General features: G+C 44.8%; 50 protein-coding genes. 24 read left to right on the top strand and 26 right to left on the bottom strand.

What is annotated here, in order from left to right; genetic code table 11:
- Positions 1-317: 317 nt before the first annotated feature.
- Together epd and tkt are read right to left on the bottom strand one after the other, a co-directional pair.
- Positions 318-1,337: an erythrose-4-phosphate dehydrogenase gene (gene epd, locus K5Q73_RS13000; protein ID WP_220759158.1), complete on the bottom strand. Its 1,020-nt coding sequence runs from the start codon at positions 1,335-1,337 to the stop codon at positions 318-320.
- A 215-nt stretch (positions 1,338-1,552) separates the two neighbouring features.
- Positions 1,553-3,544 carry a transketolase gene (gene tkt, locus K5Q73_RS12995; protein WP_220759157.1) on the bottom strand — a complete coding sequence of 664 codons (1,992 nt, stop codon included), beginning with the start codon at positions 3,542-3,544 and terminating at the stop codon, positions 1,553-1,555.
- A 505-nt stretch (positions 3,545-4,049) separates the two neighbouring features.
- Between tkt and metK the strand changes: the two genes are divergently transcribed.
- On the top strand, positions 4,050-5,204 hold the full coding sequence (metK, locus tag K5Q73_RS12990; RefSeq protein WP_220759156.1) for a methionine adenosyltransferase: 1,155 nt from the start codon (positions 4,050-4,052) through the stop codon (positions 5,202-5,204).
- 500 nt (positions 5,205-5,704) lie between these two features.
- On the top strand, positions 5,705-6,208 hold the full coding sequence (locus K5Q73_RS12985) for a GNAT family N-acetyltransferase (RefSeq protein WP_259650687.1): 504 nt from the start codon (positions 5,705-5,707) through the stop codon (positions 6,206-6,208).
- A gap of 119 nt (positions 6,209-6,327) precedes the next feature.
- On the opposite strand, the gene K5Q73_RS12980 is transcribed toward K5Q73_RS12985, so the two are convergent.
- Positions 6,328-7,155, bottom strand: coding sequence for a hypothetical protein (locus tag K5Q73_RS12980; protein WP_220759155.1), 828 nt, complete (start codon positions 7,153-7,155; stop codon positions 6,328-6,330).
- A gap of 305 nt (positions 7,156-7,460) precedes the next feature.
- Here K5Q73_RS12980 and K5Q73_RS12975 point away from each other — a divergent pair, with 305 nt between their 5' ends.
- Complete coding sequence (locus K5Q73_RS12975) at positions 7,461-7,598, top strand: hypothetical protein (RefSeq protein WP_220766150.1); 138 nt, start codon at positions 7,461-7,463, stop codon at positions 7,596-7,598.
- A 103-nt stretch (positions 7,599-7,701) separates the two neighbouring features.
- Here K5Q73_RS12975 and K5Q73_RS12970 read toward each other — a convergent pair whose 3' ends face one another.
- Positions 7,702-8,397 carry a VC0807 family protein gene (locus K5Q73_RS12970; protein WP_220759154.1) on the bottom strand — a complete coding sequence of 232 codons (696 nt, stop codon included), beginning with the start codon at positions 8,395-8,397 and terminating at the stop codon, positions 7,702-7,704.
- 421 nt (positions 8,398-8,818) lie between these two features.
- Here K5Q73_RS12970 and K5Q73_RS12965 point away from each other — a divergent pair, with 421 nt between their 5' ends.
- The 4 genes from K5Q73_RS12965 to K5Q73_RS12950 all read left to right on the top strand — a co-directional run bounded on the left by K5Q73_RS12965 (position 8,819) and on the right by K5Q73_RS12950 (position 11,455).
- On the top strand, positions 8,819-9,292 hold the full coding sequence (locus K5Q73_RS12965; protein WP_220759153.1) for a hypothetical protein: 474 nt from the start codon (positions 8,819-8,821) through the stop codon (positions 9,290-9,292).
- Positions 9,293-9,519: 227 nt separating this feature from the next.
- Complete coding sequence (locus K5Q73_RS12960; protein WP_220759152.1) at positions 9,520-9,834, top strand: hypothetical protein; 315 nt, start codon at positions 9,520-9,522, stop codon at positions 9,832-9,834.
- 74 nt (positions 9,835-9,908) lie between these two features.
- Entirely contained in the window at positions 9,909-10,616 is a 708-nt protein-coding gene (locus tag K5Q73_RS12955) for a hypothetical protein (RefSeq protein WP_220759151.1), read from the top strand.
- A gap of 302 nt (positions 10,617-10,918) precedes the next feature.
- Positions 10,919-11,455: a DUF3016 domain-containing protein gene (locus K5Q73_RS12950; protein ID WP_220759150.1), complete on the top strand. Its 537-nt coding sequence runs from the start codon at positions 10,919-10,921 to the stop codon at positions 11,453-11,455.
- Positions 11,456-11,698: 243 nt separating this feature from the next.
- Here the strand turns inward: K5Q73_RS12950 and K5Q73_RS12945 are convergent, their stop codons facing one another.
- Complete coding sequence (locus tag K5Q73_RS12945) at positions 11,699-12,049, bottom strand: hypothetical protein (protein ID WP_220759149.1); 351 nt, start codon at positions 12,047-12,049, stop codon at positions 11,699-11,701.
- Between the two features lie 8 nt (positions 12,050-12,057).
- Positions 12,058-12,615 carry a GNAT family N-acetyltransferase gene (locus K5Q73_RS12940; RefSeq protein WP_220759148.1) on the bottom strand — a complete coding sequence of 186 codons (558 nt, stop codon included), beginning with the start codon at positions 12,613-12,615 and terminating at the stop codon, positions 12,058-12,060.
- Positions 12,616-12,889: 274 nt separating this feature from the next.
- On the opposite strand from K5Q73_RS12940, the gene K5Q73_RS12935 reads away from it, so the two are divergent.
- The gene (locus tag K5Q73_RS12935; RefSeq protein ID WP_220759147.1) at positions 12,890-13,837 is read left to right on the top strand and encodes a GGDEF domain-containing protein; all 948 of its coding nucleotides are present in this window, start codon (positions 12,890-12,892) and stop codon (positions 13,835-13,837) included.
- 166 nt (positions 13,838-14,003) lie between these two features.
- On the opposite strand, the gene K5Q73_RS12930 is transcribed toward K5Q73_RS12935, so the two are convergent.
- Complete coding sequence (locus K5Q73_RS12930) at positions 14,004-14,213, bottom strand: hypothetical protein (RefSeq protein WP_220759146.1); 210 nt, start codon at positions 14,211-14,213, stop codon at positions 14,004-14,006.
- A gap of 78 nt (positions 14,214-14,291) precedes the next feature.
- Between K5Q73_RS12930 and K5Q73_RS12925 the strand changes: the two genes are divergently transcribed.
- On the top strand, positions 14,292-14,705 hold the full coding sequence (locus tag K5Q73_RS12925) for an META domain-containing protein (RefSeq protein ID WP_220759145.1): 414 nt from the start codon (positions 14,292-14,294) through the stop codon (positions 14,703-14,705).
- 185 nt (positions 14,706-14,890) lie between these two features.
- Here K5Q73_RS12925 and K5Q73_RS12920 read toward each other — a convergent pair whose 3' ends face one another.
- Both K5Q73_RS12920 and K5Q73_RS12915 read right to left on the bottom strand, forming a co-directional pair.
- Complete coding sequence (locus tag K5Q73_RS12920) at positions 14,891-16,189, bottom strand: dicarboxylate/amino acid:cation symporter (RefSeq protein ID WP_220759144.1); 1,299 nt, start codon at positions 16,187-16,189, stop codon at positions 14,891-14,893.
- Positions 16,190-16,358: 169 nt separating this feature from the next.
- Positions 16,359-16,646 (bottom strand): hypothetical protein, encoded by a 288-nt coding sequence (locus K5Q73_RS12915; RefSeq protein WP_220759143.1) that lies wholly within the window; start codon positions 16,644-16,646, stop codon positions 16,359-16,361.
- A gap of 143 nt (positions 16,647-16,789) precedes the next feature.
- Between K5Q73_RS12915 and K5Q73_RS12910 the strand changes: the two genes are divergently transcribed.
- Entirely contained in the window at positions 16,790-17,233 is a 444-nt protein-coding gene (locus K5Q73_RS12910) for a GNAT family N-acetyltransferase (RefSeq protein ID WP_220759142.1), read from the top strand.
- A 99-nt stretch (positions 17,234-17,332) separates the two neighbouring features.
- Here K5Q73_RS12910 and K5Q73_RS12905 read toward each other — a convergent pair whose 3' ends face one another.
- Together K5Q73_RS12905 and K5Q73_RS12900 are read right to left on the bottom strand one after the other, a co-directional pair.
- Positions 17,333-18,700 carry an L-serine ammonia-lyase gene (locus K5Q73_RS12905; RefSeq protein ID WP_220759141.1) on the bottom strand — a complete coding sequence of 456 codons (1,368 nt, stop codon included), beginning with the start codon at positions 18,698-18,700 and terminating at the stop codon, positions 17,333-17,335.
- A gap of 128 nt (positions 18,701-18,828) precedes the next feature.
- The gene (locus K5Q73_RS12900; RefSeq protein ID WP_220759140.1) at positions 18,829-20,196 is read right to left on the bottom strand and encodes an aromatic amino acid transport family protein; all 1,368 of its coding nucleotides are present in this window, start codon (positions 20,194-20,196) and stop codon (positions 18,829-18,831) included.
- Between the two features lie 556 nt (positions 20,197-20,752).
- Here K5Q73_RS12900 and yjjX point away from each other — a divergent pair.
- From yjjX to K5Q73_RS12875, 5 genes are all read left to right on the top strand, one after another.
- Positions 20,753-21,292, top strand: coding sequence for an inosine/xanthosine triphosphatase (yjjX, locus tag K5Q73_RS12895; RefSeq protein ID WP_220759139.1), 540 nt, complete (start codon positions 20,753-20,755; stop codon positions 21,290-21,292).
- 93 nt (positions 21,293-21,385) lie between these two features.
- Positions 21,386-22,363 carry a bifunctional helix-turn-helix transcriptional regulator/GNAT family N-acetyltransferase gene (locus K5Q73_RS12890; RefSeq protein ID WP_220759138.1) on the top strand — a complete coding sequence of 326 codons (978 nt, stop codon included), beginning with the start codon at positions 21,386-21,388 and terminating at the stop codon, positions 22,361-22,363.
- Positions 22,364-22,431: 68 nt separating this feature from the next.
- Positions 22,432-23,475, top strand: coding sequence for an NADP(H)-dependent aldo-keto reductase (locus K5Q73_RS12885; RefSeq protein ID WP_220759137.1), 1,044 nt, complete (start codon positions 22,432-22,434; stop codon positions 23,473-23,475).
- A gap of 96 nt (positions 23,476-23,571) precedes the next feature.
- A complete protein-coding gene (locus tag K5Q73_RS12880; protein WP_220759136.1) occupies positions 23,572-24,783 on the top strand; it encodes a cysteine desulfurase in 1,212 nt (403 codons plus the stop codon).
- Between the two features lie 242 nt (positions 24,784-25,025).
- Positions 25,026-25,472 (top strand): SufE family protein, encoded by a 447-nt coding sequence (locus K5Q73_RS12875; RefSeq protein ID WP_220759135.1) that lies wholly within the window; start codon positions 25,026-25,028, stop codon positions 25,470-25,472.
- Positions 25,473-25,711: 239 nt separating this feature from the next.
- Here K5Q73_RS12875 and K5Q73_RS12870 read toward each other — a convergent pair whose 3' ends face one another.
- The 4 genes from K5Q73_RS12870 to norR all read right to left on the bottom strand — a co-directional run bounded on the left by K5Q73_RS12870 (position 25,712) and on the right by norR (position 30,137).
- Positions 25,712-26,086, bottom strand: a complete 375-nt coding sequence (locus tag K5Q73_RS12870) for a PH domain-containing protein (RefSeq protein WP_220759134.1) — start codon at positions 26,084-26,086, stop codon at positions 25,712-25,714.
- Positions 26,087-26,139: 53 nt separating this feature from the next.
- Positions 26,140-28,089 carry a U32 family peptidase gene (locus K5Q73_RS12865; protein ID WP_220759133.1) on the bottom strand — a complete coding sequence of 650 codons (1,950 nt, stop codon included), beginning with the start codon at positions 28,087-28,089 and terminating at the stop codon, positions 26,140-26,142.
- Between the two features lie 118 nt (positions 28,090-28,207).
- Positions 28,208-28,525, bottom strand: coding sequence for a cupin domain-containing protein (locus K5Q73_RS12860; RefSeq protein WP_220759132.1), 318 nt, complete (start codon positions 28,523-28,525; stop codon positions 28,208-28,210).
- 13 nt (positions 28,526-28,538) lie between these two features.
- Positions 28,539-30,137: a nitric oxide reductase transcriptional regulator NorR gene (gene norR, locus K5Q73_RS12855; protein ID WP_220759131.1), complete on the bottom strand. Its 1,599-nt coding sequence runs from the start codon at positions 30,135-30,137 to the stop codon at positions 28,539-28,541.
- Positions 30,138-30,510: 373 nt separating this feature from the next.
- Between norR and hmpA the strand changes: the two genes are divergently transcribed.
- The gene (gene hmpA / locus K5Q73_RS12850) at positions 30,511-31,713 is read left to right on the top strand and encodes an NO-inducible flavohemoprotein (RefSeq protein ID WP_220759130.1); all 1,203 of its coding nucleotides are present in this window, start codon (positions 30,511-30,513) and stop codon (positions 31,711-31,713) included.
- 87 nt (positions 31,714-31,800) lie between these two features.
- Here hmpA and K5Q73_RS12845 read toward each other — a convergent pair whose 3' ends face one another.
- The 3 genes from K5Q73_RS12845 to nagB all read right to left on the bottom strand — a co-directional run bounded on the left by K5Q73_RS12845 (position 31,801) and on the right by nagB (position 34,157).
- The gene (locus tag K5Q73_RS12845; protein ID WP_220759129.1) at positions 31,801-32,472 is read right to left on the bottom strand and encodes a nitroreductase family protein; all 672 of its coding nucleotides are present in this window, start codon (positions 32,470-32,472) and stop codon (positions 31,801-31,803) included.
- Positions 32,473-32,610: 138 nt separating this feature from the next.
- Positions 32,611-33,147, bottom strand: coding sequence for an SRPBCC family protein (locus K5Q73_RS12840; protein WP_308443275.1), 537 nt, complete (start codon positions 33,145-33,147; stop codon positions 32,611-32,613).
- A 218-nt stretch (positions 33,148-33,365) separates the two neighbouring features.
- Positions 33,366-34,157, bottom strand: a complete 792-nt coding sequence (nagB, locus tag K5Q73_RS12835) for a glucosamine-6-phosphate deaminase (protein ID WP_220759127.1) — start codon at positions 34,155-34,157, stop codon at positions 33,366-33,368.
- 200 nt (positions 34,158-34,357) lie between these two features.
- On the opposite strand from nagB, the gene K5Q73_RS12830 reads away from it, so the two are divergent.
- Positions 34,358-34,978, top strand: coding sequence for a pseudouridine synthase (locus tag K5Q73_RS12830; protein WP_220759196.1), 621 nt, complete (start codon positions 34,358-34,360; stop codon positions 34,976-34,978).
- A 17-nt stretch (positions 34,979-34,995) separates the two neighbouring features.
- On the opposite strand, the gene K5Q73_RS12825 is transcribed toward K5Q73_RS12830, so the two are convergent.
- The 3 genes from K5Q73_RS12825 to prfB all read right to left on the bottom strand — a co-directional run bounded on the left by K5Q73_RS12825 (position 34,996) and on the right by prfB (position 40,672).
- A complete protein-coding gene (locus K5Q73_RS12825) occupies positions 34,996-37,572 on the bottom strand; it encodes a bifunctional diguanylate cyclase/phosphodiesterase (RefSeq protein WP_308443274.1) in 2,577 nt (858 codons plus the stop codon).
- Between the two features lie 480 nt (positions 37,573-38,052).
- A complete protein-coding gene (lysS, locus tag K5Q73_RS12820; RefSeq protein WP_220759126.1) occupies positions 38,053-39,561 on the bottom strand; it encodes a lysine--tRNA ligase in 1,509 nt (502 codons plus the stop codon).
- A 12-nt stretch (positions 39,562-39,573) separates the two neighbouring features.
- A protein-coding gene (gene prfB / locus K5Q73_RS12815; RefSeq protein ID WP_220759125.1) for a peptide chain release factor 2 occupies positions 39,574-40,672 on the bottom strand; the annotation gives its coding sequence in 2 pieces (ribosomal slippage) (positions 39,574-40,596 and positions 40,598-40,672; 1,098 coding nt in all).
- Between the two features lie 314 nt (positions 40,673-40,986).
- Here prfB and K5Q73_RS12810 point away from each other — a divergent pair.
- Together K5Q73_RS12810 and fdhF are read left to right on the top strand one after the other, a co-directional pair.
- Positions 40,987-41,979: an ion channel gene (locus tag K5Q73_RS12810; protein WP_220759124.1), complete on the top strand. Its 993-nt coding sequence runs from the start codon at positions 40,987-40,989 to the stop codon at positions 41,977-41,979.
- 297 nt (positions 41,980-42,276) lie between these two features.
- A complete protein-coding gene (gene fdhF, locus K5Q73_RS12805) occupies positions 42,277-46,575 on the top strand; it encodes a formate dehydrogenase subunit alpha (RefSeq protein WP_220759123.1) in 4,299 nt (1,432 codons plus the stop codon).
- Positions 46,576-46,668: 93 nt separating this feature from the next.
- Here fdhF and chrA read toward each other — a convergent pair whose 3' ends face one another.
- Positions 46,669-47,871 carry a chromate efflux transporter gene (gene chrA, locus K5Q73_RS12800; RefSeq protein WP_220759122.1) on the bottom strand — a complete coding sequence of 401 codons (1,203 nt, stop codon included), beginning with the start codon at positions 47,869-47,871 and terminating at the stop codon, positions 46,669-46,671.
- A gap of 169 nt (positions 47,872-48,040) precedes the next feature.
- Positions 48,041-49,216, bottom strand: a complete 1,176-nt coding sequence (locus K5Q73_RS12795; RefSeq protein WP_220759121.1) for a glycerol-3-phosphate dehydrogenase/oxidase — start codon at positions 49,214-49,216, stop codon at positions 48,041-48,043.
- Between the two features lie 400 nt (positions 49,217-49,616).
- Between K5Q73_RS12795 and K5Q73_RS12790 the strand changes: the two genes are divergently transcribed.
- The 5 genes from K5Q73_RS12790 (at position 49,617) to K5Q73_RS12770 (ending at position 53,624) form a co-directional block, all read left to right on the top strand.
- Positions 49,617-50,033 carry a hypothetical protein gene (locus K5Q73_RS12790; protein ID WP_220759120.1) on the top strand — a complete coding sequence of 139 codons (417 nt, stop codon included), beginning with the start codon at positions 49,617-49,619 and terminating at the stop codon, positions 50,031-50,033.
- Between the two features lie 384 nt (positions 50,034-50,417).
- Positions 50,418-51,860 (top strand): thioredoxin family protein, encoded by a 1,443-nt coding sequence (locus K5Q73_RS12785; RefSeq protein ID WP_220759119.1) that lies wholly within the window; start codon positions 50,418-50,420, stop codon positions 51,858-51,860.
- A gap of 491 nt (positions 51,861-52,351) precedes the next feature.
- On the top strand, positions 52,352-52,702 hold the full coding sequence (locus K5Q73_RS12780; protein WP_220759118.1) for a RidA family protein: 351 nt from the start codon (positions 52,352-52,354) through the stop codon (positions 52,700-52,702).
- 32 nt (positions 52,703-52,734) lie between these two features.
- Positions 52,735-53,016: a hypothetical protein gene (locus tag K5Q73_RS12775; RefSeq protein WP_220759117.1), complete on the top strand. Its 282-nt coding sequence runs from the start codon at positions 52,735-52,737 to the stop codon at positions 53,014-53,016.
- A 410-nt stretch (positions 53,017-53,426) separates the two neighbouring features.
- A complete protein-coding gene (locus K5Q73_RS12770; RefSeq protein ID WP_220759116.1) occupies positions 53,427-53,624 on the top strand; it encodes a cytoplasmic protein in 198 nt (65 codons plus the stop codon).
- Between the two features lie 58 nt (positions 53,625-53,682).
- On the opposite strand, the gene K5Q73_RS12765 is transcribed toward K5Q73_RS12770, so the two are convergent.
- The 3 genes from K5Q73_RS12765 to ahpC form a co-directional block, all read right to left on the bottom strand.
- Positions 53,683-54,804 (bottom strand): membrane-associated sensor domain-containing protein, encoded by a 1,122-nt coding sequence (locus K5Q73_RS12765; protein ID WP_259650686.1) that lies wholly within the window; start codon positions 54,802-54,804, stop codon positions 53,683-53,685.
- A 189-nt stretch (positions 54,805-54,993) separates the two neighbouring features.
- Positions 54,994-56,580, bottom strand: a complete 1,587-nt coding sequence (gene ahpF, locus K5Q73_RS12760) for an alkyl hydroperoxide reductase subunit F (RefSeq protein ID WP_220759114.1) — start codon at positions 56,578-56,580, stop codon at positions 54,994-54,996.
- 295 nt (positions 56,581-56,875) lie between these two features.
- Entirely contained in the window at positions 56,876-57,445 is a 570-nt protein-coding gene (ahpC, locus tag K5Q73_RS12755) for an alkyl hydroperoxide reductase subunit C (RefSeq protein WP_220759113.1), read from the bottom strand.
- Positions 57,446-57,671 lie beyond the last annotated feature (226 nt).

The raw sequence follows: 57,671 nt of genomic DNA, 5'->3' as shown, positions 1-57,671 counted from the left end.
GACCTACAAATGCTGTTTATCTATCCGCTTTTGCCTTTCCGGCTCTTACCGTCTTAGCTTGTCCCGGCCTTTCCCGGCTTTTATCGTATCTAGAATCTAGAGCACTCGTAAACTCGCTGCGAGGACGCTTCGCGGCTAGATCGGACTACGTCCTGCTATACAATCAAAATCCGGTACAGTGCTTTTATGTAAATTGAGCTTTAGCCTTTCCGGCTCTTACCGTCTCAGCTTGTCCCGGCCTTTCCCGGCTCTTACCGTCTTAGCTTTTCCTAGATCCTGCTTTTCCTAGCACCTAGGACCTTCTCAGCTCTTAAAACCTAGGACCTTCTTTTAGCCTTTATCATCTCTAAACTGGTATCTAGCATGCGGTTAGCAAAGCCCCACTCGTTATCACACCAGAGTAATAATTTAACTAAGTGGCCATCACTGACTCGAGTTTGCGTACCATCAACGATGCTTGAGCGTGGGTCGTGGTTAAAATCACACGACACTAATGGCTCGTTAGTAAATCCGACTACCCCAGAAAACGAACCTTGGGTTGCTTGTTCTAGTACTCGGTTAACGGTTTCGATATCGACGCGCTTATTGAGCGTAACGGAAAGGTCGATAGCGGTAACATTGATGGTAGGCACACGTACTGAGATAGCTTCAAACTTGTCTTTCATATGCGGCAAGATGCGCTCAATACCACGAGCAAGTTTAGTATCTACAGGAATAATTGACTGACCAGCAGCGCGGGTTCTGCGCAAATCGTCATGATAGGCATCAATAACTTGCTGATCGTTCATCGCCGAGTGGATTGTGGTGATGGCACCACTTTTGACTTCGAAGTGCCTGTCGAGCACATCGATAACCGGTACGATACAGTTTGTTGTGCAAGAGGCATTAGACACAACCGTATGTTCGGCTTTTAATAATTCGTGATTCACACCATACACTATGGTGGCATCGACATCGCTTGACGACGGATGGCTGATTAATACTTGTTTAGCACCCGCTTTAATATGCGCCTCACATTGCTGCCTGTCGTTAAGTACACCCGTGGCCTCGAAAACGATGTCGATATCCATCTCTTTCCAGGGCAATTTAGCAGGATCGGGTTCATGCAGCAGCTTAATGGCATCATCGCCAATAATCATATGCTGATTGTCGAGCTTAACTTGGGTGTGAAAACGTCCGTGAGTGGTGTCGTATTGGGTGAGATGAAGCATGGCTTCTGGTTTGGCTAACTCGTTAATTGCCACAATCTGAATACGATCGCGTTTGGCAGACTCATACAGTGCCCGAAGAATTGAACGACCAATACGGCCGTAGCCATTAATAGCGACTCTGATCATGAAAGCTTTCTATTCCCTTTAACAGCCCATTTATTGATACAACAACGGCCTACCCCAATAGGTAAGCCGTTGTATCATAATTGCTTAACGTGCAAAACACGTAAAGCATTATTCAGCATCATAGAGCAATATGCTGATGCAATGTACCGATTAATCTTAAGGTTTCCCGGTAGATTAGCCTGCCATTGCATCAAATGCCCTAACACGTTAGTTGCTTATAGACCGTTAACGGTTGCAACAACGTTTTCAACAGTAAAGCCAAAGTGCTTCATCAAGTCGCCGCCTGGAGCAGATTCGCCGAAGGTAGTCATACCCACAACTGCGCCGCCAAAGCCAACATACTTGTGCCAGAAATCAACGTGAGCCGCTTCAATCGCAACACGCTTAGTCACAGAGGCTGGTAGTACAGACTCTTTATAAGCCGCATCTTGCTTATCGAACTCATTTGTCGATGGCATAGAAACAACACGAACCTTCTGACCTTGCTCAGTTAGTGCTGCAGCAGAATCAAGTGCTAGCTGAACTTCAGAGCCAGTAGCAATAAGGATTAAGTCTGGCGTGCCAGCGCAATCACTTAGTACATAACCACCTTTAACTACGTTAGCTAACTGCTCGGCAGTACGTGCTTGCGCAGGTAGGTTTTGACGGCTGAAGATTAGCGATGTAGGCGCGTTACGGCGCTCGATTGCATTCTTCCAAGATACAGCTGTTTCAGCCGCATCACATGGACGCCATACAGTCATGTTTGGTGTCATACGTAGGTTTGCAAGCTGCTCAACCGGCTGGTGAGTTGGACCATCTTCACCTTGACCGATAGAGTCATGGGTGTAAACGAAGATGTTCTGAATACCCATCAGTGCTGACATACGTACAGCGTTACGTGCGTATTCCATGAACATCATGAAAGTTGCGCCGTAGTTGATGAAACCACCGTGTAGAGAAGCACCGTTCATGATACCGCTCATGCCGAATTCACGTACACCGTAGTAGATGTAGTTACCAGCAGCATCGTCTTGAATGCCTTTAGAACCAGACCAAAGCGTTAGGTTAGAACCTGCTAGATCTGCAGAGCCACCTAGCATTTCTGGTAGGATTGCACCAAATGCACCAATCGCATTTTGTGAAGCCTTACGGCTAGCAATACCTTCAGCTTTATCTTGGCTCTCTTGAATGAAAGCTTGTGCTTTTTCTTCAAAATCTGCTGGTAAGTCACCGGTGATTACACGGCGCTTGTATTCAGCAGCTAGTTCTGGGAATGCAGCTTCATAAGCAGCGAACTTGTCGTTCCAGCTTGCTTCATTCGCAGCACCAGACTCTTTAGCATCCCAACCCGCGTAAACGTTTTCAGGAATTTCAAATGCGCCATGGTTCCAACCAAGGAATTCACGTGCAGCTGCGATTTCAGCATCACCTAGTGGTGCGCCGTGACAATCGTGGCTGCCAGACTTGTTTGGCGAACCAAAACCGATTGTGGTTTTGCAGCAAATCATTGTTGGCTTGTTAGTCACTGACTTCGCTTCTTCGATAGCTGCGCGGATTGCGTCGCTGTCGTGTCCGTCTACGTTAGCAATTACGTGCCAGCCGTAAGACTCAAAACGCTTAGGCGTATCGTCAGTGAACCAACCTTCTACGTGACCGTCGATAGAAATACCGTTGTCATCCCAGAATGCGATTAGCTTGCCTAGACCTAAAGTGCCCGCTAATGAGCATGCTTCGTGAGAGATACCTTCCATCAAACAGCCATCACCAAGGAAGCAGTATGTGAAGTGATCAACGATGTCGTGACCTGGCTGGTTAAACTGTGCAGCCAATGTCTTTTCAGCAATCGCCATACCAACAGCGTTACTGATACCAGCGCCTAGTGGGCCTGTTGTAGTTTCAACACCTGGTGTGTAACCGTATTCTGGGTGACCTGGTGTTTTAGAGTGAAGCTGGCGGAAGTTTTTCAACTCTTCGATAGGAAGTGCATAACCTGTAAGGTGTAGCAAAGAGTAGATAAGCATAGAGCCGTGGCCGTTAGAAAGGATAAAGCGGTCACGATCAACCCACTCAGGGTTGTTTGGGTTGTGCTTTAGGAAATCGTTCCATAGCACTTCAGCAATATCAGCCATCCCCATTGGTGCACCAGGGTGACCTGAATTGGCTTTTTGAACAGCATCCATGGTCAATGCGCGGATTGCGTTTGCGAGTTCTTTACGAGATGACATGCTCTCTCCTGCTTCTTTTGAGGTATTGAGGCTTAGATAAAGAAAAGGGCCGCAAATTTGTATTTGCTTTTCCCTTCCCTACAGCAAATTTTGGAGCCATATTTTCGCCTACTAGGCAGTAGGACGCAAATTTAATTCACCCAGAATGAAAAAAATTGGCACTTTTAAGTTAGATAAATAACGCTTGAGCCACCTAAGACTAACAAACTAGTCGTTTTTATCGACAAAGAAGTTTATTAAAGCCAGTACTGTCAGTTCTAAGTGCTATTTTTTGATCATCTTTTATGATGAACACTCTCTCATGCGACCCACAAATAACCTTAATTAACAGCACCATAAATCAAATATAAAATACATCTTTGCCAAGGTGGATAAAATAAATACCGCGAGTAACTGCACAAAATTTAGTGAAGGGGGTGTCATCGACTCGGTTTTCCACTAGAATAGCCGTCTAGATGTAGATACTTCTACACATTCAAATTGTTTAAAGACGAGATTTTCCATCATGGCAAAGCACTTGTTCACCTCTGAGTCGGTCTCAGAAGGTCATCCAGATAAAATCGCCGATCAGATTTCTGATGCGGTACTAGACGCAATTTTGGAGCAAGATCCAAAAGCTCGTGTAGCATGCGAAACTTATGTCAAAACTGGCATGGTTATGGTTGGCGGCGAAGTTACTACTTCTGCTTGGGTTGATATCGAAGAGATCACCCGTAAGACTGTACGTGACATTGGCTACACTCACTCAGATATGGGTTTTGATGCCGATTCTTGCGCCATCCTAAACGTGATTGGTAAGCAGTCTCCAGATATCAACCAAGGTGTTGATCGTGCAGACCCTAAAGAACAGGGTGCTGGTGACCAAGGTCTAATGTTTGGTTACGCTAACAACGAAACTGACGTACTAATGCCTGCGCCTATCACTTACTCGCACAAGCTAGTTAAGCGTCAATCTGAAGTTCGTAAAGACAAGACCCTTCCATGGTTACGTCCTGATGCGAAGAGCCAGGTAACTTTTGCTTATAACTCAGATGGCAGCGTTGCTGGTATCGATGCAGTTGTTCTATCTACGCAGCACAGCGAAGATGTGACTCAAGCAGACCTAATTGAAGGTGTAATGGAAACCATCATCAAGCCAGTATTACCGGCTAAGTGGTTATCTAAAGACACTAAATACTTCATCAACCCAACTGGCCGTTTCGTTATCGGTGGTCCAGTAGGTGATTGTGGTCTAACGGGTCGTAAGATCATCGTTGACACATACGGTGGTATGGCTCGTCACGGTGGTGGTGCTTTCTCTGGTAAAGACCCATCAAAAGTTGACCGTAGTGCAGCATACGCAGCACGTTACGTTGCTAAAAACATCGTTGCAGCTGGTCTAGCTGACCGTTGTGAGATCCAAGTGTCTTACGCAATTGGTGTTGCAGAGCCAACTTCAATCAGCATCGAAACATTTGGCACAGCTAAAGTTGGCGAAGAGCTATTGATCGACCTAGTACGTCGTCACTTCGACCTACGTCCATACGGTCTAACAGAGATGTTGAATCTAGCTCGCCCAATCTACCAAGCGACTGCTGCATACGGTCACTTTGGTCGTAACGAGTTCCCATGGGAAGCAACAGACAAAGTTGACGCACTACGCGCTGACGCAGGTCTATAATCGTTATCGATTAATTCGGCGTTGCTGGTTCAACGCCAATAAAAAACCGCCACTTGGCGGTTTTTTTATGTCTGGAACATTTATGACGATTTACCATGAATGATTTTTCAAAATAGTAAATCGGCGTTGTGTCTGCAATTAGCAATTTTAAGTTGTGCATCAGAGTGACAAAATTACGCAAGATGCCATAAATAGCGTATTACAGTTAACTTCCAACTGTAGTGGTTCCAATGACCTGCGGTCGGCGTATGCGCAGATACTACCGTGACACGCTATAAATACATCCCTGTAAGCTCGGCCATGACGTCCATGTCATGGACGATCACGGCCGCATCTACACTAAGTTACAAAAACACTATCCCTGCTACCAAAGTAATTAAAGTAATTAATGAACTAGAGCAGGCTATACCAATACGCCATTGATAGTAGAAAACCGACTTTAATGCGACAATTTAACTTTCAGAAATAGACTCACAACCATTTTGTTTATGACAACTGCAATGAATACAAAACTGCAATTAACTTGGTTAGCGCCTGATGAGCGTATCGAGGTGAAGAAGTTCTACCGCCAATATATGCCTTATGCACGCTTGTTACAGAAAGAGTCTGTCTGCGTGTTAACGCAAACAGCCCCTAACCTTGATAGTTTTGGCGAAATCGATAGTGTTGGCGAAATAACTTGCTCCAAAACTATTTGCTCCAAGATAGTAGCCAGTGCACGTATTCGGCCTATTGGTCAGTTAGCCATTTTAACCGGCATGTTGGTGCATCCTGATTTTCGTGGCCAAGGTGTGGGGCATCAGTTGATGGATGCACTTGCATCCGTTATTAGTGACGGCAAGACCTATATTTTTGCCTTAGCGCAATTAGAAGGGTTTTATTCTCAACATCGGTTTAGCGCTGTGTCATCAGCGCCGAATGATATTCAGCAGTTGTTTCTCAAGTATCAGGGGGATGGTGAAAGGTTGGTGTTAATGGGGTTAACTGGTGTCATTGAGCGATAGCTTTCATTTTATTTATTATAAATTCAGAACCTTAGCTAAATTAGGTGGGCGAGCTACAACGAACAATACCCATGAACACACAGTTCATGAGTATTATTGAGCAAGGCAAAGAGTATCTGTTACCGGTATTCATACCAACAGGACGTAACCGTACGAATCACTCGAGTCGGGATACCGTCAGAGTCCACGACCGTTGAAGTGACAGTTGTTTCTCTGCAGCGTTTCATTCTTATCAGTCCTGATAGAAAATGTTCTCTCCATGGGCGGTTCGCATAAAATGCTTCATATTCACTCTGATTAAACTGAATTGTAAGTTGATTAAGCTCATTTCGTAGCCCTTCTTCAACGGTATCAACTATTTTCCAGTAATCATTACTTAGCTCTAGCTTTAAATGCAGTACTAATCCGTTCTCACCTTTCAACTGGATGTAAACGATTGGAGATCCAGCTTGAGTAATCAAATTATCGACAAAGTTTTTCGCCAGAGCGCTCAAAAGCTCTTTTCTACTTGTGCTGAGTGAATTAGTCGTCGTAAATAACGCTGTTTTTCCAGCTTGATAAACAAAGTGTTTCGCCGCGACTAAGTCGAGGAAAGGCTTATCTCTTAGATAATCGTTATAAAATATAAGTCTCTCACCTGCATGGCGGTTTAAACCATCCATAGAGTCGCAGTCAATATCATCCTCGCAGACAATCGTAATGGTGGTATCTATTGGTTTCGCCAAGGTCGGTTGATTAACAATTTCTCCCCGATACTGGCTCACCTTAAAACTCACTTCGATTTCACTTGAGATTTTAACGGGTGTACCATCGGCAAGCGTATCTTCAATTTGATAACTAACAGTTCCTTTGTCATAGCTGATACAAGGCTCATCAAAGCAGGGAGGGTATGCATTGGCGGCCCCGCTATAAAATAGGAAAAGAAGAGCAAATATTAGTTTAGGCATAATTCCATTTATCCTTAAATTTAAATTAATAAACACTAAACCTAGCACACTATATTTTTAATTTACTTGAATAATCTTCAAGCCGACTACTCCTATCTAAGCAAACTTTTTGCTATTGGAACAAGTGGGTCAGAGTAAACTTTCCACAAGACTCACAGAAAACACCAATTCCCCATCGGAGTTGCCGAAGTGCGGAGATGAAAATGCCGTAGAACCATCATGGATGATGGTTCAGGCTCGGCGGGACATGGATGTCCCATCTGAGCCGTTAGGCAATTTTTATTGGAGCATGAGGCCCGTATCTAATGCATGTAACTTCGTCTGGGGCGGCTCGGGAGATGCAAGAGGGGGAAGCTGTTGTCCCCCTTTTGCCCGTGTGTGAGCTGGAAGCTCACGACTTTTATCAAGCCGAGCTTGATTGTTTAAGTTCAGGCGCAGCCTGATAAGTGACAAGGTCACGACGTTAGTTGTTAGACGAAGTCTAACTCAGAGGTCAAGCGCAGCTTAATTGCCAGAAAGCGTAACGTCAGACGCAACCTGACAAACCTATTGATTGGCTAAAACCTCTTCCAGCTTAAGTCCAGTCAGATCTCGAATAGTGCGCCATAAATAATAAAACGTACCCATCATCATCAACATAGATGGCACAGCAATCATTGGATAACTGTATAAACTCAACTCCCCTAACTGCTCATTAAACTCAGGCGTGCCAGTTGGACTAGTCACAATCCATTTCGCCAATATGTAATTCATGGTGGCGGAGAACGCAAACGAGCCTGCAACCATATAGGTAGCAGTCATGAGTCGCTTTTCAAACACAGCCATACAATTGTTCTGTTGTAAACGCTGCATGATCTTATCTACGTCCATCACCGCAGGATTAAAGACTAAGGCTTTAATTAATGGCTTAGAAGTAAAGGTCGAAATAAGCACTGCAATACCAATAACCGCAGGGATTGCGGCTTCTTTAATTGCCAACCACTTAAGGTCAAGCTCCAGCAGACCAATGCCGCCGGTTAGCAGCACATTGGCTAAACCAAGCAAGGCGATAAAATTAAACTTTTTATACTTTATTCGCTCAAATATGCCCCAGCCCAGCGGAAAGCTTAACGCCAACATTAAACCACCACTCGCACCTAGCTGATCATCACCACTTAACTTCATTAGAATAAAAGCGGGAATGACGACACTCACTAACAGGTCAACCATAGGCCGAGGTTTATGCGTCGATGTACTACTCATATGTTGTTTTCCAGGCGAAGCATGCAAGCTTCGAAAAATTTAAAGATAAAAAACCAATACTGTTACTTCCGTGAGGCCAGTTCTCTGATGCCAGTATTGATACTAGATAGTGTACAGGGGCGTAAAAATACCTTGTTCTAACTCCAGTGTCACTCTTGATCAAACATTGTTGAGACAGCAAGTAGCTAAAGCGTGAAGTTCACTCCTTGCTTTAAACGAAAGTGATTCTTTAGCGAAATAGGACTGTAAAACCATTATAGATGATGGCTCTGGTTCAGATTTAGATTCAGGTTCTGGCTCTGCCAGGCATGGCGGCCCATATTAGCCCTCAGGAGCTCTATCACATTAAAGTGTAAAGCTTTAGACGCTACCAAGCACAAACTGTTATTTTTAAAGCCATTAATAACAATAGTTGCCCTCTATGATTATCTTTAACTGTAGCGCCCAAGCCGCTAAATTCTTCGATAAAAATCCCGACAGTGAATCAGTCAAAATCATCGCCCCTACTTATGATGGTGTCCGTCTCGATTCAGAACACTTAACTGCTGATAATGTGAATGACGACAAGGATCCACAATGCGACTCAGATTCTGATTGGGGCTCAGATTGGAATGCGGAGCCGATGCAATGGCAAATCGACATCAAACACGATAGCAAACACATTACCAAGCAAGATAGCGCTAAGCAGTACCTAGTTTGCTGCGAGACTGAAAGCAAGTTCAGTTTGTATTTCGATTGCGAGCAAGTCACTAGCGCCAGCCAATTCGTATCGCTGTTTTTCAGCACTTGGGCGCAAACCCAAAAAGGTTACTCGGAGCGTTATCTTATACCAATCAGTATAAAGATTTGGTCGCTCAGCGAGAGTTTAGCGGTTATGAGGCAAGGCAACGAGTGAAGAGCATAGTTATTCTACGGTTAAGCTCGTTAACATAGCATCAGAACCGCTAAAACTCGCCATTCTGGAGCGTTTTTGGCTGCCTACTTCTGCGTTAAATAGCTTCACAAGGGAATAACCATTCTTTCAGTTATTTGCCTTGAATTAGTTGCCAAAAAACGTTCTGAGTAGATCAACTTCTTATACTGATTGGTATTAATCAACCTGAAGAAGACGATATCACTGAAATGCTGCAGACCATTGAGGGCCTTCAGCAAAACTATCATTGGTATCTACGTACACTTGAAGATGGCCTTGCTCTGACGGAACACTTTGAAGCGGTCTACAATGCTAACCATGAATCAATCTCCAAAGCACAGCAAGATTCTGAAGAGCTAGCACTGCAAACAGTATTTCAAATTTGTCAGGACTGGCTCAACCTAACCGAGCGCCACAATGAATTTGATGAAATGATAGCGCCAGCCGAAGATCTCGATATACGCTCTCTATGCTTGCAGCTATGTAGACTTTTGATAAGCATCAGCTACTTAATTTTTAACTAATACTTATGTTATGGTGTCATCCGTATTCAGCAGGGAACAAGTTTAATACTAATTAGTATAACGGGAAGCACACCATGAAATGGAAGACATGTATTAAGGCGCTACTCATTGCGCCTTTAGCCACAACACCTCTAGCCTTAGCACCGATTGCTCAGGCCCAACAACCAACAGATATTTTAGGCTTACAGCTGAAGATGACGCCCGATGAGGTGGTTCAACGTTTAAATATTCAGCATGGTTCTAAGGTTACCGTCGGTAACATCAACAACCCGACACCAACCGACTTTGCTGAAGCGGCTGCACAAATAGCTAATGAGTATCAAGAAAAGTACTCCCACATTCCTGCAGAGCAACGAAAGCAACTCATTGAGCAAGTTCAACAGCTGCGCCTCGGTAACGAAATTAAAGAGATTTCCTGCTCAGATAGAGCCTGCGATACGCCATTTTTGAAAGCCAACAATATTATATGGTTTATCGCAAGATTTACTGATGATGGCAAACTTGGCAATCTATCAATCCGCCAAAACGTTACTCAGCTGAACGCTAAAACTCAAAAAGCTTTAGAGACAAAATACCATCCTGATGAGGTCTGGGGCGATATTTCCGAGCACCGCTCTGCCAGTTTGAATCGACTATCAAAAGACGCGGAAAACCTAACGATTAAACTCAAGAACTACCCGAATGAGAAACTCATTGAATATAAGCTCTACGACTATAGCTTATTTGATGGCGTCACCACTAAAGAGCAAGCCTTAATCAGTGAGTTCGATAAAAGCTTATAAATAATCAGTGCAAGAAAACCTAAAAATCACTCAACTCTAAGTGGTCAAGAGGCGGTAGCTGCTGCCTCTTTCGCCCCTGTGCAAACAAAGCGCCTGACTTTAACCACCAGTTCCTATCTATTAAGTCCTAGCTATTAAGCATTAGCCATTAGCCGCAAGCTAACTTTAAGATCCTAGGAAATTTGAATACCTAAGTCGTTAGGCGTAGTCTAAATCAAAGCTCAAATTCGCAATATCAGAGAACTGAGTTATAAATATAACTGAGTTCTCAATAGTTATGCCAGAAATCTAACGGAGCCAATATGAAACACTTACTAATGACTGTAGTGATTGCCGCGACATTAACAATAGGTGGTTGTGCCCAACAACAGGAACCCACTGAACCGCAAAACTTTCTCACCAATGACGGTAATGTCAATATCCTGTGGCAAAGTACCAATGACTATAGCGATATCGAGGCAACCTCGGGAGTACAGTCTAAATTTGAACAATACCTTTTCACTGAGCTTACCGACGGGCTTGCTAAGCTAGCAAGTAAGCACTTAGCAAAAGGTCAGCAGCTCGACTTAACCGTCACCAACGTCGATCTTGCTGGTGATGTACAGCCCACTTTTGGTGGTGCGACTAACGATATTCGTGTTGTTACCGATCTATACCCACCAAAAATTAGCTTTGATTATGTGTTAACCCAAAATGGCAAAGTGATAAAATCGGGTAGTGAAAAACTCAATAACATGGGATATCTAATGGATATCCAACCCATAGGAAGCGATGCATTCCCCTATGAGCAAGACCTACTCACCGATTGGTTTAAAAATACCATAGTGCCAGCATTATGATCACTGCGAACCCGCGAACTTCGTTGCCGACTTAGCTCGCAACTCTTAATTGAAAAATAAAGCAAAGGGGCGTCGTTATTGACTAACGACGCCCCTTTCTTGAGCGGGTTTGAGTAGGAAGCTCCACTACATTAAGTCGTTAGATATGGCCTAACGATAAGTACTAACGATACGTTCTAACGATAAGTCCAGAGGAAACCTGAACAGTAAAAACGCGGTATAGCTTGCAAGCATCTAGCACCATTAACAATGGTCAAAATGTGCATTCTCCATGCACATAAACTCAACCTGTTGCATAGACAGTACAGCTGGCTGTAAAACCTCAATCGATTCAGGATTAATGTCTTCTAAACTCGCCACTTCATCAATTTGGTTGCCGTAAGAATTTGTGCGACCACAATAGATAAAGTGTTTATGCCATCGCACTAAGTAAGCTGTTTGTTTTTTACCTTCAAAGGTCACCTCAGCTTCTAATGCGTGGCACTCTTGGCCTTGAGCCGTTAATACCGCCACGACTAATTTAAGGTTATCAAACCCAGATAAGTTTAATGTTAGGTAAGGGGTAAAAATCGATGCGACTGATTCAGATAACATAAAAATCCTTAGAAAAAACTGTCTGAGGTTGGCAAAACTAATAGGTAATAATCACGTTCATCGAAACTGATGTAATCGACAACTTGCATGCCGCCTTTACGCGTATGGGCAGCAAAAGAACCGGCATTATCCTCGGCGATAAAAGTCAGCATATAGGGGAGCTCATTGCCGACCTGCTTCTTAACAAAAGCGACTAAGGCCTCAAATATACCCTGACCGCGATGACGGCTATCTATCCAGATAGGACCATATTGGCAGCAATTATTTTCGGTTAATTTAGCACGATCGTAATCGAGCCTAGGTAAGCGGTTTAGTAGGTTTCGATAAATGGGCCACTGCTTGAAGAAAGACCAACGCCCGGCAATAACATAACCCACTATAGTATCTTCAACTTCTGCCACCACAACCCAATGCTGGTTAACGAGCGTGGTTAAGTCTGCTTGTGTGAAAGATTGCCCCTGCAGCGAATTGTCACGCTGTTCGGCAACCAATTCATCCTGCAAATGGGTTTGTTCCAGTGCGACCAATGCTGTGATATCGCTTGCTTTAGCTCGTCTAATCTTCATTGCTGTTTTGTTAGCTCTATTACCTTAAATACCGCTTGAGTATAACCGAACCAACTTCAGGTAGATAAGCTTCAAACTAGTGATTTAATTAATAAGCATGAAAACGCGCCTACTCATCCAGTGATGTGCCCATAGGTGTACAGGATTTAGACGAATTAAGATCGAGTTCTCACACAATTAACATTTATTCAACCGTCAAAAGTAAGTATAGTTCTTAAACGATTTCAGCTCGATAAAGCCAGTTTATGGCCTAAACGAATAGGTGAGCCCAGCCATGTTAGCCCAAAAAATCAATCATAATATTTGGCTTAGAGACCTAGACCATCCCGCTATAAATCTAGCTAGGTGGCAACAACAGGTCGACTTAATTAGCGAGCTTTATCAGTCTAAAATCACCATTATTATTCAGTCTAACGGTAAAAAGTCTCAGATCACCTGCTGCAACAAGCAGGCTGGCAATCAGGCTGATAACCTTTTTAATGCTGGTGATGAACTCCAAAGGGAGGCCGTAATTGATGCCACCTGCGATACCATTGGCTTTGGTATTGTCCATCTCGATCCGGCTAAAGTTACTGGCAGCTTCGCCTCATTTAACAAACTACTTGCTATCAAGCTCACTTGGCCCGATGGGCGGCTCTTTGGTTGTATCATTATTTGTGACCCTGCCAAAGATAAAGTGAATGCCATCTCGGCCACGGTCTGCGAAATGGTTAAGGCACTGCTTCAAGGTGAATTAAAACAGATGTACCTGACGGAGCAGTTGCATCGATTGTCAGTTCAGGATGAGTTTACCTGCATGCTTAACCCTTACGGCTTTAGCTTGATGGCACCTAGACAACTAAGCTTGAGTCGTCGTTTTGGCTCTCACGCAGGGCTAATAGTTTTAGAAGATTGCCCCTCTTCTCAAGTTCATCACAAATATACCCAGTCGCAACGGATCCGAATTATTGCGCGAATTATTTCCGACAGCATGCGAGAAGCGGATATCTCAGCCAGAATAGATGATGGCCAATTTATCATTCTGGCCTTTGTCGATAATGAGTCTAATATCGATAGCCTGATCGCACGGCTACGTAAGCAAGTTAACAGAGAGGCACCTGAGATTAATCTCATCGTAGGCAAGAGCTTTTTTACCCCAGATACCCAACTATCATTAATCCCGATGCAACAAGAAGCCATCGCAGATTTGGAAAAGAATCGGGATTCTAAAAGAAGGACCTAGGAGCTAGGTTCTAGGGCGCTTCGCTGCTAGGAAAAACAAAAGCCAAAAGCGTCAGGCGGTTATCTTGGGGTTTCTCGCTTTATCTTTTCCGGCCTTTCCTAGCTTTTACCGTCTTTGCTCTTCCTAGGACCTAGGACCTAGGACCTGCTTTTCCTAAAACCTTCTGTTACTTTTGTTTTTGAGCCCACTCTAAAAACAGTGCAATTGGGAAAGGCGACATCATCACCATGCCGAGGCCGGATAAACTAGCAATCAGTACCATGCCTTCTAGCTGCTGCGATAGATTAGATAGAAAATAGATGCCTACACCAGATAACAGCATGCTTAAACCTAGCCAATGCAATATTTTTAAGGGTTTAATTACACTTTTTTGCACTATATGCCGCCTTCTTTGTGTTGATTTTAGTATAAACTACTCACAGTATATCGATATTAACTACTATGGATCCCGAACATGATAAAACAATCCTTATTCCTAGCAAGTTTGCTATTAGGTTTAACTGCTTGTCAGTCGACTCCTCAGACTCAATTAGAGGATTTAGCCATTGAGGGCACATGGCATATTGAGTCAGCTAATGGCCAGCCTGTCATCGATTACAGCCCTGCAGAATTAATCTTTGCTGCCGACGGTAAGCTTACAGGTAACAATAGCTGCAATAACTTTTTCGGTAGCTACGTTCTTGACGGTGAATCACTGCAATTACAACCTGCAGGCAACACGATGAAAGCCTGTGTTGATGCACTGATGGCGCAAGAGCAGCGAGTTATGCAAGTTATGCCTGAAGTGGCTCAAGCTGAGATGGCAAAGGGTAAACTCGTGCTAAAAGATGCTGATGACAATACCGTTATGGTGTTAAGCAAAAAGTAAGCATATAGGTCATAACGACATAAATGTTCCAGACATAACGTCGACTTACCGTGTTAAGAGAACCTTCCATGGTAAATCGACATAAAAAAACCGCCTATTGGCGGTTTTTTATTACTCATATTTTAATGACAATCTAGCTCTTGAACATCTGCTCTAGACGAAAGTTAACAGTTAAGAGCTAACAGTTAAGAGTTTAGCTTTTCAGCCATCTCAGCACTTTCTTCAGCGTTAGCATTGTAATGCTCAACGTCAATCTCGCCTTCTGATTTTGCAATTACAGTCGTCGCAACTAAGTCACCAGACACGTTTACTACGGTGCGCGCCATATCCAAGATACGATCGATACCTGCAATCAATGCTACGCCTTCTAGTGGCAAGCCAACTGTGGTTAATACCAGTGTAAGCATCACAAGACCTGCACCTGGTACACCCGCGGTACCAATAGAAGCCAATGTCGCAGTTAGAATAATGGTGATGTAGTCGACCCAAGTCAGATCAATACCAAAAGCTTGTGCTACAAACAGTGCAGTCACACCTTGATAAAGCGCGGTACCGTCCATGTTGATCGTAGTACCTAGAGGCAACACGAAGCTGGAAATCTTCTTGTTAACACCTAAATATTCACTGGCACACTTCATACTTGCAGGCAGTGTACCTGCCGAGCTTGATGTGGTGTAAGCAACCGCAATCGCGTTGCTGATCCCTTTAAAGAACTGAATCGGATTCAGCTTAGCAAATACCACTAATACAAAGCTGTAGAAACCGACTACATGCAGGAAGCAGCCAATATATACCGCAACAATAACCTTAATAAGCGGCATCAACATATCGACGCCATACTCGCCAGCAACCCATGCCATTAAGCCAAATACACCATAAGGCGCAAGCTTCATCACCAAATCGGTTAGCTTATACATGGCTTCGGCTAGGCTTTCGAATACTTTAATCGCTGGCTTGCCGTGCTCGCCAATCAATACCAATGCAATACCCAGCGCAACTGCAAACACGATCACCTGCAAAATTTGACCACTGGCAAGTGCTGCAATAGGGTTCGTCGGCACGATATCAATCAGTGTTTGCATAATTGAAGGCGCTTGTTTAATCACCTCTGTTGACTCGTGAGCGACCATATCTAGCCCAACACCTGGCTGCATGATATGACCAACCGCTAAACCTAAGGTGATAGCGATTGATGTGGTACCTAGGTAGAAAGCGAACGACTTGAAACCAATGCGTCCCATTTTGGCGGTATCTTGCATAGATGTCACGCCGACAATAAGGGAACAAAACACTAATGGCACAATCAACATCTTGATAGTGTTAACAAATAGAGTACCAATTGGCTTCAAGTAGGTCGCCTGCTCGCCCAAGCTAACCCCGGTTAAAATACCTAACAGCATACCAATCATGATCTGTAGCCAAAGTGGCACAGACATCCAGCTTGACCACACTTTTTTTAGAAGTGAAGGTTGTTGATTCGACATATTTAGACCTTGAACAGTGGGAGGAAGAACAGCCAGAAAATGACTAGCTCAAAAAATAACGCGGCAGTTTAGCATATGCTGCAATAGTGAGAGATGATCTACATCACGCTGTCTCAGGCCGTAGATAAAATGCAAAAAGAACTATAAGGTCATTGAGAGATCGATAATTTTACGCGTCAAATTTTGAGTTTTTATTATTTTTAGAGAAGTGCATTGGATGAAGTGCAGCAGGAGGCTGATCCCGCTCCATAAGGTAGCTCCAATAGGCATCATCAAAGCCTGAAAAAAGCGGCTTGCCTTCGGCGCGTAAAGTCAGCCACCACCAAACAATCCCCCAAAGCCCCAATGTCAGTAGCGTTAGCACAAAGTGCCACCCATGCTTAACCGGCTGCGCTTGTAGTCTGCGCTGAGATTGACTTGTCGAAGCTATTAAATTGGTTGATTGTATTTTTTTCATCACGACTCCACTCGCACTAGGGCCATAAAAAAAGTTTAGCAGAGTTAGACTTTAGTCGAATAAAAAAGCAAAAATAAAATAGCTATACAGCAGCCTATCAACTGGCTTCGTGCTAAAGTGCTCCCAAAAAAGGACCATTAAATATGTTGATACGTAAAGGCCAGGCCACAGATCTACAAGCGCTAATTAATTTTAACCAAGCGATGGCCCAGGAAACTGAAGGCTTAAGCCTAGACAGCCAAGTGCTTGAGAAAGGGGTGAATACCTTACTGACCTCACCAGAAAAAGGCTTCTACTTAGTCGCTGAAGTTAATGGTGAAATCGCAGGCTCCTTAATGGTGACATTTGAATGGAGCGACTGGCGCGCTAAAGATTACTACTGGATCCAGAGTGTCTATATTCGCCCGGAGAATCGCCGCCAAGGCATTTATGGCAAACTTTACCAAGCGGTAAAAGATATCGCGGCCGATAACGGTGGCGCTGCCAGCTTTAGACTCTATGTTGAAAAAGAAAACACTAAGGCGCAGCAAACTTATAGTGCCTTAGGCATGGAACAAAGCTACTACTTGATGTACGAGCAAAAATAGTTGCTATCAGTCGCTCCTCGACTTGAGCAAATGACAGACATTAAAAAGGCCATCATTTGATGGCCTTTTTGCTACGAGCTTGTATCTAACAATAAAAAGTTAACCGCAAACGCTAGTTACTTTAATCGCCAAACCGCCCTGGCTGGTTTCGCGGTACTTAACGTGCATGTCTTTGCCCGTCTCGTACATAGTTGCGATAACTTTATCTAAGCTCACTTTTGGTGCGCAGTTACGGCGCATAGCCATACGCGATGAGTTAATCGCTTTAACAGCGGCAATCGCGTTACGCTCAATACATGGAACCTGTACTTGGCCAGCAACAGGATCACAAGTTAGACCTAAGTTATGTTCCATGCCAATTTCAGCCGCCATACAGACTTGCTCAGGGTTTGCGCCCATGATCTCAGCAAGGCCTGCCGCCGCCATAGAACAAGCTACGCCGACTTCACCCTGACAACCTACTTCAGCGCCAGAGATAGAAGCGTTACGCTTGTATAGCGAACCTACTGCTGCAGCAGCTAGGAAGAAGCGAGTGTACTCTTGCTTACCAACTGGCTTGATGAACTTGTCGTAGTAAGCCAATACCGCAGGGATAATTCCCGCTGCACCGTTAGTTGGCGAGGTAACCACACGGCCACCAGCAGCGTTTTCTTCACTAACAGCCATCGCAAATACGTTGATCCAATCAACGATTTCCATTGGGTCGCTAGAGAGACGCTCACCAGTTAACAATTGACGATAAAGTGCTGGAGCACGACGAGCCACTTTTAGCGGGCCAGCTAGTACACCTTCAGTTTGACAGCCTTTTTCGATTGCTTGATGCATCGTAGACCAAACTGCACCGAAGCCATCGTAAATCGCTTCTTCACTGTTGAAACACAATTCGTTCTTAAACATTACACTGCTGATGCTTAAGCCCGTGTCTTTACAGGTCGCTAATAGCTCGTCTGCATAGTTGAACGGATATGGCACTTCAACAGGGTTTTCAACTGCTTTACCAAATTGTGATTCTTCAACAATAAAGCCACCGCCAACTGAATAGTAAGTCTTGCTTAGTACAAGCTCATCACCATTGTATGCGTGCAACATCATGCCATTTTCATGTAATGGTAATGCGTGGCTGTGGAAAATTACTGCGTCGTGACCAAAGTCGACTAGCTGCTTTTCGCTGCCCATTGGCAGTTTCTTAGTTTGCTCAACGTCAGCAATAAAACCTGGGATCGCGTCAATATCAACGTCATGTGGTGAATTACCACCTAGGCCAACAATGATTGCGATATCAGTGTGGTGACCTTTACCGGTTAACGATAAAGAACCAAAAATTTCTACACTCAAACGTGTCACTTGTTCAAACTGACCCGTTTGACGAACATCATCGATAAACTCTTTGGCGGCCTTCATCGGCCCGACAGTATGAGAGCTCGATGGGCCCACACCTATCTTAAAAATATCAAATGCGCTAAACATAAAAAACCTCGTAAAAAAGAGGAAAGGCCTGAAAAAAATCCAGGCCTTATCAAACAAATTGAACGGATAAAAAACTAGGCGCTTTAAGATGCTTGTATGCAATCTTTAGGCGCCCAGCTGTCATCTATTTAAGACATTAGTCCAAATAGAATCGCAGTCATTGCAAGCAAACCTGCAATCACAACGAAGATGTTGCTTAAACGACCACGGTAAGCAGCTAAAGCTGGCACCTTGTGAATCGCATACATTGGCATTAGGTAAAGGATAGCTGCAATGATTGGGCCGCCTAATGCTTCAATCATACCTAGGATGCTTGGGTTAATAACTGCCACGCCCCAGATAGTGAAGAACATGAAACCTAAGATGAACTTGTTCAACTTAGAATCAGAAACTTCTTTGCCACTTGAACGTAATTGCTTAGTGATTAAGCCTTTCATACCTTCAGTAGCACCCATGTAGTGACCGAAGAAAGAAGAGATAATCGCAACAAAAGCAATGAATGGACCAAAGTAGCTTACAAATCCACTCTCATGTACGTTTGCCAAGTAAGAAAGAATCGGCAAGTTCATCGCTTTAGCTTCTGCAAGCTGTGCTGGCGATAGTGCTAGTACACATGAGATTACAAACATCATCACGAAACCTACCAACATCAAAGTGGTGTTACGTAGGATAACGTCTGCTTTACGCGCCGCATTTACACCGTGCTCACGCTTAAGCGATACAGAGAACTGTGAAATCGCTGGCGAGTGGTTGAATGCAAAAATCAATACTGGAATGGTCAACCAAACTGTACCTAGGAATTCACCTGCTGATGGTACAACTTGTAGTGCGTCCATTTTCCAATCTGGGATCAAGTAGAAAGACATGAATGCTAGGATAGCAACTAATGGGTATACCAATAGCTGAGTCACTTTAAGCATCATTTTCTCGCCTGCTACCATTACAGACATCATAGCGATGATTAGACCACCAGATAGTAACCAGCGTGGTACGCCAGACACTTTATCCATAATCTGCACGCCAGCTTCAGTAAGCATTGGAGCGCCATCAGCCGCTAAACGTGGAATTTCCACAAAGATGTTTAGCTGGTTAACGATAAAGCTTTCAACCGTGTTAGTAATACCTACACCGTAGATCAAAACGATTGGGTAGATAGCAAAGAAATAAAGCAAAGTAATTGCCTTACCTGCGCCAACACCAAAGTGCTCTTCCACTACGTGAGTAATGTCGCTGCCAGGCTTGCTTGATGAACAAACAAAGCGTGATAGACCACGGTGAGCCAGGTAAGTCATTGGACCGATGATGGCAACCATCATCATTAACGGCCAAAAACCACCCATACCTGCGTTGATTGGTAGGAATAAAATTCCGGCACCAACCGCTGTACCAAACAAACTTAACATCCAAGTCGTATCTTGACGTGTCCAAGGCATTGACTTAGTCGTTGCCGTATCATTTTGTACCTCTTCTTGGGTACAGATCGCGTCTTTTTGCATTCTTGTTACCTTAAAGGTGCTTAAAGGCACCGTTTAATTTTGTTCTCAGGAGTAATTTCGAGGTTAAGAGTATCCTAATGCTTGCGCCAAATATTGATCTTGGTTCACATTCTGTAATTGATTTTCAAATCCTAATCAAATTGAGATCTAGATCTCTTAAATCATGTAATAAGTTTTCATTTGTTCTCCATCATTGCAACCCAACTGAACCTTAAATTAACATTAAGGTTACGTAAATCATGAATTACTCATGTACAACCTCGAATAATGAAAAGTTGACATCGGGCATAGATCGCAAAAAAACAAATTTACCGACACCAACCGTCAATTCAGCCTCTGTTTTTGAATCGGGTCACAGCATTGGGAGCTAGAATTTACCCTTGTATTAGTTAATCTAATGGATATTTTTGTTAATTTTTTTTGACCACGAGTTAACCCGGGTTAAATCCTTGCAACGTGAGCCTTATTAGCCCCTATGCTTGATGGTGAAAATACAGATAAAATACAATAAACTAGTACAACAAAAGTGTTAGCTATTCGAGAAAAGATAACCAAAATGAAAGAAATAATAAGCATCATAGTAGGCTCAAAAAATCCCGTAAAAGTAGGCGCCGCCCAAAGCGCACTTGCCACTCTGTTTCCCGGCAGTCAAATCGACTGTAAAGGCGTTGATGCGCCATCGCTGGTTGCCGAACAGCCTATGAGCGAAGCAGAAACCAAACAGGGTGCAATCAATCGCGTCAAATATTGCCAGGATGCATATCAAGCCGATTATTATATTGCGATGGAAGGCGGCGTAGACTTGTTTGATTATGGTCCGGCAACTTTTGCTTATATTGCTATCGCCCATAAGGAACAGCTCAGCCTTGGTCGCGGAGCACAACTGCCCTTACCAATGTCGGTTTATCAAGCGTTAACTCAAGACCAAGAGCTAGGTCATGTTATGGATAGCATGTTCAATACCGTCAATATCAAACAAAAAGGTGGAGCAATAGCCCTACTCACCGAAGGTCATGCCACTCGCCAAAGTAACTATACTCAAGCAATCATTCTCGCCATGGCGCCTATGTTACACCCACAGTTATACATTAATTAGTAGTAGCTTTATTATTTTCAACTTAAGAAGCTTGATTTTAAAAAACAGTCCTCGTAAGTTAGGTGTAACTCGCAACTAAAAAAGGCCTGTTCGATGAATCAAGCTCAGTCTACTAGCTCCTGCGCCGCTTTTCAGCTGCGTCGCCTTTCTAGGCAACTTATTCGCCAACTCGGTTTATTAGACGCCGCCTGTGGCAGTCAGCCTCTTTCTCCAGTTCAAGCCCACACTTTAATTGAGCTAGGTGAGACTTGTTACTCCATTAAGCAACTCGCTGAAATTCTTAATATCGACAAATCCAACGCCAGCCGTGCAGTGAGTCAACTTGTTGACAAGGGCTTTGCCAAGTCGCAATCAAATCCTCGAGACAACCGCAGTTTACTGGTACAAATTACACCTAAGGGAAAGAAGCAGCTCATTAAGCTTAATGAGCAACAAAACCAACTTTTTACTGAGATTATGGCTCAGCTTCCCCAGCAGCATGTCACCGAATTAGAAACCTCTTTGGCGCGATACAACAAAGCCGTGATGCAAGCTAAGTCGCAACAGGGCTATTGCATCAGACCCATTGAGGCCAGAGATAATCCACAGATAGCTGATGTTATCCGTCAGGTTTCGGCTGAGTATGGGCTTACCGCGGACAAAGGTTACGGTGTTGCGGACAAAACTCTCGACTCTCTAGCTGAGGTTTATCAAGCCAATAATGCCCACTACTGGGTGATTGAGTTTGACGGAGCGATCCTTGGCGGCGCAGGCATAGCACCACTAGAGGGACAACAAGGGGTTTGTGAATTACAAAAGATGTACTTCCTGCCTCAAGTCCGTGGCAAAGGCTTTGCTAAACGCTTAGCTCTGCTCGGGCTAGACTTTGCGAGTGAGCAGGGATATGACTCCTGTTACTTAGAAACAACGGCAAACTTAATCGAAGCGATTAAACTCTATGAGTCTCTAGGTTTTATACATCTCGATGCTCCCTTAGGTGAAACCGGTCACGATGCCTGTGAAATCGCTATGCTACTGCAATTACCTACAAGTGAGCCTATTTGTATGCCTCAACATTCAATCCAATCATAAGTTTATGGTTTTTATCACTAAAGCTTGCTAGCCTCAGATTAAGCGCATTTACGTATAAGTGAGTTTTTATGGAATATAGACGTCTTTCGCATTCAAGTTTAAACGTTAGCCAAATTTGTTTAGGTACAATGACTTGGGGCGCTCAAAACACCCAAGCACAAGCATTCGAACAGCTCGATTATGCTATCGGTAAAGGCATTAACTTTATCGATACGGCTGAGATGTACCCTGTGCCACCAGAGGCTGAAACTCAAGGTGAAACAGAAATAATTCTAGGTAACTACCTTAAGCAAAGAGGTAATCGCGATAATCTCATTATCGCCACTAAAGTCGCTGCACCCGGCGGAAAGAGTGATTATATCCGCCAGAATATGGCGTTAGATTGGCGTAATATCCATGCCGCTGTCGACGCCTCACTAGAACGCTTACAGCTTGATACTATCGATCTATATCAAGTCCATTGGCCCGATAGAAACACCAACTTCTTTGGTGAGCTTAGCTACCAGCAGCAAGATGAACATGAGAAGCAAACGCCGATAATCGATACTTTAGAAGCGCTAGCCTCTTTGGTTAAAGCAGGCAAAATCCGCTATATCGGTATTTCTAATGAAACACCTTGGGGTTTTATGGAGTATCTGCGTTTAGCCGAGAAACATGATTTACCTAAAGTTGTCTCGGTACAGAACCCCTATAACTTGCTCAATCGTAGCTATGAAGTTGGGATGGCGGAGATAAGCCACCGCGAAGAAGTGCCATTACTGGCTTATTCGCCATTGGCCTTTGGCGCGCTGTCGGGTAAATATCTTAATGACCAATGGCCTGAAGGCGCGAGAATGACGCTGTTTAAGCGCTTCGCTCGTTATACTGGCACCCAAATGGCACTAGACGCCACTAAAGCTTATGTCGAGTTAGCCCGCGAATTTAATATGAGCCCGGCGCAGATGGCATTAGCCTTTGTAAACTCTAGAAAGTTTGTTGCCTCGAATATCATTGGCGCCACTAATCTTGAGCAATTAAAGCAGAATATCGACAGTGTAAACTGCAGTATTTCACCTGAGCTAATGCGACGCTTAGATGAGTTAGCACTACTCTATCGTCTGCCTTGCCCATAAAAACAGGCTATTTTAGTCGTCTAACCTTGCTTTAGGCGCTTAGATCTTACAAGATCTGAGCGCCTTTTTATTTTATCGATAACCTCGGATCAATTAATGGATCTCTCAACGCTGCGGTCACAATTCCCAACTCTTGCTCAGTCTAATGACGGCTACCCTTTGTGTTATCTAGACACGGCGGCCACCAGCCAGAAACCTCAGCAAGTGATCGATGCCATGAATCACTATTATCAGCATGATAATGCCAATGTGCATCGCGCGGCTCATCAGCTATCGGCTCGTGCCACCAGCCAGTATGAAGCGGTACGTGACAAGCTACGCCAGTTCATTAATGCCAATCGACGTGAAGAGATCATCTTTACCCATGGCACGACCGAATCAATCAACACAGTAGCTAACGGCTTAACGGCTCAAATACAGCAAGGTAGCCTAATTCTTATCGATAGTGCCGCTCATCACGCTAATATTGTACCTTGGCAAGAGCTTGCTAAGCGCACTGGCGCCATGATTAAGCCTATTCCACTCACAGCTGATTGCCGCCTCGATATCGCAGCTTTCGATGCTTTGCTCACTGAAAAGCCAGCCATCGTTGCTCTAAGCCATGTATCGAACGCTCTTGGCACGGTTAACCCTGTTATCGAGCTTGTGAGCAAAGCCAAACAGGCTGGCGCTATCACCTTAGTCGATGGTGCTCAGGCTATTGCCCATATGACTGTCGATGTACAAAGTATCGGTTGTGACTTCTATGTATTCTCAGGGCATAAGATGTACGGCCCAACCGGTGTAGGTGTGCTCTATGGCCGCTTTGAGGCGCTTGATAAGTTGAGCCCACTTATGACTGGCGGTGAGATGATTAAAAGCGTCAGCTTCGAGCAAACAGAGTTTAATATTCTGCCCAACCGCTTAGAAGCAGGCACACCACCGATAGCTGAAGTGATTGGCTTAGGTGCGGCGATTGACTTCATCGAGGCGCTGCCAAGCGAGCAACTCCATGCTAAAGAGCAAGAGTTGCTTAACTACCTGCAACACGCGCTACAAAACATGGGCGATGTAGTGCTTTACGGTGCTCACAGGGACAACCTTGGCGCTGTAGCCTTTAATCTTAGCGACGAGCATCATCAAGATGTAGGCATTTTACTCGACCAACAAGGTATAGCCGTTCGCTGTGGCCACCACTGCGCCATGCCACTAATGCAAAGCTTAGGCTTAAAAGGCTGCTGCCGCGCATCGATTGGGGTTTATACTAATAAAGCTGATATCGACCGCTTTATTGAGGCGATGGAGTCAGTGAAAGAGTTGTTGTTGTAAAAGAAGGTTCGAGGTCCTAGGAAAAAGCAGGTTCTAGGTAAAGCTAAGACGGTACGATCAAAGACGGATAAAGCCGGAAGAGTAGAATCAAACAGTAAAGATGGTGCTTGCAACTTTTGTTGTTCCTAGTAGGGCGTAGATCGTCCTCGCAGCGAAGCGTTCTAGGTTCTAGGTTCTAGGTTCTGGGTCCTATAAAAGCTAAGTACGTTTTTAGTATATTATTAATTCAATTTAGGTCGAGTATGAGTCAGCAAGTTAAGCCCACTACAGCAGAGTTTTTAGCATTACATCTTGAAAATGATGCCCAAACAATACTTTCATTATTTGAACAAGCGGGTAACTGGCAAGAACGCTACCGTCAAATTATGCTACTGGGTAAGAGTCTGCCGAAGATCGATGAGAGCTTACGGGTTGATAGCGCTCAGGTGCGAGGTTGCGAGAGTAACGCATGGCTGTATCACAGTGAAATTGATGGTAAGCACTACTTCATCGCAGATAGCGACGCTCGCATCGTCAAGGGGTTAGTCGCTCTGTTATTAATTGCCTGTAATGGTAAGAGCAGCAGTGAAATCGGCGCATTTAGTCCTGACGACTATTTTACTCAGCTTGGACTACAAGGCCAGCTCAGCCCTTCACGCACCAATGGCTTATTGGCACTCGCAAAAGCGATAAAGCTAGCCGCTGAGTAATACTCCTGCTAATTAATGGCTTTGAGGGTTAACCACACATCTAATTAGCCGTTACTAAGTGTTGCTATTGGCCTAAACCTATTGCCTTAAACTAATGGGCCTAAACAATAAAGGCGCATTCCGTAACTGATTGCTCGTTACTGAATGCGCCTTTACTTCTTTATACTGTTCGGTATTAAACATTAGCTGAAAGCTTATTAGCTATTAACGCCGCCTAATATCACTGCCGGTAAAATAGCCTATAAAGACAGATTAGCGATGGTCTTTTGAATGCCCACCACATCGGTACCACGCTTTAGCTCTTTCACTAAAGGATCTTTTTGGCCAGAGATCCAAATTTTTAACTCGGCGTCCATATCGAACGTGCCGGCGGTTTCCACTTCAAAATGGGTTATCGACTTATAAGGCACCGAATGATAACTGACCTTTTTACCAGTCACGCCTTGTTTATCAATTAAGATAAGACGTTTGTTGGTGAACACGAACATGTCGCGGATCACTTTGTAGGCCAAGGTTAACGACTCGTCGTCAGCCATAATTGGGCTTAGCTCTTGAGTTAACTCTTCGAGGTTAACCTCTGATGCGTTGCCCATCAGCGAATCTAATAATCCCATGTCTATTTTCCTTAATAGTGTGAGTAAACTTGATCCGCCGACGTGCGATGGATCTAATCAGGGCTGCGAACTTGTCTGTTCTCACCCACTACCATCATTTCACATTTCGGGCAGTCGAACACTAGCTTAAGCACATCTTTTCCAATTTCTAATATCATAGGATCAGCCTTGATCCCCGGCACTTCTTTAGGGCAAAGATTAAAGTTAAAGCGTAAACAGTGCTTAGTGACCATCAATGGTACATCTTCATTAATACCATTCTTCTCATAGGTATCTTGAATTTCAATCACCCCATGGCGCAGATAAAACGACTTTGCTTGCTCGTTTGCCACGTTACCAAGGTAGCTCAGATGCTTAACTGGATAAACCGCATCCTGGTTATATTTCCATGCCTTAGGGCGTTGATAACCTTCGACTCTGGCAAGCTCTAATGCCGCAACCGTATCACGGCGCAGGCCGTTTAACAGTGATGTTGGGATAAACCAAGTCTCGGCGGTTTCAATTAAAATATTGTGAGCTTTAAAGTCGGTACTACCTAACTTGGCAAGCTGTTTACGCAGGCCTTGCTGTGCTTTTTCAATATCCGTGGCAGCAGTTTTCTCAAGCACTAATGACTGCGTAGCTGTGTGACCATAAACGTCAGTCATGGTTAGTGATACGCCATCATCTGTATCGGCTAACACTAAATCGACGCCGATAATGCGCTTAGCAGACTCTTTCGCCAGTACTGTCTCAAAGGCTTGGTTGTGGTTACGATAAATCGTCATGCCCACTTTCAGCTCTTTTGGCATACGCAGCACAAATAGCTTTAAGCCTTCGGCGCGGTTAACACGCAAGCCCTTTAGCTTGTCATCAGACTGTTTAGCTTCGGCGTAATCACTAGGGAAGAAACACAAGCCGTCACCGTTATTGAAGGTCTCATTCGAGGTCACTTCAATATAGTCTTTACCAATATGCTTAACGGTTGCGACTTCTTCACCAATATACTTTGGCGAACGGAAGTCATTCATACCTTGGCTACGCTCGTGGACAAAGTAATCTGTCTTGCCGCGGTTAAAGGTCTTTTCAGGATCTGGCGTAAAGGTGTGTTCACAGCGACCATGGGATGAAGCAACGAACTCACTGCGACGCGCAATGATCTTATCGAGCTCTTGACGGTAATGAGCGGTGACGTTTTTAACATAGCTTAAATCTTTTAGACGACCTTCGATTTTAAACGAACGTACGCCTGCATCGATCAAGGCTTCTAAGTTATCTGTCTGGTTATTATCTTTAAGCGATAATAAGTGCTCGTTTTGCGCGAGTACTTCGCCCTGACGAGTCTTAAGATCTGCAGGTAAACGACATAACTGCGAGCATTCACCGCGGTTTGCACTGCGGTTACTAAATGAGTGGCTCAAATTACACAGACCACTGAATGCGACACACAATGCGCCGTGAATAAAGAACTCAATCTGCATATTAGTGTTAGCAGCAACGTCACGAATTTGGCTTAAACCAAGTTCACGAGCCAGAACCACCTGCGAGAAGCCAACCTGCTCCAAGAAGGCCACTTTCTCTGGGCTACGGTTATCCATTTGCGTACTGGCATGCAGTGCGATAGGAGGCAAATCTAGCTGCAATATGCCCATATCTTGCACGATTAGCGCATCGGCGCCCGCCTCGTACACTTCCCAGATGAGCTTTTGCGCCGCTTGCAGTTCGTCGTCCATCAAAATGGTATTGATAGCAACAAACACTTGCGCGTGATATTGATGAGCAAAGGTACATAGACGTGCGATATCTTCGACGCTGTTACCCGCTGTGGCACGGGCACCAAAAGCTGGGCCACCGATATACACAGCATCGGCACCGTGGCGGATCGCTTCAATACCGAAGTCTGCATTTTTAGCCGGAGCTAATAGCTCTAAACGGTTATTCTGTAGCTCTACAGGAGAGTGCGACTCGTCTTTAGGCGTCTCGTCGGGCTTAGCGCTAGGTGTATAGATGCCAACATTGCTCATAAAAAATCACTCAAAAAGGGTTAACACAGATATTTTGGGCGAAGATTATAGCAAAAATGACCCGCTTTGGCGTTAGCTAATATAAAATCAATTTTTGAGCAGCCACAAAACAGAGTGATTAATAGTGAACCGCTAACCAGATGGTCTCAGTCTGTTCACTCGTCCACGCCACCCTATGTTTAACGTGGGCGGGAATATTAAGATGATCGCCCACATTAAGTTCAATCACTTCACCATCAATAAACTCAAGCTTGGCGGCGCCCTGCATCACCATAACCCACTCGCTGCGCGCTTGATCGTACCACTCACCCACAGGGGTAATATGCGCCTTAGAGATGATACGTTCAATTAACAGCTCGCCTTGCTCTACAATCGGCTCAAACGCTTCTTCAATTAAATCGCTTGGGAGAGTAGAAAATAGGTTTTGCTTTTGCATAGCCAAGCTCCTTTTATGTTGCGTTTACGACAACACTCTTACTCACACGAACCCCTAAACGTTTAGCAAGACGATTCAAGTTAGCTCGATCCATCTGCAGCTGTTTAGCCGTTGCCGACCAATTACCGTTTTGCAGAGTAAGAGTTTGCAATATCAGCTTACGTTGAAAATCGTCGGTTTGCTGCTTTAGGTTGCGCTCGCTGGGCATAAGAGGTGCTTGCTCTTGTGCTACGCTCGCAGCATCAGTATCAAGGGGCTCACTGACCTTAGCAGCCGGTAGCATTAGCGCAAGATGGTTAATACCAATACGTACTATAGCCGATGCACTGTCGTTACGTGCCCGTAGAGCTGCGCGGCTAATAACATGTTCAAGCTCACGCACATTACCAGGCCAGTCATATTGATTGAGCATATCAATCGCACAAGCTTCGAGTGTGAGTTGACTAATGCCGAGTTTACGTCGCGTAAGCTCAATGAAATAGCCCGTTAATAAGCTAATATCACCTTCGCGATATCTTAACGCAGGGACCGCAACGGGGTAGACACTTAACCTGTGATACAGATCGGCTCTAAAACGCCCGGCTTCAACTTCAATTTTTAGCTGCCTATTGGTTGCCGCTAAAATTCTTACGTCCACATACTCCACATCATCTTTACCAACGACTTGGATCTCTTGGTTTTGCAGTACTCGTAACAATTTACTCTGCACCGCTAGTGGTAGCTCACCAATCTCATCAAGAAAAATAGTGCCGCCGCTGGCTAAGTTAAACTTACCTACTCGATTACGTTCGGCTCCCGTAAACGCCCCCTTTACGTGACCAAATAGTTCACTTTCAATCAAGCTTTCTGGCAGCGCTGCGCAGTTAACATAAACAAGTGGCCCGTCACGTCGGCTCGATTGCCGATGTAAGGTTCTAGCCACTAGCTCCTTACCCACGCCAGTTTCCCCCTCTATTAAGATAGAGAAGTTGGAAGCCGCAACCATATTAATCTCACGCTTGAGCTTTAGCATGATCTCGCTGTCACCGATAAGCTCGCCGCCATCTTTAACCAGTGCTTCATGGGTTAGTTCGGCCACAACTTGCTGATTATGCTTGGAGTGCTGCTCTAGTTGCTGCAGTAAAATGGCTGTTTTTAATGTTGCTGCTGACATCGCGGCGATAATGTCTAAGGTGCGCTTAGGGATATCGTCAAATACATTAGGGCTGATGCTATCGAGTGTTAACAAACCAATCAGCTTGTTATCAGCCAATAGAGGTAGACCCATGCAAGCATGTACAGGTAGATCACCGGCATGGGCTAGAACGAGCCCGTCATAAGGGTCGTTAAGAGGGCAATCACTAGCAAAACGCAAAGGAATAGATGAAGCGCAAAGTTGCTCAAACCTTGGATGCGCTGCAATTTCAAAGCGTCGACCTAAGGTTTCTTTCGTCAGACCTTGCAGGGCTAACGGCTTTAAAAAGTCTCCTTGAACATGCAGCAATACCACAGCATCACATGTAATAGTGTGCCTTACCGTACTAAGCAGGCGCTCAAATCTGTCTTTTGTCGCTAAACTATTGGTTAAATCCAGTGCTAACTCAATCAAAGATGAAGAAGATATCTCACTCACAAACAATATCAGCCGAATAAAGAATCAATGCGAGCAACCATATCACGACAAACACACAGAGACAAAGTCACACTAACGAGTCATAAGGACTACAGATCATCAAGGTCAATTTGACTACAAAAATATCATTTTATCGCTAAAGCGCTTGAATACTCTGAGGTATAAAAGTTGGCACATAAATCGCTTTATTGAATATGTATCTAAGTATCGGTCGCTATGAATATTGTTACTTAGAGATAGACAACAAACGGCGACATCATCCAGTTAGTGTTACGAGTCTAACTTCGTCTGGCCCAAGCTTCTCAGGTCTAATTTCATTTAATCTAAGCTCATCAGGTCTAGGCTCATCTCAATTTTTATTAAGGGTAGTAAAATGTTATCTGAAAAACATATCAGCATTGTAAAAAGTACCATTCCATTATTAGAATCTGCAGGTACCGCTATAACTGAACACTTTTATAAGCGCATGTTTGCTCACAACCCTGAACTGAAAGATATCTTCAACATGAGTCATCAGCGCACTGGTGGCCAACCCGCTGCACTATTTAATGCTGTCGCAGCTTATGCAAAAAATATCGATAACTTAGGCGCGCTAAGTGGTGCTGTAGAGCGCATTGCCCATAAGCACACCAGCTTTAATATTCAACCTGAGCATTACCCTATTGTTGGCCATCACCTTTTAGAGACGCTACGCGAATTAGCCCCCGATGCCTTCACTCCTGATGTTGAAGAGGCTTGGGGCGCAGCTTACGCCGTGTTGGCTGGTATTTTTATCGACCGAGAAGCCACGCTTTATCACCGCAGTGCCAATCAAGTGGGTGGCTGGCAAGGCGCGAGAGCCTTCACTGTGATTGAAAAAAATAAAGAGTCTGAGTTAGTCACTAGCTTTGTATTAGCCCCACAAGACGGCAAAGCGGTTATCGATTTTGAGGCAGGACAGTATTTAGGTTTGAGCGTGGCGCCAAGCAATCATCAATACCAAGAGATGCGCCAGTATTCGCTATCAGATAAACCTAATGGCAAGCAGTATCGCATTTCAGTAAAAAGAGAAGCGACTGCGATCCCTGGGGTTGTGTCTAACTACTTACATGACCATGTTCAGATAGGTGACAACATCGATGTTTATCCACCTGCGGGGGATTTCCATTATGAGGAACGCGAAGCACCTGTGGTACTCATCTCTGCAGGCGTAGGCGTAACGCCTATGCAGTCAATGCTTGAAATGTTGGCCTCTAAGTCATTCGCTAAGCCCGTGTTCTATCTACACGCTTGTGAAAGTGTTGAGCAACATTCATTTAATCAGCGCGTGGAAGCACTTAGTCAACGCCTTAACTTGCAACATCACACTTGGTATCGCGATATTGCTAAAGCCAATGAAGCCGTTAATAGCGCCAATGTGCATCAAGGTTTTATGAATCTTGCAGCATTAAAAGACTCACTGCCGCTTGATTATGGCGATTACTACCTATGCGGCCCAGTTGCCTTTATGCAGTTTGCTAAACAGCAACTGTTGGAGCTTGGCGTTAGCGGTGATCGTATTCATTATGAAGTGTTTGGCCCTCATTCTGATCTGTAACGGATAAATACCCATTCTAAAAAAACGGACGCCTATTAGCGTCCGTTTTTATATATCACTAGTTGAAAGCATTTTTAAATAAATTGCTTAGATAAAGTCACAGATCTCAGCCAGCGGCTTTTTCTGCAATGCATGCTCAGGCACTGTGGCGTCATCACTTGGGTATCCCGCAATGATCAACATATACGGCCGTTCATTGGCATTGTCTCGGCCGCACACCTTGCTTAAAAATGACATAGGTTTTGGCGTATGGGTTAAGGTACCCAGGCCGGCATTATGCAGCGCCTGAATAAGAAAGCCTGTGGCAATGCCTACTGACTCATGCACGTAATAATTGCTCTTTTGCTCACCCTCTTCCTCTGTGCGTTTTTTACTAAAGATGGCAATCAACCAAGGTGCATGCTCAAGGTAAGGTTTGTCGGCGTTAGTACCTAGTGGCTTAAGCGCATCGAGCCATTCTTCTCCGGCACGCCCCGCATAGAAGGCTTGCTCTAACGCCTCGGCCTCGTGGCGAATTTGCGCCTTGATCTCTGGGCTATTAATGGCAACAAAGTGCCAAGGTTGATGGTTGGCGCCGTTTGGCGCAGTACCTGCGGCGAGAATGCACTTTTCAATGATCTCTTGCGGTACGGCTCTATCAGAGAACTTGCGTATAGAGTGCCGACGCTGCACCTGCTTATAGTTTTGCTCAGCGCGTTCGAGCATCTCTGCTTGGGGGTATTCGATAAAGTCATTAAGAGGATGATGTGCTTCAGTCATGTTTTACCTTCAACTTATTTATTATTATCAATCGTTAAGTGCGGGTGTAATCGTGTGAACTACTGAGCTAATTCTTAGGAGCTTTGTTCTACTGAGCTAATTCTTAGGAGCTTTGTTCTACTGAACCTATTTCTAGCTCTACTGAGCTTCTACTACCGTCTTTAACTGCTGCAAACCTTGGCTTAAGTCATTAGTAATCATGCCCTCAAAATCGATAAACAGGAACATTAAATTCATCGGGTAATCTAAATGGCCGCCAAAACCCCAAATCACTCGGGTCTGATTAGCCGAAATTGCCTCTGTCTCCATATAAGCAAAATCGGTAGATTCAAATGGTTTATAAAATCTAAGTTCATAATCGATGCGCTTACCTTCATCTATGCGCACAATCTCTTGCTCGCCTACGCCAACCTCTTCTTTGTCACTCGACCAGCCGGCTGTAAACCCTGTCATGCCATCAATACCACGGTAGGTTTTTTGCATATAGGGATCCATCTGTGCCCACACACTATAGTGATCTTGATTCTTAAGATATTTAACGTAATCAAATACCTCTGCGACAGGTTTATCTATGGTGATTTGAGTGGCCACTGAGTAATTCTTATCGACAAATAGAGCGGCGATGAAAGGCAATGCAATAATCACTAGGAGCAACAGCAGGAATTTCTTAAACATAATCATTTACTCTTATTAGTCGGTGGATTTAGCCCAATCACATCTTAGAACTGTACCGCCGACGTGCAAGGTCAATTAAGAATAAGCGTAATATCGACATAATGACAAATAGAGCCAATAGAAAGCCCCTAGCAAACTCATGAACCAAGACGCAGACACAAAAAAGGGACAAGCTATGCTTATCCCTACTTATCTAGATTGCCGTTGCTAGCGGAAAATTACAGCCCCAATCTCGCCATCAGCTTCTGATTCTCAGCTTCTATGTGCTTGTAAAAATCTTTGTCAGACAATTTTGAAGCCGCCGCCTCATCAATTACCAATACCGCATCTTGATGCAGTTGCAGCGCCGATGCAGGGCAAGCTGCTGTTAATGCGCCTTCAACGGTTGCTTTAATCGCATCGGCCTTATTCTCACCGGTGGCCAATAGCACGACTTTTTTAGCATCTAAGATGGTGCCAATGCCCATGGTGATCGACAGGTGTGGCTGATACTCACCCTCTTTGAAAAAGCGCGCATTATCGTCAATGGTTGCTTTAGTCAGCGTCTTCACTCGAGTGCGTGACATCAAGCCTGATGATGGCTCATTAAAACCAATATGGCCGTTACGACCAATACCGAGTAATTGAATATCGATACCACCAGCCGCTTTGATCTGCTGCTCATAGCCTTGGCAGGCTTCAATTGGATTTGCTGCATCACCTGGTGGCACAAATGTTTGCGACTTATCGATGTCGATATGGTCAAAAAGCTGCTCATTCATAAAGTAGCGATAGCTTTGTGGATGCGTGCCTTCCAAGCCTAAATATTCATCTAGATTAAAAGTTTTTACGCCTGCAAAAGAAATCTGTTTTGCCTTATTAGCCGCTATCAAACCTTGGTATAGCGATACCGGTGTCGAGCCTGTTGCTAAGCCTAATACCGAATCAGCCTTTTTCTGCAGCTGCTTAATAAAAATATTTGCGCCATATTCAGCAACTGACGCACTGTCTTTTAATATTACGATTTGCATAAACTTGATCCAATATATGTTCTTAGTCGTTAGCCAAGCTGACTCATCACTAACTATGTAACATTACTATAACCTTACGCAAGAAGAATGACAACGCTGTCATTCGCTATTATTTAGCCACAGAGAGTGATAGTGAGCCGGTTAAGCTAACAGGCTCGATTAGCGGTATAATGCCTGCTCCATTATCTCGAGTCTCTACTATGTCTGTCGTCGATAACCTTACCGAGCATGCGCATCAACACTTTTTGATCTACAAACCTTTCGGGTTCTTAAGTCAATTTGTGCCGGAAACACGTAAGAGCAAACCATTACTCGGTGAACTTTATCCGTTCCCCGATAAAACCATGGCTATTGGCAGACTCGACCATGATTCAGAGGGGCTGTTACTACTAACGACTGATGGCATGCAGAGCCACCTTATACGCAGTAAAACTATTGAGAAAGAATACTATGTGCAGGTTGATGGTGAAGTCAGCCCAATGCAATTAGCGCAATTACAGCAAGGTGTTGAAATTGGCGTTAATGGCGCTAAATATCAAACCTTACCTTGTAAAGTTGAACTGCTCATACCGGAACCTAAACTGCCCGCCCGAGGCAAGAAGATCCGCGATCCTCGCCACGGTCCCACAAGCTGGCTTTCCGTCACTATCAGTGAGGGCAAAAATCGGCAGGTGAGAAAGATGACCGCCGCTGTAGGCCTGCCGACATTAAGATTAGTAAGAGTCAGAATTGGGGCTATTCAACTCAAGCAGATGCAACCTGGTGAGGTGATCCCAGTATCGGCATTCTCCATAGATACAGCGCAGAACGGTGAGCCGTAAACAGGGGCAATCTAGGCTTAATCTGTAGTAGTGGCATGTAAAAATGTCGTAAGCTCTTCGACTCGCTTTGGCTTACTATAGAAGTAGCCTTGTGCATGATCGCACTCACTGTCTATTAAGAAGTCCACTTGCGCCTGAGTCTCTACCCCTTCGGCAACCACTTTCAGGTTTAAGGCGTGTCCCATTGCGATAATCGCTTTAGCAATCGCGGTGTTGTGGGTATCAAAGGGGAGACCGGCGACAAAGGATTGGTCGATCTTAAGTTTGTGGATAGGCAGCTTCTTAAGGTAACTCAATGATGAATAACCGGTACCGAAGTCATCTATCGATACTTCAATGCCCATATCACCAAGCTTAGCTAAGTCTTGGCTGACCAACTCAGGCTCTGACATCATGCAGCTTTCTGTCACTTCGATCTCTAAACTGCTCGCAGGCAAACCTGTTTCTTTAAGAGTCTCAGCAACTTCGTCGACAAAGCTACTGCGTTGAATTTGCTGACCTGCAATATTCACCGCTATTCGACCAAAACTCACACCTTGCTGATGCCAGCGCTGCCCCTGCTCACAGGCGCGCTTTAACACCCAACGGCCAATATCTTGAATTAGGCCGATTTTTTCGGCCAATGGAATAAACACAGCAGGTGAAATACTACCTAGAACAGGATCACTCCAACGCAGTAAAGCTTCAAAACCTACTATTTTTCCTGTAATGAGGCTAATTTTAGGCTGGTACACTAAATGAAAAGCATCAAGCTCAAATGCGTCATGCAGCGCACTTTGAAGCTTAAGTTTTGCCACCGACTCTTGGGTTAAAGATTCGGTGTAGTAAGCATAATTGTTGCGGCCATCATGTTTCGCTCTATGCATAGCGACTTCAGCGTTAACCATTAAACTACTTGAGTCTTGACCATCATCGGGGTAGATCGCCACCCCCATACTCGCAGTCAAGCGCGCCTGACCATGCTCACCTAAAGTAAACGGCTGATCAAACATTTTTCTAAGCTTATTGACGCTGAGTAACAGCATGTCTCGACTATCGATATTCGATAAAATCACGGCAAACTCATCACTACCAAGCCTTGCCGCTGTGGTGAGATTATCTAACCCTGACTTAAATCTCTGACTAAGTTCAAGCAGCACCTCATCACCCATTGGGTGACCATAGCTTTCGTTTATCTGCTTAAACAGATCCACATCGATATAGACTAAGCCCAAACGATTTTGAGTATGACAAGCCTGTTTCAGCTCCTGCTCAAGTCTGGCGCTCAGCGCCATGCGATTAGGTAATTTAGTTAACGGATCATGGAGTGCGACTTCAGCCAGTTTAGCTTCACTCTGTTTCTGCGCCGAAATATCATTAAACACCGCAACAAAAAAGCGGATCTGATGCTCATCATCGTAGACAGCACTGATATTGAGCATCTGTGGAAAGATGGCACCACTCTTACGACGATTCCAGATCTCACCGTGCCACTTGCCTTTACTCAGTAAGTCACCCCACATCTTGGTAAAAAAGGCTTTCTCATGGCGCCCCGAATTCAACAGTCTAGGGTTTTGCCCTATGAGTTCCTCTTTGGCATAGCCAGTGATCTCACTAAAGGCACCGTGAGCATCGATAATCGCACCGTCTACATCGGTAATGATCACTCCTTCAACTGAGTTTTCAAACACACGAGAAGCAAGTTCAAGCTGATCTTTCGCCGCTTTGTGAGAAGAGATATTACGTGAAATACCAATAACACCGGCTAACTCACCGTCATCATTTATCACTGGCACCTTAGTGGTTTCCAACCAGGAATCAACATCGCCAATATCTAAGCCTTCGCATTCACCAATAGAAACCTCAACTCCTTTGCGGATAGATTCCATATCACTGGCAATAAAATGCTTAGCTAAGCGAGGTTCAAACAACTCATCGTCTGTAAGATTTAAAATCTGTTCACGTGGACGATCCCAGGCAAGCTCTACACTTTGATTAACTAAAATATAGCGCCCTAATGCATCTTTCATCCACACATGTTCTTTCATGCAATCGATAAAAGCTTGCAAGCTCACAAGCGTTGCCTGCTCATCTAAGTTATGCGGCTGACGAGACTCTAATTTAGATTGACGAAGCATCAGAGCTAAGTCTTGCTCAATACTGCCGGCGCACACTCTAAGGAATTTGCGAAGATCGGCACGATTGTCCGCCTGGCTAGATGTTAGGGGAAGGGCTAGATGCTGGCTGATTTCACTTTGATTTTTACCTTTGGCTTGCTCAGTGGTGTTATTGACACAGATGTAGCCAAAAAGCGCCCCACTAGGCCAATTAATCGGTAGTAAGCACTTAAGCGAACTATCAATAGCTTGTACCGTCTCATCATCCACAAGCGCGTCTTTCTTGGTCGCTAATTCGGAATATTGATAGAGCTGCTCACGGCTTACTTGCAGTTTATTAAGCTGTTCGACCGTGATATTGGCGTGACTAATAGCAACAAACTTGTCGTCTTGATCTACCTGTAATAACGCGGCCCCGCACTGGGCTATTCGTGCCAGCATATCAATAGATTGCTGCCATTCACCCAGTTGTGCTTGCGTTATTTCGATATTAATCAACTCAATGTCCTATTAGTCTTTCAAATATGGGGCAAACACATCGCATTGATTAGCGACGTATCTGTTATTCATTTACTCTGTTAGCCACTGCACTAAAAGATGCCAAGAGATACTAACGGTTTACTTGTCAGTGGCTTAGATAAGCAACTTAACATTTACAAAAAAAAAATCCTGTCGGTGACCTCTCATCTAGCACATTAGATCTATACCTAGGGGCAAGATTTAAATCGCTCTAGCACAATTACAGCAAGAACAATAATAGGTATAAAGCGACCATTTGGCTGTCTTACCTAAGAAATAGTACAAGCGTATGTAATATTAAGCCGGGTTAAGCTAGCGCTAGCGATTTTTGCCTATCATTTTTTATATCAACAGCAAACACTGTAAATTACCCCCATAAAAAAACCAGCCCTAAAGCTGGTTTTTATATTTGCTTACAGTAAGTCGCTTAAACGAACGAGCTTTGCTGCTATATCCCGATTATGAGTTCGCTTGTGGGCGCATCGCAGGGAATAGGATCACGTCACGGATAGTGTGCGTGTTAGTGAATAGCATCACTAGACGGTCGATACCGATACCTTGACCAGCAGTTGGCGGTAAGCCGTGCTCTAGTGCCGTAATGTAGTCTGCATCGTAGAACATTGCTTCGTCATCACCAGCGTCTTTCGCATCAACCTGAGCCTTGAAACGGCTGTCTTGATCTTCTGCATCGTTAAGCTCAGAGAAACCGTTAGCCACTTCACGGCCGCCGATGAAGAACTCGAAACGGTCGGTGATGAAATGGTTGTCGTCGTTACGACGTGCTAGTGGAGAGATATCCGCTGGGTAACCTGTGATGAACGTAGGTTGCATCAATTGAGTTTCAGCAGTTTCACCGAAGATCTCTTCAAGTAGTTGACCACAAGTCCAGAACTTCTCAACTGTCATGCCTAGGCTCTTAGCCAAGTCACGCATAAATTCAACGTCTTTAACTTCTTCGTAAGTCATAGACTGGATTGTAGCGTTGTCTGGGTTGTACTTCTTGATCGCATCCAACATGCTTAAACGTGCATATGGGCCACCAAAGTCAACTGTGTGCTCACCGTATGGAAGCTGTGGAGAACCACATAGCTCAGTTGCGATAGAGCTTAGCATCTCTTCAGTTAGATCCATTAGATCGTTGAAGTCAGCGTACGCCATATAGAATTCCATCATAGTGAATTCAGGATTATGACGAGGAGACAGACCTTCGTTACGGAAGTTACGGTTGATTTCGAATACACGCTCAAAACCACCAACAACTAAACGCTTAAGGTATAGCTCAGGTGCAATACGTAAGTACATAGCGATATCAAGCGCATTGTGGTGCGTCTCGAATGGACGAGCAGAAGCGCCACCTGGGATGCTGTGCATCATAGGGGTTTCAACTTCCATGAACTCTTTCTTCACCATGAAGTTACGAATTGCCGAAACAACTTTAGAACGCATGATGAACGCTGCACGAGAATCTTCGTTAACGATCAAGTCAACGTAACGCTGACGGTAACGCGTTTCTTGGTCAGTTAGACCGTGGAACTTTTCAGGTAGTGGACGCAGTGCCTTAGTTAGCAACTGGTACTGCTCCATGTTCACGTATAGGTCGCCTTTACCAGAAAGGTGTAGTTGACCAGTCACACCGATGATGTCACCGATATCTAGACCTTGGAATTTTTCTTTAAGATCTTTTTGAACGTCTTTGCCCGCGTATGCCTGGATACGACCGCTCACATCTTGGATAACCAAGAATGGACCACGCTTAGCCATTACACGGCCAGCGATTGAACGCTCAATGCCCATGCCTTCAAGCTCTTCTTTGGTGTTCTCACCAAATTCAGCTTGAATGTCTGCCGCTTTGTGTTTTCGATCGAAGTTGTTCGGGTGACCGTTTGCTGGGCAGTTCGTACGGATGTGCTCTAATTTAGCACGACGTTCTGCAATTAACTTGTTCTCGTCTTGGGTTTGTTCAGTCATCTTCTTCTCTCGTTAAAGGCCAGATTTCAGGCTAGCTTCAATAAACTTGTCCAGATCGCCATCTAACACGCTCTGGGTATTTCGGTTTTCAACGCCGGTACGTAGATCTTTAATACGTGCATCATCGAGCACGTATGAACGGATCTGGCTGCCCCAGCCAATATCTGACTTGGCGTCTTCGGCGGCTTGCTTATCAGCATTCTGTTTAAGCATTTCTAGCTCATACAGCTTTGCTTTTAACTGTTTCATCGCCGCATCACGGTTTTTATGCTGTGAACGGTCGTTCTGACATTGCACTACAGTGTTGGTCGGTAAATGCGTAATACGAATAGCCGACTCAGTTTTGTTTACGTGCTGACCACCCGCACCTGATGCGCGGTAGGTGTCAATTCTTAAGTCCGACGGATTGATATCAATCTCAATCGAATCATCAATTTCTGGGTAAACGAATACCGAACAGAAAGAGGTGTGACGCTTGCCTGATGAGTCAAATGGCGACTTACGTACTAAACGGTGTACACCGGTTTCGGTACGCAGTGAGCCAAAGGCATATTCACCGGTAAACTTAATTGTTGCGCCTTTAATACCGGCAACGTCACCCGCAGTGACTTCAATCAATTCCGGCTTATAGTCGTGGGCTTCGCCCCAACGTAAGAACATACGCAGCACCATATTGGCCCAATCCTGCGCTTCTGTTCCGCCCGATCCTGATTGAATATCTAAATAACAATCTGAAGCATCATGTGGTTTAGAGAACATACGACGGAACTCTAGTTCCTCAAGGCGTTTCTCTAAGCCCTGTAATTCCGCAGCAGCGTCGTTAAAGGTTTCTTCATCATCTTCTTCAACGGCTAGCTCTAGTAAGCCTTCGATATCTTCTAGGCCACTGTCCATATCGTCGATAGTCTTCACTACCGCTTCAAGTGCTGCACGCTCCTTGCCTAGGGCTTGGGCGTTTTCTGGATCATTCCAAACTTCAGAGCTTTCAAGCTCTCGGCTGACTTCTTCTAGACGCTCACTCTTGGCATCGTAGTCAAAGATACCCCCGAAGAAGGTCGGTACGGTCGGCGAGCTCCTTGATTTTGAATTTAACTGGATTTACTTCAAACATGATTTAATCAACTTTTAATTGCTAAGCGTTAATGGCCAAAAGCATTAACGGCTATGTTACTACGGCTGGAAAACCCGCTATTTTAACCCATGCTTTGCTCGAAACCTAGCGTCAAAAGCTCACAAAATAGCAATTTTATTCATCAAATGCCCTTCAAAGGCTAAAAACGATAATGCCCCCAACCAACAGCGCCTCTCACGGCAACGAAATATGCTCAACAAACCTTAAAGAATTAGGGATAACCTAGCTGTCTACACTCTGCACTTCTATACTATCCAAACAATGACATGCCACTTTGATGGTTGACGTTATTTATGCCCACAGATAGCCAGACGACTAAACAATGCCGTTACCATGAAAATAATCTACATACCTGTCGAGAGGTCGCAGGCGACTCAGGCCTGTGCTATTGGCATGATCCTAAAATCATCAAGAACAACCCCGATGATATTCATAAGCTTGAGGAGTTTGCCCGCCAAGGCGGTCAGCTCAGAGGCATCAGCCTTAACCACGCCAAACTCACCAATATCGATCTGGTACGCCACCAGCAAAAAGTCGGCTTCGATTTAAGTAACGCCGAACTCTATCGCGCCGACCTAAGCGGTGCCCATCTGTTTAATATCAAATTAGAAAATGCCAGCCTAATGAAAGCCGATCTACGAGACGCCACAGTGCACTGTGCCAACCTAGAAGATTGTAACCTGCTTGGAGTTAAGTGGCTCGGAACCAAAATTGAAAATATGCATACTGGCAACACCTTGCGCCAAGAAAGGCTAGCCCAAGCAGCGACAAAAGCTGGCGATAAAGAAAGAGCTATGGACTATTTAGAGCAAGCCGAAGAGATCTATCGTGACCTGCGCAAGGCTGCCGACAGAGAGGGGCTATTTGCCATGTCTGGGCAATATATTCGCAAAGAGCTCACCATGCGCCGCTACCAGATGCCCAGATATTGCCTTAAACGTGTTATCTCTAAGACTATCGATCTATTTTGTGGATACGGTGAAGCGCCGCTAAGAGTTGTCGGTTTCTCACTTATTCTTATTCTCATCAGCGCCGTGCTCTACTTCTTTACCGGGCTACAATACGAAGATAAGTTACAGGTCTTTAGTCTCAATAACGATTTCGCGACTAACTTCATTCTGTTTCTCGACTGTATTTACTATTCAGTTGTCACCTTCACTACGCTGGGCTATGGTGACTTTACCCCCATAGGGTTCTCTCGGGCTATTGCTGCTTTCGAGGCCTTCACGGGTAGTTTTACCATTGCGCTGTTCGTGGTTGTTTTCGTTAAGAAAATGACCCGATAACGTCAGTCATTAGCCATTTATAATCACTCCAACATCACTTTAAAACACCCCTTGATACTCAGATCACACATCAGACCAGCCACAATCATTCACGCGCACACTTACCACCCCACCTGTGAGCACGCCTGCATTTTCAGCGAAAACTTAACCTGCATTGTCAGCGTAAAAAAAGGCCGCAGGTATACTCAGAAAAATAAGATTTCGCCTAGTCCGTCTCAGTGAGTGCAGGTCTTACGTCAAGGTCGTCGACCTCAGCGCTAAGAGCCAGCAGTGACCCAATAAATAAAGGCCCATGCGATGAAACAAATAATAATTGATGGCAAGTCCTTAGTTGCCAATCAACAAGATACCCTACTCGATGCAGCGCTTAGCGCAGACATTGCTATTCCGAACCTTTGTAAGAGCAAAGCCAGTTCATTAGTCCACGACAGCAAACAGCACTGTAACCTATGCCATGTTGAGTTAGTTGGTCGTGATAACAGCATCACCAATGTCCGTGCCTGTGAAACGCGAGTTGCCGACATCAATGAGCAAAATATTGAAGTCATTACCCAATCTGCCGCACTGAGCAAACAGCGCAAAGCCGCACTACAAGTGATTTTGTCAAATCACTTTGCCGACTGTGAAGCCCCGTGCCAAACAGCCTGCCCTGCGGGTGTCGATGTGCAATCTTATCTGTACCATATTGCTCAAGGTGACCACAGCGAAGCAGTTAAAGTCATTAAGCAGACCTTACCTTTGCCACTTTCTATTGGCCGTGTCTGCCCCGCTTTTTGTGAAACTGAGTGTCGCCGAGGTTTAGTCGATGAGCCTGTGGCTATTCGCCAATTAAAACGTCACGCTGCCGATCTAGATCTTGAAGGCGAAAACCCATATGTACCGCCTAGATTGCCAGCAACCAATAAGAAAGTTGCCATCATAGGCAGTGGACCTGCAGGTATTTCTGCGGGTTATTACCTGTCTAATAATGGCCATGACGTGACTATTTTTGAGTCTATGCCACAAGCAGGTGGCTGGTTGCGCTACGGTATTCCTGAGTACCGACTACCCAAGGCGATTCTCGATAAAGAGATTGCGCTTTTGTGTAAAAACGGCCTGAATATTCAAACCGACACCCGTCTTGGCCGTGATATCCACCTTAACGGCTTGATTGAAGGTTTTGATGCTGTCTGTTTAGCCATTGGCGCGCAAAAAGCCGTGCCAATGAATTATCCAGGTATTGAGCTTGATGGTTGTTATTTAGGTGTGGATTATCTAAAAGATTACTGCACAGACAAGCAATACAGCACAGGTAAAAAGGTTGCTGTAATTGGCGGTGGTAATACTGCTATCGATTGCGCCCGCACAGCAAAACGCGATGGCGCTGATGTGACGCTAATTTATCGTCGTACTCGCGACGAAATGCCAGCTGAAGACTATGAAATTCATGAAGCTGAGCAAGAAGGGATTAAGTTCCACTTCTTGACCAACCCGATTGAGAATCACAGCGATGACAACGGCCGAGTGGCCAGCGTTACCTTTGAAGTCATGGCACTTGGAGAGCCAGATGCCTCAGGTCGTCGGAGCCCGACGTCAACCGGTGAAACTTTCATCGAAGCATTCGATACGGTGATCCCTGCAGTTTCGCAAACCCCAGACATGGACTTTCTTGAGCATCCTCAGAGCCAACTTGCCACAGGTGAAGTAGCCCTGACCCGCTGGAACACCTTCGAAGGTTGTGAGCACACCATGTCAGCCGGTCAATCGGCCGGACTCGATAAGCTATTTGTGATTGGTGACTCTCGTACAGGGCCTGCCACCGCGGTGGCTGCTGTAGCTGATGGTCGTAAAGCGGCTGATGCAATTGAGAAGTTACTCTCGCAAGGCCTCACATGTGAGCTAGTCAAACAGCCTTTTAATTCGACTAAAGCGGCCAAAACCAGCAGCCTTAAGTCATTTAAAGCTGATGCGTTATATCCATCGAATCCGGCGCAAGCTCGCAGCAAAATGCCTGAGCTAAGTGAACTGCAACGAGCACTAAATTTTAGTGAGGTTGAGCTAGGCTTTGAAGCTGATGAAGCCATGAAAGAAGCCGCGCGCTGTCTTGAATGCGCTTGTCAGGCAAATACTGACTGTAAGCTGCGAGATTATGCCACCGAATATAAGGTTAAGGCGTCAGAGTTAGATACCAGCGCGGCGCAGCACTTTAGCATAGACACCAGTGCACCATTTATCACTTTCGATGCTAACCGCTGTATCAGCTGTGGTTCATGTGTCGAGATCTGTCAAAGTGCCAGTGGCCACAACGCTATCTCGTTTGCCAAAGATCATTACCAAGCCATTCCAATGTCTTGTGACAGCTCATATAGCAGTAATGAGCGCAGAGCACCGCGTGTTGGCTTTAGCGCCTCGATGAATGACAGTGACTGTGTACAGTGCGGTAACTGCGTACAAGTGTGCCCAACAGGCGCATTAGTCGATGCCCGCAATAAGACTCAAGGCTTAACCACAGCGCAAAAGGCACCGCTTAAGATGGTATCAACCATCTGTACCTACTGTGGTATTGGTTGCCGAGTGAACATGCATGTTGACGAGCAAAAGAATCAAATCTTACAGATCAGTGGCGATACCTCATCACCAGTGAATGAAGGTATGTTGTGCGTTAAAGGTCGCTTTGGCTTTGACTTTGTTGGCAGTGATAAGCGCCTAACCACGCCATTGGTCCGTAAAAATGGTGAGTTAGTCCCTGCAAGTTGGGATGAAGCAATTTCTGTAGTTGCTCAGCGTTTTGCACAGATAAAACAAGTCTATGGCGACAAAGCGATTGCCGGACTTTCTTCTGCAAAAGCCACTAACGAAGATAACTACGTTTTCCAGAAGTTCTTCCGCAGCGTGCTTGGCAACAACAACGTTGACCACTGTGCCCGCCTTTGCCACGCATCGACGGTAACCGCACTACGCGAAAGCCTTGGCAGCGGCGCGATGACTAACGATATTCCGAGTATCAAAGATAGCGACCTTATCTTTATCCTTGGCTCTGACACCGAAAGCGCTCACCCAATTATCGCCTCTAAGATCAAGCAAGCATTGACAGAGCATGGCGCTCGCCTAATCGTTGCCGACCCTAAGCGTGTCTCTATTGCCGACAAAGCTCAGCTTTATGTGGCGCAAAGACCAGGTTCTGATGTGATGTTGATCAATGCGATTATGCAACAGATCATCAAAAACGATTGGCATGATTTAGATTACATTCAGGCTCGAGTCGAAGGCTTTAGTCAGCTCTATGATGAAGTGATGAGCACGGATTACAGTCTAAAGAACGCCGAAGTAATCACTGGGGTTAGCGCTAAAGATATTATCGAAATGGCGCGCCTTATCGGTACCGCAAAGAAAACGGCTATCTACTATGCTATGGGGATCACCCAGCATACTTCAGGCCACGATAACGTTACCGCGATATCGAACCTGCAGCTACTATGCGGCAATATCGGCCTTAAAGGCGCAGGCATTAACCCTCTTCGCGGCCAGAGTAACGTTCAGGGGGCCTGCGATATGGGCGCACTGCCTAACTACTTCAGTGGTTATCAGAAACTTGATGACCCGTTAGTGCAGATGCGCTTCCGTGAAGCTTGGGGTAAGCAAGATCTTTGTGCCGATATTGGTTTCTCAGCTACCGAAATGATGCACGCCCTCACACACGGCGAGCTAAAGGGTCTATATGTGATGGGTGAAAACCCTGTTCTTAGCGATCCGGATCAGAAGCACGTACTACAAGGCTTAGCCGCTGCAGAGTTTGTGGTGGTGCAAGATATCTTCTTAACGGAAACCGCTGAACTGGCCGATGTCGTTTTGCCCGCTGCAGCCTTTGCCGAAAAGCTTGGCCACTTTACCAATACCGAACGCCGTGTACAGCAGCTGCTACCCGCAGTAACACCGCCGGGCTTAGCTAAGAATGATTGGGAGATCATTCAGCTTATTGCCAGCCAAATGGGCGAAGACTGGGGCTACCAGAGTGAGAAGCAAATTTGGCATGAGATCACCGAGGTGACACCACAATACCGCGGTATTACTTGGAAAGTGATCGATAGCCTGACGGAAAACGGTCGTTTAGGTCTACAGTGGCCCTGTCCGGCTGAAGGCCATCCGGGAACGCCTATTCTGCACACTTCTCAATTTACTCACGGCAAAGGTAAGATGCGTGCGGTGCATTACCGCCTGCCCGCTGAAATGCCATGTGACGAGTATCCGTTGATCTTATCGACAGGTCGCTTATTAGAGCAGTTCCACACAGGTACCATGACTCGTAAAACCGAAGGCCTTAACCAGCTAGGTGGTGCCAAGGTAATGATCTCGGTATTTGATGCTGAAAAGCTCGGGGTCAACAATGGCGACATGCTCAAGTTGAGCACCCGTCGCGGTGAAATTGAGATCAAAGCCTTTGTCACCAAACGCGCTCAAGCTGGGGTGTTATTCTTGCCGTTCCACTTCGCTGAATCGGCTGCAAATAAACTCACCAATAATGCGCTCGATCCAGTAGCGAAAATCCCTGAGTTTAAGGTTTGTGCCGTTAAAGCCGAAAAGGTTGAGTCGTTGCAGGCTGAAGCTGTGCTTGTATAGAGCTTGTATAGAACCTGTATAGGCTTAGTCCAAACAAGCATAAGAAAAAGGCCGTTAGCGCATGCGCTAACGGCCTTTTAATTTTACGATTACTTAGCCTACAAACGCGCCGATTAATGCGCCAGTCACACCAAAGCCTGCGACTAAGATAAAGATATTTGGCTTAAAGATTTTAAATAGACCAAAACCTAATACCACCAGCGCCATATCAAGAGGTGATAACACCGCACTGGTAAAGATAGGCGTATACAGCGCCGCTAACAAAAAGCCCACCACACAAGCATTCACGCCCGCTATCGCACCGGTTACTTGTGGCCTAGCACTAATGGCATGCCAGCTTTTAAGCGCCACTAGCATCAATAAAAAGCCCGGCAGGAATATTGCCAGCGTTGCTACAAGCGCACCAATTAGCGGCTGCTCAATCCAGATCTCGGCCCCTAAAAAAGCTGCCAAGGCAAACATTGGCCCAGGTACCGCCTGCGCTAAGGCATAACCGGTTAAGAACTGATCGTTACTGACGGCATCACCCACGCTTTGCTGCAGTAGCGGTAACACCACATGGCCGCCACCAAACACCATACTACCCACTTGGTAAAACTGACTAAATAGGTCGGTTAAGTTGTTGATGCCTGTTTGACTCGACATCGCAATTACCACTAGTGAGGCCAGTAGCAAACCAACGAATAAACTTAGCCAAAAGAAGTTAAGCTTAACCGGCTGCGACGCTGCAGGCGCGCCGTCATCGAGCTCTGATGACAGCCCTGATTCCTCACCTAATGACAAATAGTGTCGGCCAACCAAAGCCGCGGCAATTAATAAACCAAACTGCATAAGCATTGAGGGTTGTAGCAAGATAATTACGCAGCTCATCAACATTAACAGCTTGGCCTGTTTACGCTGACAAAACTGCTTAAACATAATCCAAATAGCATCGGCTACCACTACAACAGCGAGCAATTTTAGGCCATGAATAATGCCTTGAGTAAATGAATAATCGAGCCATTGGCTACTGGTTACCGCCAGTAAAAACAGCAAAATAAATGAAGGCAGCGTAAAACCTAAAAACGCAGCAATACCGCCTAATAAGCCACCTCTATGATAACCAATGGCAAAACCCACCTGACTCGAGCCCGGCCCTGGCATAAACTGGCTTAAAGCAACTAAACTGCCGTAATGTTTATCATCCAGCCAATTAAGTTCTTGTACAAAGGTCTGCCTAAAGTAACCGATATGCGCAGCAGGGCCACCAAAGGAAACTAGACCAAGGGAGAAAAAACGTAGAAAAATTTGAAACATAATTATCCATATTAAAGCGCCCTAAACAGCGCTTTTTTGTTCAGTACTTGCCGCACAGTATGACATTAACGTTACAGTTTAATGAAACCCAAGTCACAGTAACAAAATGCAACATTCTAAGGCTGTTTAACAAAGCGGTCGTTATCAAAATTGACTCAGGTATAAACTATCAATCAAGCCGCAACGTATCAAAATCAGCTAAGGTTTGCCTATCACCAATGGTCTGCTCGAGCCATTCAATAACTTCTGTTGCCGTACTTCTGTAGGTTGTTAACTTTCCACCATAAAGACTCAATAAGTTTGGATGGCTTGGCTGAGTTTTCAGTATCGTGTCTCTTGGCCGATCGAATGCTGTGCCCGCCTGCTCTGGCAATACTCTAACTCCACAAAAGCTATCAAGTAGCCGCTCCTTTAACGCGTTTACATCGCCAAAACAGGAAAAATAATGACTGTAGATCCCCAGTAAATAATCCACCTCTTCGGGCGTTACCTTAGGTTGGCTGTCTAGTGATGCTAAAACTGTTTCTGTAGTGCCAATAAGGGTTCGTCCCTTCCAAGGCATCACGAACACCACTCGCTTGTCGAAGCAAGACTCCAAATAGAGAATACCGTCATTAGCAGGAATATCGAGCAGTAGGTGGCTACCCTGCACCCATTCAATTGGCACTGAGGTTATCGGTGGAAAAACCGTTTCAAGCACCTGATTAACCCATGGTCCCGCGGTATTCACCACTGCTAACGCCTCAACTTGGTGCTCCATGGATGAATATTGATACCGAACTAGGCACTGCTCTTGTAAATGTTCAATATGGGTACATTGAGCGTGCTCAAGCACATCTGCTCCAAGGGAGCGAGCATTCTTAATTACGGCCTGAGTTAACATTTTGTCGTCAGTTTGCGCATCCCAATATTGATACACAGCCTTGAGCCCTTTGAGTTTAAGCCCTTTAATTTTCGACCAATGCACAGAAGGAACTGACTTAAACTGTCCAAGAGCATCGAAGTCACTCAACATGGCATACAAGCTAAGCCCAGCCCTTATTGCCCAAGGACTACGACGGCTGTTTTCATATACGGGAATATAGAAAGGAATAGGGCTGACCAAGTTAGGAGCAAGTTTTAACAGAGCCTTGCGTTCGGCTAGAGACTTTCTCACTAACGGCAGTTGGCCTGACTCTAAATAGCGCAGTCCACCATGAATGAGTTTACTGGAATTAGCTGAGGTCTGGGCCGCAATAGTCTCCTTCTCAAGCAGTAGCACACTGTAGCCAGCGGCCGCAGCGCACTGGGCAATACCAGCTCCGTTGATGCCTCCACCTATGACTAGCAGATCGACTGTCGCCATTTCAGCTCCTTGAATATAAGTCCTGCTTTTGTTTTTACTAAAAAAAGCTCTCTGTATGTTCGATCTGGCTATACTCAAATTCACAAGCAGCTCAAACAGATTTTAGATAAGCCTATTCGAAAATTATCAACACCTATAGCTCCAACATACTTGTGTTAATGGAAAAAATCGATGCTTTAATTCCCCCATCCTACCAATACTTTCTAGCCCAAATAACTGATCACTACTTCATTACGCAACAAAGCCAATAAAATCGCTTACTTCATCATTAGAATTATTAATCTAAAGATGATTGCATTTGGGTTAGTAATGGCATAAATTCTCACCGAATTTGGAAGATCTGACTGTTTTCATGTAGTAGTTTTTCAAACGATTCTTATCGTTATCAAGGATGTTTAAGATGAAATCTCTAGCCGCTGTTTGTTTATTGTTCGCAGGTAGTGCGGTTGCACAATGTGATAATAAGACCCACATTGTTGACATTCCCTACGCAAAAAACAGCTCCTATTTTGAAGGCCATTATGGCTCTCTACTAGATAAACTTGCGAAAGATACCCAAGCGGGTACCGGCTATTTGCTGCTGCAATTTGATGTCAGTCAAAATCAATCATCTGAAGAAAAGCGTCAGTATAATAAGTGGCTAGCAGAGCGTCGTATCGAAAGAGTTAAAAACCAGCTTAACAAGGCGAATTTCTCTGTTCCAGTAATCACCCGCATATTGACCGCAAGTAATGATATAACTCGAAGTGTATCAGTCACTTGGTGCCCAGATGAAACTGATTACCAAGTTATACAGGTCGCTAGCAAAGCTGAGTAAGCAAGGCTCGGACATCAGTCTGCAGGCTTATGCCTCAATAAACTTACGATATGGGTTTGTCGCTATCCTAAAATAGCTGCAAATCCAATATAAACCTATCCAGCGGTGTGCCTATCTACTGATTGCTTTCACAAGCGGTTAGCCCCATCAAAGCCCCCCTTCACGACAACACTCTTAGATAATTAATCTATTCTTAATCAAGCTTTTATAATTATTACTAAAAGTTTCATTTTGTTACCTAAAACTAGCCATAGTTCGCAAAAGTTACTTATTCGAGATTCCAGTAGCAAAAACAAAACATTAATTTAGCAATTACTAACCATTGTCGTAGAGTAATAGTAACCTAATTTTCAGTTCATGCTTCATTTGCTTTTTGGAGTTCGCATGGTCAAATCCGCTCTATTATTCATTGCTATATTTCTCTCAAGCCTTTCAATTCCCAGCTTTGCAGCTAGCAGTGCTGTTGGCAGCACAGCCACTAATGAAGCCAGCCTATGGCACTACACCAATGCTCAGGGAGAGCTTAAGGTAAAACTCTATTTTTTCTGGTCTAAGACCTGCCCTCACTGCGCCGAGGCTCACCCATTTATCGACAGTTTGCCCGAGCGTTACTCCTGGCTAGAAGTGGAAGATCATATGATCACCGCGCCTGATACTATGGAAGTATGGCAAGAGGTCGCTAAACAGACTGGCACAGAAGCCCGCTCTGTACCTTACTTCGCTAGCGGTGAAAAGGCAGTTGTTGGCTATAGCAGCCAAGCTGTAACAGGTGAATTTTTAGTACAGCGTTTAAAGTCTTATTACGTGTCATTGGGCGGTAAGCTATCTCCTGAAGCCGAAGGTCAATACACAGAGGCAGCGCCTGCGACAGCAGGCTTATTTTCAACTTGCAGTGAAAGTGACAGCCAAGCAGGTGGTGATGGCACCTGTGATTTAGGCCTTGATACCAGCAATGAGCTAGTAAGCTCTGATGTGCAACCTGTGGAGCTACCACTTGTGGGTGTTGTTCACCCTGAGCAGATGTCATTACCCTTGCTAACCGTGGTTTTAGCTGGAGTTGATGCCTTTAACCCTTGTGCCTTCTTCGTATTGCTGTTTCTGCTATCAATAATGGTTAATGCCAAGAGCCGCACCCGCATGCTAATTGTAGGCGGGATCTTCGTGTTTTTCTCCGGCTTTATCTACTTCATCTTTATGAGCGCTTGGCTCAATATCTTCCAGTTACTTGGCGCGGGGAGTGATGGGGGTTGGATTATTCTCGGCGCTGGTATGTTGGCGCTGGTAGCAGGCGCGGTGAACATAAAAGACTACTTCTTTACCAAAGGCGAGGTCACCTTGTCGATGTCTGCCGAGAACCGCACTGGCCTCATTAAACGCATGGGTAAGTTAACTAGTGCTAGCAGCATGACCGCTATGATTGCCGGCACTGTGGTGTTATCGATTTTAGCTAACGCCTATGAATTACTGTGCACCGCTGGCTTCCCGATGATTTACACCAGCGTGTTATCTATGCATGACTTGGATACCTTCGAGCGCTATATGTACCTGGTTATGTATAACCTGGTGTATGTCATCCCGCTAGCCTGTATTGTTATCGCCTTCAGTGTATCGCTAGGTAAGCGCAAATTGACCGAGAAAGAGGGTCAAACCCTTAAGCTAATGTCAGGCATCATGATGATGGGCCTAGGTGGTATGTTAGCCCTTGACCCGACAGCGTTGCAGAATGTGGCTTTAGCGATTGGGCTTATCTTAAGCTCTATCGTATTGACCATTATCATTACCCTTATTCGCAAGGGTATTGAGAAAGCTCAAGCAGCAAAGTCATAACGTAAATGAATAAAGGTCTTAGCTTATGATTAAGCTAAGACCTTCTACCATAAAACAAGGACCTAGGCCCTAGTACGCTGCGCTGCGAGGACGGGCTAAAACCCAACCAACAAAAGACCTAAGCAGTTCTTCCCGTCTCAGCTTGAACCGTCTTAGCCTTGTGCTTTTCCGTCTCAGCCCTTCCTAGAACCTGCTTTCTAGAACCTGCTTTTCCGTCTCAGGCATCACTCCTGCTAAGCATGAATTTCACCACGAAGCGCTGCGCTTTCACGAAGAGCACGAAGGTAAAGATAAAGAATTGAAAACCAAGTCCGTAAACAGCCACGCATGTTTATACGCTTCGGCCCAGGCAGGCTTTCGACATAAGACTGAAAAACAATCAATTTACATCCATATGTTACAACTGATACCTTGAGTAAAAGCACTAAGCAACTCGCGACGTAATCCTGCTGCTAATCAATAAGCTGTTATGCCGTAGTAAGGACTAGAAAATGATCGAAAGGAAGCAAGGGATATATCAGGGACGAAGTAAGTCTTCGGCATATAAGGATCTAGTTTGGACTGTTGCGACATCATCGGATACAGCACTGGATATAGCGGGACAAACAAAACTAACCCTAGAAACCATATCAAAAAATTTAATTGAACTGGGCTCAGACAGATCAAAAATTGTCAGCGCTCAGGTTTATATTTCTGATATGCAGTCGAAACCGCTCATGGACAAAGAATGGTGTGAGTGGATAGGTAGTAATCCAGAACATTGGCCCCAAAGAGCTTGTCTTGGTGTCGCCCTTGAAGGAAATGTGCTAATTGAAGTGACGGTTACAGCAGTTAAACGATAGAGTGCAGCTAAAAAAACAGGGAGTAGATTTTTATGGATGAAGTTTTTATCGCTTTTGTCGTGGTGGCATTGATTGTTGTCTACTGCGAATTAAGAGTGATCAAGCAAAAGGTCAATATGCTCGAAAACAAGATTGATACCTTGTTGGAAAAGAATGGCATTTTTTACGATAAAAAATTGCATGTATCCAAGGATGTTTTAACTGCACTTTCATTGGGACATAAACTAAAAGCGATTAGGTTGTATAGTAAGCAAACTGGCGCTTCTTTCAAAGATGCTCAAGCGACTATCGATAGACTAATAAGCAATACATAACTAGGCCAAATAAAGTGAAGTATACAGCGACCTAGATCCTAGGACGCTGCGAGGACGGGCTGCGCCCTGCTAGGAAAATCAAAAGCCGACGGGCTAAAGCCCAACCTACAAAAGACCTAAGCAGCTCTTCCCGTCTCAGCTTGAACCGTCTTAGCCTTGTGCTTTTCCGTCTTAGCCCTTCCTAGAACCTGCTTTTCCTAGGACCTAGGACCTAGGCCCTGCTTTTCCGTCTCAGCCTTAACCGTCTTGCCTTTTGCTTTTCCGTCTCAGCCCTTCCTAGAACCTGCTTTTCCTCGAACCTAGGGCCTTCTTCAAAAGATACACTCTGTAACACGACTTATCTCAAGTCACTCACGACTAAGCCGATAACTGAGTAACATTAACGATGTAATCAACTTATCGAGACCGCTATGGCTATTTCACTGTCTGCACCCAATATTGATCCTAACTTAAGCCATGGTAGCGTTGGCGTAAAAGTCGCTCAAATGGCTAAAGCACAACAAGAGATGCAAGGCGAAATGGCGCTGCAATTGATTAATGCCGCCATTCCAGATGTGCCTGCTGCACCTGTAGGAAATAGCGGCCATAATATCAATACCACGGCCTAAAGAGTCACACCATCAAGCTTCTCTCGTAGTTAGTCGTAGGAGCTAAAGTCGCGACGACTTAAAGAGCTTGATGCTCAGAGCAATAACAATCTCTGCCGCTAGACTTGGCTTGATATAACAGCTTATCAGTCATCCCTAGCAGCTGAGCAGGAACCATTCCCTCTTGCCACTGCGCTACACCTTGAGAGACGGTAACATAGCCTGAAACTTTCGAGCTTGGGTGGTGCAGTTCTGCATCCGATATTGCCTGTTTAATCTTTTCAGCGACTCGAATAGCACCGCCTAAATCGGTATCAGGCAACGCGATAACAAACTCTTCTCCGCCGTAGCGAGCCACCAGATCTCTTGGTCGCTCTACAGCACTATTTAACACGCTGGCGACCTTTTTTAGGTACTTATCGCCCATTTGATGGCCTAAGGTATCGTTTAAAGGTTTAAAAAAGTCCACATCGACCATAATCACTGATAGCGGCTGCTCACTCCTCAGTGATGCTTTTATCTCTTGAGATAACACATCATCAAAGTGACGACGATTACTGATATTAGTCAAACCATCAATTAAGGCTAAGCGCTTAAATTGCTCTAACAGCTTCTTTTTTTCTATGCTCCGCATCACCGCCATAAAAAACCAGCCTGAGATAATCTTTTGTCCGGATAAAATAATCCCCAAGAAACACAAAAATTTTGTGATGGGATAAATCAGCACTGTCGAGTACTCAAGCGCATGATAAGCCGAGCTAAACACCAAGAAAGGTAAGATCCCGAGTAGCATCACATTTCGGTTTGGAAACAGGGCGAGTGCAAAGACTAATACTAATATATCTGCTAACGACTCAATGCCATGCATATTCTGCTCTGCTAACGAAGCTAAACTTATTAGCAAGTAGCACCATGAGGCGATGAGCATAATAAGGTAAGAATAGGCCTGCTTTACAGATATCTGTGACAAAGCACGGATCTTGCCCCTTACTAATCCTAACCCCAGTCCAATTGTGATTAACAGTGGCACAAACTTAGCGTGCAAGGTAACGATTTTAAAATCGTCGCTATCAACATAATAAGTATTAATCAGGACTACAAATGCGAGCACCCAGCTGACATAGGTTGCCCAGAGAATACCGCTCTTGATAATAGTAAAAGCTTCACTCTGCAGCTGAGCTTGATATTGGTGGGACTTCAAAACGGACTCCAATTGGAGGTAAGTGAATTTAACTTACCCCATTAAAAGCGTGTCTCTCAACACCTTATAAACTGTTTTACCTAACACGGCTTTACCTAACACGGCTTTATCTAACACTGTTTCAACTAACACTGCTTCAACCTAAAAAAAGCCAGCATATAGCTGGCTTTTTATTAACGACAAATCGTTTTAGGCTGCGACATTTTCACTGCTAACATTACCGCTAGAATCATCCACATCGTGACGAATTAAGTAATCAAATGCGCCTAACGATGCGGTTGCGCCGCTGCCCATGGCAATAATGATCTGTTTGTAAGCCGAGTTGGTCACATCACCAGCGGCAAAAATACCAGGTACAGAAGTTTCGCCTTTGCCGTCGACAATAATCTCGCCGCGCGCCGTCATATCTATGGTGTCTTTTAGCCACTCAGAGTTTGGTACTAAACCTATTTGCACAAATATGCCCGCAAGCTCAACATGATGACTTTCGCCTGTGGCTCTATCTGTATAGTTAAGGCCGTTAACGCGCTTACCATCGCCAGTGACTTCGGTAGTCATCGCTTGGGTGATGATCTCTATGTTGCCCATAGATTTGGCCTTACGCTGCAACACCTCATCGGCGCGCAATGCTTTATCAAACTCTAGTACAGTAACGTGCTCAACAATATTAGCTAAGTCAATTGCCGCTTCGATACCTGAGTTACCGCCACCGATTACCGCAACGCGCTTACCTTTAAACAGAGGTCCATCACAATGTGGGCAGTATGCTACACCGCTACCGCGATACTCTTGCTCACCTGGTACGTTCATTTCGCGCCAGCGAGCACCGGTTGCTAGCAATACTGTTTTGCTGCGCAGCACCGCGCCATTTTCCAGCTTTAATTCGAATAACTCGCCAGACTTAAGGCTTAAAGCGCGCTGGTTGTTCATGATATCGACATCATATTCATGCACATGAGCTTCAAGATTCGCCACCAGCTTTGGACCTTCGGTTGCCTTAACTGAGATAAAGTTTTCGATGCCTACGGTTTCAGCAACTTGACCACCAAACTTATCGGCCACGATACCAGTACGTAGCCCTTTACGAGCCGCGTAAATTGCCGCCGATGCACCCGCTGGCCCGCCGCCAACCACTAACACTTCGAATGGTTCTTTGTCATTAAGCTGCTCGGCTTTTCTACCTGCTGCGTTGACATCAAGCTTATTTAAAATTTCAACCGTGCTAATAGCACCCATTGAGAACTGCTCGCCATTTAAGTATACAGACGGCACCGCCATGATGTTGCGCTCATTCACTTCATCCTGGAACAAGGACCCGTCAATCATCACGTTAGTGATATTTGGGTTAATCGCCGCCATCATGTTCAGCGCCTGAACGACTTCCGGGCAGGTCTGACAGCTGAGTGACACATAGGTCTCGAAGCGGTACTCACCCGGTAATTGACGAATTTGCTCTATCACATCGGCTTCAAGCTTAATTGGATGGCCACCACTGTGCAGCAACGCAAGTACTAGTGAGGTAAACTCATGGCCCATTGGCAGACCCGCAAAAGTAATTTTACTATTCAATTGCGGGTTAATTACCGACATTGATGGCGTACGCTCGCCGACTTGCTCTGTTACCGAGATAAGTGAAGACAAACTATTAATATCTGCCGCTAACGACTTAAGCTCTTGTGCTTTTTGGCTGTCATCAGCAGATACAAGCAGCTCAACTGGATGCTTGAGGTTCTGCAAATAAGTGTTCAGTTGATTCTTTACGTTTGCATCTAACATGATGACTCCTAAATATCTTAAAGCTAATCTGTGATCCGCGTTTTACAGGCAGCAACAACTCTCGGCGCTTGCCTAGCACTCGCGATAAAAATAAAAAGTGATATAGAAAATAAAAAGTTTGTACAGTCTAGCGTTTGCTCGTTTCAATAAATGTAAATATGAGCTTGGTAAGAGATTGTTCAGCCTAGATTACAGGGGGAAGCTAGACTGAACCGTGGAGATGAAATCTCTTGATGACTTTGTTGAGTGTTAGCGAGAGATGGGGCTCGCTAACACGCTATCATCTATTGACTAATTAAATCTTGCCAACTAGGTCAATTGAAGGAGCTAGAGTCGCTTCACCTGGCTGCCATGCTGCTGGGCAAACTTCGCCGTCGTGAGTTGCAACATACTGAGCAGCTTGAATTTTACGAACTAGCTCTGCTGCGCTACGACCAATACCTAGGTCATGTACTTCAGCAACTTTGATCTCGCCTTCTGGGTTAATAACAAACGTGCCGCGTAGTGCTAGACCGTCTTCCTCAATCATCACACCGAAGTTACGTGTGATAGTACCAGTTGGGTCACCAATCATTGGGTACTGGATCTTACCGATTGTGTCAGAACTTGCGTGCCATGCTTTGTGAGTGAAGTGAGTGTCAGTCGATACTGAGTAAACCTCAACGCCCATAGACTGTAGCTTCTCGTAATGGTCAGCCATGTCGCCCAGCTCAGTTGGACATACAAACGTAAAGTCAGCTGGGTAGAAGAATACGACAGACCACTTACCTAATAAATCTTGCTCTGTTACTGGGTGGAAGTCACCGTTGTGAAAAGCAGTTGCTGAGAATGGCTTAATTGTAGAGTTGATAATTGACTGATGCATTTTATCTTCCATTTAGTAATTAAAAATAAGTTGATGATGATTTTCTATTTAAATCAACAAACTGGATGAGTGATGATGAGTCTCTTAAAGCCAGTTCGTTTTCGATGTAAGCATAGTAGTCGAGAAAAACGATTTGTCATAACGAGTAAAAGCTATCATCCTAATCGATAATTCCGAATAGAATTAACAACTCAATGATATTAAGCAGTTAGATATGATTATGCAG

Origin of the sequence: Shewanella sp. MBTL60-112-B2 (assembly GCF_019655055.1) — a bacterium.
Taxonomy (GTDB): domain Bacteria; phylum Pseudomonadota; class Gammaproteobacteria; order Enterobacterales; family Shewanellaceae; genus Shewanella.
The sequence above is the reverse complement of the archived record's forward strand: the minus strand, read 5'-3'. Positions and strand labels throughout refer to the sequence as shown.

Excerpts from the sequence above, each read along its gene's own strand:
- epd (WP_220759158.1), bottom strand. The coding sequence starts at position 1,337 with ATGATCAGAGTCGCTATTAATGGCTACGGCCGTATTGGTCGTTCAATT.
- tkt (WP_220759157.1), bottom strand. The coding sequence starts at position 3,544 with ATGTCATCTCGTAAAGAACTCGCAAACGCAATCCGCGCATTGACCATG.
- metK (WP_220759156.1), top strand. The coding sequence starts at position 4,050 with ATGGCAAAGCACTTGTTCACCTCTGAGTCGGTCTCAGAAGGTCATCCA.
- K5Q73_RS12985 (WP_259650687.1), top strand. The coding sequence starts at position 5,705 with ATGAATACAAAACTGCAATTAACTTGGTTAGCGCCTGATGAGCGTATC.
- K5Q73_RS12980 (WP_220759155.1), bottom strand. The coding sequence starts at position 7,155 with ATGCCTAAACTAATATTTGCTCTTCTTTTCCTATTTTATAGCGGGGCC.
- K5Q73_RS12975 (WP_220766150.1), top strand. The coding sequence starts at position 7,461 with ATGCATGTAACTTCGTCTGGGGCGGCTCGGGAGATGCAAGAGGGGGAA.
- K5Q73_RS12970 (WP_220759154.1), bottom strand. The coding sequence starts at position 8,397 with ATGAGTAGTACATCGACGCATAAACCTCGGCCTATGGTTGACCTGTTA.
- K5Q73_RS12965 (WP_220759153.1), top strand. The coding sequence starts at position 8,819 with ATGATTATCTTTAACTGTAGCGCCCAAGCCGCTAAATTCTTCGATAAA.
- K5Q73_RS12960 (WP_220759152.1), top strand. The coding sequence starts at position 9,520 with ATGCTGCAGACCATTGAGGGCCTTCAGCAAAACTATCATTGGTATCTA.
- K5Q73_RS12955 (WP_220759151.1), top strand. The coding sequence starts at position 9,909 with ATGAAATGGAAGACATGTATTAAGGCGCTACTCATTGCGCCTTTAGCC.
- K5Q73_RS12950 (WP_220759150.1), top strand. The coding sequence starts at position 10,919 with ATGAAACACTTACTAATGACTGTAGTGATTGCCGCGACATTAACAATA.
- K5Q73_RS12945 (WP_220759149.1), bottom strand. The coding sequence starts at position 12,049 with ATGTTATCTGAATCAGTCGCATCGATTTTTACCCCTTACCTAACATTA.
- K5Q73_RS12940 (WP_220759148.1), bottom strand. The coding sequence starts at position 12,615 with ATGAAGATTAGACGAGCTAAAGCAAGCGATATCACAGCATTGGTCGCA.
- K5Q73_RS12935 (WP_220759147.1), top strand. The coding sequence starts at position 12,890 with ATGTTAGCCCAAAAAATCAATCATAATATTTGGCTTAGAGACCTAGAC.
- K5Q73_RS12925 (WP_220759145.1), top strand. The coding sequence starts at position 14,292 with ATGATAAAACAATCCTTATTCCTAGCAAGTTTGCTATTAGGTTTAACT.
- K5Q73_RS12920 (WP_220759144.1), bottom strand. The coding sequence starts at position 16,189 with ATGTCGAATCAACAACCTTCACTTCTAAAAAAAGTGTGGTCAAGCTGG.
- K5Q73_RS12915 (WP_220759143.1), bottom strand. The coding sequence starts at position 16,646 with ATGAAAAAAATACAATCAACCAATTTAATAGCTTCGACAAGTCAATCT.
- K5Q73_RS12910 (WP_220759142.1), top strand. The coding sequence starts at position 16,790 with ATGTTGATACGTAAAGGCCAGGCCACAGATCTACAAGCGCTAATTAAT.
- K5Q73_RS12905 (WP_220759141.1), bottom strand. The coding sequence starts at position 18,700 with ATGTTTAGCGCATTTGATATTTTTAAGATAGGTGTGGGCCCATCGAGC.
- K5Q73_RS12900 (WP_220759140.1), bottom strand. The coding sequence starts at position 20,196 with ATGCAAAAAGACGCGATCTGTACCCAAGAAGAGGTACAAAATGATACG.
- yjjX (WP_220759139.1), top strand. The coding sequence starts at position 20,753 with ATGAAAGAAATAATAAGCATCATAGTAGGCTCAAAAAATCCCGTAAAA.
- K5Q73_RS12890 (WP_220759138.1), top strand. The coding sequence starts at position 21,386 with ATGAATCAAGCTCAGTCTACTAGCTCCTGCGCCGCTTTTCAGCTGCGT.
- K5Q73_RS12885 (WP_220759137.1), top strand. The coding sequence starts at position 22,432 with ATGGAATATAGACGTCTTTCGCATTCAAGTTTAAACGTTAGCCAAATT.
- K5Q73_RS12880 (WP_220759136.1), top strand. The coding sequence starts at position 23,572 with ATGGATCTCTCAACGCTGCGGTCACAATTCCCAACTCTTGCTCAGTCT.
- K5Q73_RS12875 (WP_220759135.1), top strand. The coding sequence starts at position 25,026 with ATGAGTCAGCAAGTTAAGCCCACTACAGCAGAGTTTTTAGCATTACAT.
- K5Q73_RS12870 (WP_220759134.1), bottom strand. The coding sequence starts at position 26,086 with ATGGGATTATTAGATTCGCTGATGGGCAACGCATCAGAGGTTAACCTC.
- K5Q73_RS12865 (WP_220759133.1), bottom strand. The coding sequence starts at position 28,089 with ATGAGCAATGTTGGCATCTATACACCTAGCGCTAAGCCCGACGAGACG.
- K5Q73_RS12860 (WP_220759132.1), bottom strand. The coding sequence starts at position 28,525 with ATGCAAAAGCAAAACCTATTTTCTACTCTCCCAAGCGATTTAATTGAA.
- hmpA (WP_220759130.1), top strand. The coding sequence starts at position 30,511 with ATGTTATCTGAAAAACATATCAGCATTGTAAAAAGTACCATTCCATTA.
- K5Q73_RS12845 (WP_220759129.1), bottom strand. The coding sequence starts at position 32,472 with ATGACTGAAGCACATCATCCTCTTAATGACTTTATCGAATACCCCCAA.
- K5Q73_RS12840 (WP_308443275.1), bottom strand. The coding sequence starts at position 33,147 with ATGTTTAAGAAATTCCTGCTGTTGCTCCTAGTGATTATTGCATTGCCT.
- nagB (WP_220759127.1), bottom strand. The coding sequence starts at position 34,157 with ATGCAAATCGTAATATTAAAAGACAGTGCGTCAGTTGCTGAATATGGC.
- K5Q73_RS12830 (WP_220759196.1), top strand. The coding sequence starts at position 34,358 with ATGTCTGTCGTCGATAACCTTACCGAGCATGCGCATCAACACTTTTTG.
- lysS (WP_220759126.1), bottom strand. The coding sequence starts at position 39,561 with ATGACTGAACAAACCCAAGACGAGAACAAGTTAATTGCAGAACGTCGT.
- K5Q73_RS12810 (WP_220759124.1), top strand. The coding sequence starts at position 40,987 with ATGCCCACAGATAGCCAGACGACTAAACAATGCCGTTACCATGAAAAT.
- fdhF (WP_220759123.1), top strand. The coding sequence starts at position 42,277 with ATGAAACAAATAATAATTGATGGCAAGTCCTTAGTTGCCAATCAACAA.
- chrA (WP_220759122.1), bottom strand. The coding sequence starts at position 47,871 with ATGTTTCAAATTTTTCTACGTTTTTTCTCCCTTGGTCTAGTTTCCTTT.
- K5Q73_RS12795 (WP_220759121.1), bottom strand. The coding sequence starts at position 49,216 with ATGGCGACAGTCGATCTGCTAGTCATAGGTGGAGGCATCAACGGAGCT.
- K5Q73_RS12790 (WP_220759120.1), top strand. The coding sequence starts at position 49,617 with ATGAAATCTCTAGCCGCTGTTTGTTTATTGTTCGCAGGTAGTGCGGTT.
- K5Q73_RS12785 (WP_220759119.1), top strand. The coding sequence starts at position 50,418 with ATGGTCAAATCCGCTCTATTATTCATTGCTATATTTCTCTCAAGCCTT.
- K5Q73_RS12780 (WP_220759118.1), top strand. The coding sequence starts at position 52,352 with ATGATCGAAAGGAAGCAAGGGATATATCAGGGACGAAGTAAGTCTTCG.
- K5Q73_RS12775 (WP_220759117.1), top strand. The coding sequence starts at position 52,735 with ATGGATGAAGTTTTTATCGCTTTTGTCGTGGTGGCATTGATTGTTGTC.
- K5Q73_RS12770 (WP_220759116.1), top strand. The coding sequence starts at position 53,427 with ATGGCTATTTCACTGTCTGCACCCAATATTGATCCTAACTTAAGCCAT.
- ahpF (WP_220759114.1), bottom strand. The coding sequence starts at position 56,580 with ATGTTAGATGCAAACGTAAAGAATCAACTGAACACTTATTTGCAGAAC.
- ahpC (WP_220759113.1), bottom strand. The coding sequence starts at position 57,445 with ATGCATCAGTCAATTATCAACTCTACAATTAAGCCATTCTCAGCAACT.